Source organism: Mycobacterium ahvazicum, from assembly GCF_900176255.2.
Classification (GTDB): Bacteria; Actinomycetota; Actinomycetes; order Mycobacteriales; family Mycobacteriaceae; genus Mycobacterium; species Mycobacterium ahvazicum.
In genome coordinates, this window is sequence record NZ_FXEG02000006.1 from 283,599 (window position 1) to 339,971 (window position 56,373).

Sequence of the window (56,373 nt, forward strand, 5' to 3'; positions counted from 1 at the left end):
CGTGCCCCGCCCCAGTCACCAGGGCGACTTTGCCGTCGAGCAGTCCGGTCATGGGCTCTCCTCGATTGGTGCGAATACCGTCAGGAATGGGCTTTCCGGATCGGCGTCGTCGACCGGGCGAAACACCGCGGTCACCGGCATCCCGACCCGAAGGTGGTCACCGTCGGCGCCTTCGATCATCGTCATCAGCCGCGGGCCCTCGGCCAGTTCGACGATCGCGGCCACATACGGCAGGCGCTCCTTGAACGGTGCCAAATCATTGACGTAGACGGTCGAATACGTATACAGCGTTCCGGTCCCGCTCGCCCTTGTCGGCCGCACGTCCTCACTCCAGCAAAAGGGGCAGAACGGGCGCGGATAGTGATGGACCTTGCCGCAGGCCGCGCATTCGGCGATCAGCAATTGACCCTGCCGGGCGGCCTCCCAGTAGGGAGCGCTGGCCGCGTCGATCGTTGGTATGTCATTCCCTTTTTGCAAGCGGGCCACCGTTACCACCCGGTGAATTCGGTCGGTCGTTTCTCCACGAACGCCTGAACACCCTCGGTGGAGTCGTGCGAATACGACTGGATCTCCTGCGCCATTGCCTCGGCGACGAAAGCACCGGACCGATCGGTGTCGGGGGAGTCGTTGAGCAGCCGTTTGGTGAACGCGATCGCGGACGTCGGGGCTCCGGCGAGCCGGCTGGCGAAGTCGCTGACCGTGGCCTCGAAGTCGGTGGCGCTGACCACCCGGTTCACCAAACCCAGCGTGAATGCTTCTGCTGCCGAGAGCTTTTCGCCGAAGAATGCCATCTCCTTGGCCTTCTGCATGCCGATGCGGCGCGGCAGTAAATAGCAGCCGCCACCGTCGACGACCAGCCCTCGTTTGACGAAAGACTCTGCGAAGTAAGCGTTTTCGGTGGCGATCACCAAGTCGGAGGCGTATACCAGGTGGGCTCCCAGACCCGTCGCCGCACCGTGCACCGCGGCGATCACCGGTTTATTGCAGTCCAGCACGCTGGCGACCAGCCTCTGGGCGCCGTTCATGATGCGCCTCGTTGGCTCCAGCACCCGCTTCTCGCTCGTTGCACGCCGTTCGGCCAGCGATCCCACGTCGGCGCCGGAGCAAAAGTGCTTGCCGTTCGCGCGCAGCACCACCACGCGGACCTTCTCGTCGGCGTCCCCGGCGCCCAATAGCGCGATCAGCGCATCACGGTCGTCGGGTCGTACCGCGTTGGCGGCTTCGGGCCGGTTCAAGGTGATCGTCATGACGCCGTCTGCGATGTCGGATAGCACCGCCGCTTGTGTGCTCATGGTGTGTAGCTGGCCTCGAGGTGTTTGATGCCGTTGACGAAGTTCGATCTCAGCATGACCGGTTCGCCCGCCGCGGTGATGTCCGGGTAGCGCGCGTAGAGCATCTCGAACGCCACGTTCAGCTCCAGGCGGGCCAGGTGTGCGCCCAGGCAGAAGTGCGGTCCCGGGCCACCGAAAGCGATGTGATTGTTGGGTTTGCGACCGATGTCGAAGCGCTCCGGCTGGTCGAACACCGCGGGATCGCGGTTGGCGGCGGGATACCAGACCACCACCTTGTCGCCGGCGTTGAAGGTGTGAGTAACCGCGCCCTGCGAGTCGGTCAGCGTCACGCCATCGCGGGTTACCGTGCGGCGCATGTGAATCACCGGGCTGGCGTACCGCAGAATTTCCTCGACCGCGGTGGGCGCCATGTCGCCGTAGTTCGCCAGTAGCCGGTCACGCTGCTCGGGGTGGGCGCTGAGAATGAGCAGCCCATGGGTCAGCGCATTGCGCGTGGTCTCGTTGCCGGCGCCGATCAGCAAGATGAAGAACTTCGCCAACTCCTGGGGGGTCAGATTCTCCTCGTCCGAGGTGACCAGCTTGCTGATCACATCGTCGCGGGGATGCGCAATGCGGTCCTCGGCGATCTGCTTGAGCAGCTCGATGAGCTGCTCGCTGGTGTCGGTGACGGCTGCTTCGATGCCGGCGACGGTCTGGTCGGGTACGTACTCGGGATCGGAGGCGCCCAGCACGACGTTCGTTGCCTGCACGATGAATTGTTCATGTTCGCGCGGGACGCCCAGCATGTTGTCGATGATGCGCAGCGGCAGAAGGGTGGCGAACGAGGAGACGAAGTCGCACCTACCCGAACGCGGCATCTCGTCGAGAATTTCGGCGGTGGTTTCGTGGGCCAGGCCGCGCAAATCGGAGAGCATGCGGGGAGTGAAGCCGCGCGAGACGATCTTGCGCAGCCTCATGTGTTCGGGATCGTCCATGTCGATGATCGAGCCGCGGTATTCGCGCATCTCGGCGGTCTGGTCGAAGATCTGCGTGCCCTGGCCGGAGCTGAACTCGCCGGGCCGGCGGCTGATGTCGACGACGTCGCGGTGGGAGCCAACCGCCCAGAATCCACGGGGCCGCGGTGAGTCGGGTCGGTTGGTGCGGACGAACACCGGGCCGCCGGCCTCGCGAAGGCGCCGGTAGAGCTCGCTGCGGTCAGCTGGACGCTCCTGCCACCACCGCAAATCGATCAGCGGCGCGAACTGCTGCTCGTCGGTCTCGATTGCGCTCACAGCACCCGATTCTGGCACCCATGTCACTTATAGGCAATGCCGGGGTGCTCGATCAAACGGGGCAATGACACGATATTTGTTCGCAGCAGGCGCGAGTTATCTAACATTGGTGTCACTGCAGTCGGAGGAGCGGAGGAGAGCACATGACCTTACGGGTCGGCATCATCGGCGTCGGTTGGGGCGCGCATGTGCAGGTGCCCGGTTTCCGGGCGGCGAAGGGTTTCGATCCCGTCGCGCTCTGTGCCCGTACACCTGATCGCCTGGAACGGGTGGCGACCAAATTGGGCATCGAACAGACCTCCACCGATTGGCGGTCGTTCGTGACCCGCGACGACCTGGACGTCATCTCGGTCGCGACGCCCACTGCGCTGCACCATGAGATGACGATCGCCGCGCTGGCGGCGGGCAAGCCCGTGCTGTGTGAGAAGCCACTGGCGGGTGACCTGCAGGCTGCCCGCGACATGGTGCGCGCTGCGGCGGATGCCGAGCTGCCCACTGCCTGTTGCTTCGAGAACCGTTGGAACCCCGACTGGTTAGCCGTCGCGGACCGGGTGCGCTCGGGCTTCCTCGGTTCGCAGTACTTTGCGCGGGTCAGTCGCAGCGCGTCCTACTGGCATCCGAGTCATCCGCTGCAGGCCCATTGGATGTACGACCGCGAGCAGGGCGGCGGCTATCTGGCCGGCATGCTCGTGCACGATCTGGACTTCTTGTGCAGCCTGCTCGGCCGCCCGGTATCGGTGTGCGCCGAAGTCCGCACCAGCGACCCGGTCCGCGAACTGCCCGACGGGGGGACTCTGGCGGTCACCGCCGACGATACTGCGGCGCTGCTGATGCGTATGGAGTCCGGGGTCACCGTCGTGTTGAGCCTCACGGTCATGGGCGCCCACGCCGACTACTACCGCCTGGAGTTGTTCGGTTCCGATGGCACCATCATCGGCGACGGCGAGTTGCGTTCTGCGGCGTACAGTCTCGGCACCGCCACCGATCCCGGACTGAGCCCTCTGACGGTTGATGAACGCGAGCCCGCGTACCCCGAGCGGTTGCCCGGCGGGTTGGCGGGCCACGCGAGCAGGGCGATGGCGCTGATGCTGCAGGACTGGCTGCCCGCGTTCGACGGGGGCCCCAGCGGCGCGGCCACCTTCGAGGACGGGTTGCTGTCGCTTGCGGTGATCGATGCTGCGCATCGCTCAGCTGAAGGCGGTGGTTGGGAGCCCGTGCAGGCTTGAGACGCGGGTCGAGCAATCAAGGAAGGGAGCTGCCCGATGAAAGGTGGACCGTCGATCAAGCATCTCGACGATGTACCGGCCGAGGAAATGCTGCGTTACGAGTTCGCTGATGGTCGCACGGCGTCGATCTGGGAGAAGTGGATCGAGCTTTCTCCCCGTTACTTCGCGTTCTGGAACAAGTGGGACCCGGGTGCCATCTCCTCGCAGCACGGTCACACCGGCGATCACAGCAACTTCATTCTGGCCGGCGAGATCCGTTGCGGTGACGTAGTCGCCCGCGCCGGTACGCACATCATGCTCGAGTGGGGGGACGTGTTCGGACCTTGGGAGGCCGGGCCTGAAGGATGCGAACTGTACGGGTTCATCGCCGGTGAGGGACAACCGTTCAGCGGCGATACCACCGCCTACGAAGCGTTGCTAAAGGCGCGTGGCGCCCGATCGGTACCCTTACCGATGCCAAAACGCTTGCCGCCGTGGATACTTGCCAAACTAGGTCTGCCATTCACCTCATCGACCACCAACTGGACGGCGTCGACCTGAGCCGCTCGGGTGTCGTGCTCGTCGTCGGAGCTAGTTGAGGGACGAGCCGGCGTCGACCGTGACGTGTCGGCCGGTTATCGCTCGCGATTCGTCCGCTGCCAAGAACGCCACCGCAGCGGATGCGTCAGTGTCAGCCCAAGTCGCCGCTGGCCATAACATCGTCGAAAGCGACGCACCAGCCTGATTGCCTCTGCAATCCACGTCGAGCATGACGGGCCGATGCAGCCGCCCGGCACGCCGCACTTCGCCGGCATCCTCCGCTCCGCTGACGGTGTTTACCCGGATACCTTGTGGCGCTAGTTGTTTGGCCAGCGTCTTCACGTACTGCAAGACCATCGACTGAGCGAGCTCATATGCTGCCCCACCGAGTCCCTGCGGTCGATCGAGAAATGGTCCTTGCGGGGAGAATGTGGGACCGGAAGCGATGAGGGACGATCCTTCGACCAACCGGGGCATCGCGGCGCTGAAAGTGTTGACCACGCCGATGAAGTCGACGTCGAATGTGTCTATGAAGGCCGCGATTGGGGCGTCCGGCTGAGTCGGGGCAATGGCGGCGCTGGCCACGACGATATCGAGTGCGCCGAGTTGCCGCACCGCGGTGTCGACGGCGATCTCCATTTCGGTTCGATCGCAGACATCGCACCGATACACCAGTGTTTTTCGGTCGAGCTTCTCGATCATCGTAGCGGTGCGGTCGAGGTCTTCGCCCGTCGCGAGTGGGTAGTCGCACGATGGGATGTTGTCGCACAGATCCACCAACACGACGTCTGCGCCTTCCCAGGCCAAACGCAGCGCGTGGCTTCGACCGCGACCCCTGGCTGCGCCGGTCACGAGCGCCACCTTGCCCGCGAGACGTCTACTGGTCACGACCTTCTCCGGCGAGAAGTCCCTCGGCGGGCGGATAGATCAGTACGCCCCGGATATTGGCGCCGGCGTGCATGTCGGCGTAGCCGTCGTTGACCTTCTCCAGCGGGTAGGTGCGAGTCACCATGGATTCGAGGTCGACCTGGCCGGCGCTGTACAACTCAAGGATTTTCGGGATGTCGGCACGCGGATTGCCCGAGCCATAGAGGGTTCCGATGATCTGCTTTTCGGTCAGGGTGAGGTCCATCAGGTTGGCCCGGATCTCGCGCTCCAGCATCGGGTGGATGTTGGTGACCACCAGCCGGCCCCGCTTGGCCGTCATGGCCAGCGCCCTGCCGACCAGTTGGCCGTCACCGACTCCCATGGCGCAAATGAACTTGTCCACGCCACGGTTCCAAGTAGCCTCGGCGACAACATCTTTGGCTTCGTCCCAGTCCGCTGCGGTATGCGTGGCCCCCATCTTCACCGCTTCGGCCCGCTTGTACTCCGACGGATCGATGACCGTGATCGTGCGGGCGCCCGCGAGCCGGGCACCCTGTACCGCCGCGGCGCCGATGCCTCCGACGCCGGCGATGGCGACCGTGTCGCCCGGCCGGACCTCGGCGGCGTACACCGACGATCCCCAACCGGTGATGAAGCCGCAGCCGAGAAGGCAGGCCAGGTCGAGGCGATAGTGGTCTGGGACCTTCACGCAACTTGCCTCGTGCACCACGGTGTGGTGCGCGAAAGAACCGACGCCGCAGGCCAGCGCCAGGTCTTCGCCACCGAGATGGTGGCGGGCGGTTCCGTCGTGAATCTGCATGCCCGAGTAGATCTTTGCGCCGAGGTCGCACAGGCTCTGATGCCCTGTCGAGCATGAGGGACACCGGCCGCACGACGGAATGAAGCTGAACACGACGTGGTCACCCGGCGATAGCCACGACACGTGTTCGCCGACGGACTTGACCACGCCCGCACCTTCGTGGCCGCCGATGCAGGGCAGCCGGATCGGCATGTCGCCGGTGACGAGGTGGTCGTCGGAGTGGCACATGCCCGAAGCGTGTAGTTCGATCAGTACCTCGGTCGCCTTCGGCGCATCGAGTTCGATGGTCTCGATGGACCATGGCGTGTTGCGTTCGAATAGGACCGCTGCCTGGGTGTGCACTGCTGTGCTCGATTCTCTCTGGCCTTCCGGCCCCTATCGGATGATGGCTTGATGTTCGACAAACCCGGCGATGCCCTCGGGGCCGCCTTCGCGGCCGATGCCGGACTGCTTGAATCCACCGAACGGGCTGGCGAAATCGAGCACCGCGGTCGAGTTGACGGCCACCGAACCGACGAGCAGTTGGGCCGCCACCGCGGCCGCCCTTTCCTCGTCGGCGGACCACACCGCCCCGACCAGGCCGTAGCGGGAGTCGTTGGCGATGGCCACCGCCTCGGCGGCATCGGCATCGGCGTCGGCGGTGTCGTCGTAGGCGATAACGACCGCGACCGGGCCGAAGACCTCCTCACGGGCGATCTCCATGTCGTTGGTGGCCTCGACCAGCGCGGGGGAGACGTACCAGCCTGGGCGGTCGGGCCGTTCGCCGCCGACCAGCACGGTGGCGCCGTCGTGCCGCGCGCGATGCAGGAACCCCTCGACCCTGCTACGCGCGGCCTCGTTGATCAGTGGACCGATGTCGGTGGCCCGGTCGGCGGGATCTCCGACGACCAACCCGGCGACCGCGGCGGTGAGTGCGGTCACGAACTCGTCATATCGGCTGCGCGGCAACAAGATACGGGTCAGCGCGGCACACAGCTGACCGTTGTTGCCCATCACGCCGGTGACCAAGCCGGGTACCGTCGTCTCGAGCGGCGCGTCGGGTAGCACGATGGCGGCGGACTTCCCGCCCAGCTCGGTGCTGCAGCGGCGGATGCGGGAGCCGCACGAAGCCGCGATCCGCGCGCCGACGGCCGTCGATCCCGTGAAGCTGATCTTGTCGACGCCTGGATGATCGGTCAGCAGCTCGCCGGTTTCGGCACCGCCGTTGACGACGTTGACCACGCCGTCGGGCAGGCCGGCTTCCTCGATCGCCTCCATCAGCACGCCGAATTCGAGTGGAGCGTCAGGCGATGGCTTGAGCACTGCCGTGCACCCCGCGGCTAACGCCGGACCGAGCTTCAACGCGGCGATGAACAGCGGCGTGTTCCAGGGCACGATGGCGCCGACCACGCCGACGGGTAGTTGACGTACTTCGACCGTGCCGCCCGTCATGGAAGGCCGCCGCGACGAGAAGGGATAGTCCGGCGTGATCGCCGCGTAGGCGCGCAGTACACCGACCGCGGTGATGACCTGACCGAACGTGCTCCAGGATCGCGGCGAGCCGATCTCCGCGGTGGTCAGGTCAGCCAGTTCGCTTTTGCGGGCGTTCAGCGCCTCGGCGAGTCGGCCCAGCGCCGCGCCGCGATCGGCGGCGGGCACCCGCCCCCAGGCCGGCAGGGCACTGCGGGCGGCCGCGACCGCGGAATCCACTTCCGCCCGGCCGGCGAGACCCACGGTGCCCAGCAGCTCGCCGGTGCTCGGCGACATCACATCCAGCGTCCCGGCGTGCGCTTCCGACACCCATTTGCCCGCGACATAGCTCGCCGCCAACTCGACCATGGCCACCGATTCTGGCAGCTATGTCATCTTTGGACAAGCGGTTCATTGGCTGTGAAGCGATGATTTGGTTCCAGTTCTGTATTTTTTCTGACACTATTGGTCACTATGAACGCTTCGCCTGACAGTCTCGCTGACGACGGCGCCGGACGGACATGGGAGCTGATCGTGGAACGCGGCAAGATCGCCGAGTTCGCCGAAGCCATGATGTGTGACGATCCGGCCTATCGCGGTCCGGACGCCATCATCCCGCCGACGTTCCTGACCACCGGCGGACGCTGGGCGCCGGCCGGTGCCAGGGTGGACGTGGGGTTCGAGCGCAAGCGCTTGCTGCACGGGGAGCAGGAATACACGTTCCACGCCGCTCCGCCCGCCGCCGGCGACGTGCTGATCGCGCAGGAGCGGATCGTCGACCGCTACTCGAAACCCGGCAAGCGTGGGGGCACAATGCGTTTCGCCACTGTGGTCACCGAATACCGCAACGAGCAGGGAGCACTCGTCGCCGAGGCCAAAGCGACCTTCATCGAGACGGCGGCTAAGCAATGACGGTGACCACCACTGCTGTGAGTGTCGGTGCACGTGCGCCGGTCCGTGACTTTGGGCCGCTGACCCGGCAGATGTTTGTCCGCTATGCGGGCGCGTCCGGCGATCTCAACCCCATGCATTACGACGATCAGCTCGCACAGTCCGCAGGCTATCCCTCGGTGTTCGCGCAGGGCATGTTCTCTGCGGCACTGCTGGCCGGGTTCGCCACCGACTGGCTGGGCGCTCGCTGCGTGCGCCGTTTCGGTGTCCGCTTCCGCGAGCAGGTCTGGCCCGGCGACGTGCTGACCTGTTCCGGCACGGTGACCGCGGTGTCGGCAGAAGCCGACGCCGACCGGGTGAGCGTGGAGCTGACGGCCGCACGACAGACGGGCGGGATCGCAATTGCGGGCTCCGCTGAGTTCCTCGTCCCGAGAAACACCGCTGGGCGCGACGCGGGCAGCACAGATCGGCCATAGGCTTAAGCCCGCCATGTCCGAAGCCTCGATCGTCCGCAGGGCCAGTTACGGCCCGTCCAGCCCCGCCGTGGGTGCTCGCGGTGCCAGCACCCGAGGCCGGATCGCCGAGGTCTCGCTGGAGCTGTTCGGTCGGCTGGGGTACTTCGACACGTCGGTCGACGCGATCGCCAAGGCAGCGGGGGTGTCCCGGGCCACCTTGTACCAGTACTACAAGGGCAAGGACGAGATTTTTCTGGAGCTGCTCAATGAATGCGGCGGCGCGTTGTTCCGGGTGGCGCGCCGCATCGGCGCGCTCGGGCCGGACGAGGTGGGTTTCGACAATCTGAACTGGTGGCTGGGCGAATGGAGCTGGGTGTTCGACAAGTACTCCACCATGTTCGTGCAGTGGACGGCGATCGCCTCGTCGGACACCAAGGTGCGCCCCGAAATCACCCGCTTCGTGCGCAGCTACAACCATCGCATCGCCGAGCGGCTCGCCGCCTCCGGCCTGACGGGGCTGGACCCGGAGGTCGCGGCCATGACGATGACCGCGCTGGTGCACCGCCTCAATCTGTTCGTGCACACCGACCGGGCTTACGGTCGCAGCGCCAAGGACGCGGTTGACACGCTGTCGGTATTCCTGCAGCTGATGCTGTTCCCCGATACGCCGCGGTCGGTGTTGACGTCTTTAGGTCTGCATGCCAGCGCAGACCCGGCGGCGGACGTGGACGCGCTCGAAGTGCCCCCGGCGCCAGACGTTTCGGGGCTGCCGGTCAGCGAGCGCACCGCCAGCCTCAGTAAGCGTGCCGTCATCACGGTGAATGCTCTGGCCGATGCCGGCGCCGCTCAATTCCGCGCGCGCGGCTACCGCAGCACCAGTGTCGACGACATCGTCGAGTCGGCCAGCGTGGCGCGAGGTACGTTCTACAAGTATTTCAAAGACAAGCAAGATCTGCTCGCTGCCGTGGCCGCCGAAATCTACAGCGCCGGAATGGCGTTCGCCGACCGGATCGCCGAGGTGGATCCTGTGGGCAAAACGTCTACGCTGCGGCACTGGCTGGGCACCTACGTCGAGTTCTACGACAAGTATTCGGGCTGCATCGAGGCGTGGGCCGAGGGCGCCACCGACGATCCGACGATCGTCAGCATCGGCGAGAACGGACAAGTGCAGATGGACATCGGGGTGGCTAGGATGCTTATCCGCGGATCGGATCGGTACCCGTTCGATCCGGTGGTCTCGGCGCTGATCTTGCGGGCGCTGGTCACGCGCCTGCCGCAGGCGGCCCTCGATCTGCCCGAGCCGATCAACGACGACGAACTCATCGATGTGTTGATCACCTGCATCCGCCGCGGGTTCTTCGGACGCAAGGAGTAAAACGGGCTCCCCGCCTATGCCGTCGTAACACCTTGGGCGACAAGACCATCGATCGCCTTCATCGAATATCCCAACTCGCACAATATTTTTCGGCTGTGCTCACCCAGCGCGGGCACGTCACCGATCAACGGATCGACGCCGGCCAGCGCAGCGGGCGGTGGCAGCGCGGCCGCCGGACCGCCCGGTGTCTGAATCTCCTGCCACCGGTCCCGGCCGACGAGCACCGGATGCAGCCACAATTGGTCCACATCATTCATCCGGGCATGTGCCACGCCGGCCGTCTGCAGGCGCTTCTCGAGCTCTTCAGAGCTCAGCCGCGCGGCCGCTGCAGCGATGATCGCCTCCAACTCGTCGCGGTTCGCCACCCTATCGGGATTCGTGGCGAACCGCGGGTCGGCGACGAGATCCGTTCTGCCCAAGACGGTCTCGCAAAGTCGCTGCCATTCGGCTGGATTCTGCACGGCGAGTAGGATGGTTTGGCCGTCGCCCGCGGTGAATGGGCCGTACGGCGCGATCGTCGGATGCCGCGCACCCGTGCGTGGCGGCGCCGTTCCGCCGTACCGGCCGTAGTAGAGCGGCTGCGACACCCACTCGACCAACGCATCGAACAACGACACCGATACCGGGTGTATCGCACCGGTCGTGGCGCGCGTGTAGAGCGCGGTGAGGATCGCGGAGAAGGTGAACATGCCGGCAGCGATATCGGCGATAGATACACCGGTGCGCGCCACTTCGTCCGGCGAGCCGGTCACCGATAAAAGTCCAGCCTCGGCCTGTACAAGAAGGTCATATGCTTTGCGGTCGCTCCATGGGCCGTCCTGACCGTAGCCGCTGATCGTGGCCGTAATGGTTTGCGGGTGCGTGCGGGAAACCGATTCGGCATCTAATCCCAGCCGGGCTGCTGCGCCCGGTGCCAGATTTTGCACCAGCACGTCGGCGCCCTCCAGCAGACGGTCAACGATGCGTCTGCCTTCGGGTTGCTTGACGTCTACGGTCAACGACTCTTTGCGGCGATTGAGCCAGACGAAGTAGCTTGACTCGCCGTGCACCGCGCGGTCGTAGCCACGGGCGAAGTCGCCGCCCTGCGGTCGCTCGACCTTGATCACCCGCGCGCCGAGATCAGCGAGTTGGCGGGTCGCATATGGCGCCGCGACTGCCTGCTCGAGGCTCACCACAGTGATGCCTGCCAACGGGGCAGTCGTCATGCGGTGCCTCCGAGGATGATATGACGAAGATGTCAGAAGAACGATATTAGTTTGTTGTCTTCAATTCGAATAGCATATGACGTAACGAAATCTACATGTACGCAGTGTCAGATGACGGCTGGACTGGTCAGGTGGGAGGCCGCGACGGCCATTCCGGTGATCCATTCCGGCACCGGCTCGTAGACCAGCGGCGTGACCGGCCGGCCGCCACCTGCCGCGCCGGCGGCAAGCCAGGTCCGGACCTCGTTGGCGCCCGCACCGGCACGGGAGTGGGCGGTGTCCACGAGTTGAACCAACGCAGCGACATCCCACTTCGACATGGCATCCAACACTTCGCCGTCCCAATCGGGACGTATCTTCGTACGCGCGTCCGCCATACCCTCGGCGATCATGCGCGCCCGGTCTTCGTCGCTGAGGTCGTAGGTGTCGACCTCTAGACTCGGCGGTGAATGTGATAACCCTCCGGTGCCGATCACCAGCACCCGCTCGGCGATCCCGTCTAGGAACCGGCCGACTTCCGCACCGAATTCAGCGACCCGACGACCGTTCGGCAGCGGAGCCGTGGCACAGTTCACCGGCACCGGGATCACCGGCTTGATCGCCAACTCCCCGAGTAAGTCCCGAACAGGTTGCGCGAACGCGTGATCCAGCCCGATGTCGCGACATGCGGCGACATCGAACCCGGCCGACAGCAGGTGTTCACACAGCTCGCGTGCCAACTTGGACGGGACATCCAGGTCGCCGGCCGGGTGGCCGCCCTCGGCCAGAATCGACGCGGACAGCGCAACCCCGAAGGCGGGCACCACATGGCGAAATGCCCGACGATGGTCGCCGCCGAACACAATGACGACGTCGGGATCGAACTTCTGCGCTTGCTCGGCCGCTGATGTCAGTGCCGAGCGGAACCGGCGACCGAAGGCGTGTTCGACATCGCGTTCCTTGCCCGGGCTGTGGCTCGCGCAGACCACCAACCGCTCCGACGTCACGCTCATCACCTCTTCGCTTGAAGTGACACCAATGTTAGATGAGTCGCGGTCCGGCCATTGCATCACACCGTGATGACGATGCCTTGCGTCAGCGCCACGACGGCGCCGAGGATCACGATGAACGCGACGCATGCCGCAACAAGACGGACGGTCTCTCGGCGCAGCGCTGCATCGGTCTGCGGAGGCAGGAAGAATTCGGGGGCCAGATCTTTCATGCGGTCGCTTGCCACCGCGACTCCTTTCGTATCACGGAACGAAGGGGCTGTCGGCGCCGGTCATGGTGCGCAACACCACCAGCGGAATGATCAGGAAGACGAAGAAGGTGACCTGGAAGACGATGAACCAAGCGCCGAGCCGCATGAGTTCGAAGCGCCACCGGGGAATCACTACGTCGTAGTTGAGGTAACCGTCGAATTCTTGCCGTTTGGTCAAGACCGCTTGCCGGGCAGCCAAGGCCGTTCCGCCCCGACTTTCGGTGCGGCCGGTCGGATGCGACCCGGTCCGCGGGACGGTGAAACGATCCAAGCGGCAGAATCGCTCGAAATGATTGAGGCCGCGAATCGGCGGTTTGCCGGCCCAGTAGGCGATTAGGTTGGGCCACACACACATGATGCCGATGGTCCAGAGCAGCGTGATGCGACCCCCGTTGCCCCACTGGAGAACGGGTCCGATGCCGGGATCGTATGTCCACCAACCCATTGCCGTAGCGGTGCCCTCGACCACGAAGTCCCAGACGTAGTTAACCGGAATCGCAAGCACCAGCATGGATTTGAGCATGCTCCAGCCGAACCGCGTGGATACCCATTGACTCAGCCACAGCACCAGGATCGCGTGCACTCCCCAATACACCGCGTACGCGAATGGCATGAACAACGGATCGTTGGGCGTCTTGATCGGCAGCCACTCGAGCAGATGGTGTTGCGCGAAAGCCGGACTGTAGAACAGCATCTGGCCCCAGTCACCAATCGTCTCCATCCAGTACACCGCGAGGCTGTTGAACAGGAACAGAAACCCCCACGTCAGGCGCCGCCGCCGGATGACATCGGCGATCGCCAGAACGATGAATATGCTGCCGGCGATCGGTATCACCCAGTTGAAGAACCAGACACCGGATGGATGGAGGGTCGCCGGTGGCGCCAGCTGTGACGTGGCGACAAGCATCGTTGCCTCTCAGCGAGCAAGGGAGGGATCGGGCTCCATCAAAACCGATCTTTCTACGTATATAACCTAGTTGACTACATCGCTTTTGTCAGCGGAGTTTGTGACCAGGTGTGCCGACGCGGCCATTGGCGGGTTGCGGGGCTGTAGATGAACGCTGCGCGGATGAACGGACTGTACGGCCAGTCGCATACGTTTTCGATCCCGGACATTGACACTATGGCAGTGAACTGTCATCTTTGGTTAGTCGTGCCAAAGGAGTTGCGCAGTGACGGATCTGAAGTCGCCTCGAAAGGCAGAGTCGTCGGCCACCGAGCCCGCGCGGATCAAGACCATTCGGCCGGTGCTGTTCTGGTCGAGCGTCGGTGCGGTTTTCGTCGTCATCGCCGCCTACGTCTACATCTCTTGGATAGCGTCAGGCAATGCGACACCGGTGAATCCGGGGCCGGATCCGATCCCCGGAGCCACTCGTTTGGCGATGACCGCCTTCCAGATCGCCTGTCCGATACTGGCATTGATCGCGATCGTCTACGTAGTCCGCAAGAGCATCCGCGAGCGTCAACTTTGCGTCGAAGCCGCCGTCGTGATCGGCTCGGCGATCGCCTGGTGGCACGACCCGCTGATCAACTGGTTTCAGCCGGCATTGTTCTACAACGCGGGGCTGCTCAACTTCGGCAACTGGACGCAGAACATCCCCGGCTGGCTCAGCCCCGACGGTCGACTGATGGCCGAACCTGTGCTGATGATCGGAATGATCTACGTCTGGATGCCGCTGGCCATGGGCTCGCTCGCCCGCTGGGGCATGGGTCGCGCCCGGAACAGGTGGCCGGCATTGGGACCCGTCCGCACCTTCTGTGCCGGTTGGCTCACGGTGTACGTGATCGAGTTCCCGCTCGAGATCTTCGCCGTGCGCCACGGTCTGCTCGGCTATCCGGCGTCGATTCCCAGCGTCACATTGTGGGCGGGTCAGACCGTGCAGATTCCGCTGTACGGCCCTATCCTGTGGTCGCTGGTGCTGAGTTCCAGTGGCGCACTGATGTTTTTCCGCAACCATGACGGCAGAACCCGGGTCGAGGCGGGCGTGGAGACGTTGGAGTGGGCCGGACCAGGGATCAGAGGGCTGCTCAGGGTGCTGGCGGTGACCGGCTTTTTGCATGTGGTGGCGATCGGTCTGTACGACGTGCCGGTGAACCTCGCCGGCTTCTACGCCGGTCCGACCCAAACCTATCCAAGCTATCTGCGTACCCAGTACTGCGGACCGGGAACGCCCCGGCACTGCCCCGATGGCACCCGCATGGCAGATCGTTAATTCACGGCTATTTGAGGACCGCGGGCAGCGCGGCGAATTCCTGGCGTATCAAATCATCAAGCGAGCGACCCGGTGTTGACAGCCACTGGTTGAGGGCGCGCTCGACCAGCAGCATGCCGACTGCCGCCAAGAGCCGGCATTCGCTGTCGGGTGCCGGCAATCGGCGTCGTTCGGCGATCACCTTGGCGACAGTCTCGGCGTTGGCCTCATGGTTTTTACGCTCGCGGCCCAGCAGCACCAGCGACGATGCAACGGCGTCGTGGTATTGCGCGATCCTCTTGCGGATGCGCTTGAGGCCCGGCGCCAGCAGAGCGAACGAATTGGCCAATGCCTCGAAATCGGATGCCTTCTCCGGTTGAGCCAGGTAAACGCCGCTGACCGCGTCGATGAAGTCGTACTCACCGAAGAAGAGCACCGACTCTTTGGTGGGGAAGTAGCGGAAGAAGGTTCTCGGTGAGACGCCGACGCTCTCCGCGATCTGGTCCGTGGTGGTCTCGTCGTACCCGTTCGTGCTGAACAGGTTCAGGGCGGCGTTGAGCAGAGCATTGCGGACCCGGTCCGCGTGCGCGTCGCGCGGTGATCGGTCGCCCCGGGCCATTGCCCAACCTCCTCCTGCGTACGACTGTCCTGACAGTACAACGATCACGGGTGACGGCACATCGTTGACACCTGCCGTTACACCAACGATACTTCCAACGTATGACAGTTGACTGTCAAACGACCCAAGCGCCGGCCGGTGCGGGGTAGAGAGGATCTCCGTCTCGATGACCGAGCTCGGCACAACCGGAACGTTCAACATCAACGATCTGCCCTTCGCGGAAGACCGCACGCGTGCTTGGCGCGAGCTGCGGGAGGCCGGTGAGGCGGTGAGTTCTGGCGAGGAGATCGTGCTCACCAGCGCCGAGGCTGTCGAGTTCGCGGCGAAGAAGCCTGAAATCTTCTCTTCGGCAAGGGCTTTCGACCGGCTGGGAAGCCCGGTTCCGTTGGTACCGATCGCGATCGATCCACCAGATCACACCCGCTTCCGGCGCATGCTCGACCCGTTCTTCAGTCCGAAGAAGATGGCCGAGCGTGAACCCGAGTTACGCCGGCAGGCCGGCGAATTGATCGATGCAATTGTTGCCCGCGGCGAGTGCGACGTGGTTCCCGATCTTGCGACACCGTTTCCCTCGCAGGTTTTTTTGACCCTCTTCGGGCTGCCCATGGCCGACCGCGACCGGCTGGTGCAGTGGAAGGACGCGATTCTGCAGTTCACCGATCCGAGCAGCAGCGAGGCGACCCCCGAGGTGATGGCTCATGCGCTGGAATTATTCACCTATCTGACCGAGCACATCGCCGAGCGGCGCGCCGATGCGACCGGTAACGACATGCTCACCCAGCTGATCCAGGACACCGACGAAGGAGGAATGTCCGACAACGAAATCCTGGGTCTGTGCTTCATGTTCGTGCTGGCCGGCCTCGACACCGTCACCTCTGCCGTCGGGTTCTCCCTGGCCAGGCTGGCGGCCGACGACGAGATGCGCCGGCGTATCGCGCACGACGTCACACTCATCCCGGCGTTCGTCGAAGAGATTCTGCGTGTCGACGGCCCGGTACCGTTCGCGCCACGTGTCACCACGGAGGAGGTGGAAGTGGCAGGCAGGTTCGTGCCCAAAGACACCACGGTGATGCTCAGTTATGGCAGCGCCGACCGCGATCCGCGCCGATACGAGGATGCCGACGAGCTTCATCTCGACAGCAAGGCCGTGCATTTCGCTTTCGGGCGTGGACCGCACCGCTGTCTCGGTTCACACCTGGCGCGTCTCGAGCTCCGCCTCATCCTCGAGGAGTGGCACTCACGCATCCCCGAATACACTCTTGCGCTGGGCAAGCCGCCACAGATGCCGTGGCCGACCGGGACGATGTCCCTGCAGTCGGTACCGCTGTGCATCACGCCGTCGGCGCGGCGCCAGTAATCTGGCGGCTGCCGTGCGAAGGCTCAGCCGACCTTCGGGATTATTTCCTCCGCTACCCATTGCATGTGGTCGAGGTAGGCGTTAAGTCCTTCCAGCTCTGGCGGATTCACCCAGGTATCCGTGACGCCGCGCTCGGCCAGCATGTTGCAGTTGTCGATCACCTGCTGGGCATTTTGGCCAAATTGCGCGTTGGGATCGTCGATGATCGCGTGCTCTTCACCAATGGACAGCACCGCCAGGCTGTAGAACAGGGAGAACGGCCGATCATCGAACTCTGGTTGTGAGCGCAGGTAATCCATCTTTGCCGGCAGTTCGTCGGGCTTGGTCAGCCACGGTGCCCAGCCGTCACCGAATTTGGCCGCCCGGCGCAACACCGCGTCGGCGTCTCCGCCCATCCACACCGGGGGGTGGGGCTCGGAGATGGGCTTGGGTCCGAACGCGACGTCGTTGAACTTGACGAACTCACCCTCGAAGGTCGGCGAATCACTGTCCCACAACTCGAACATCGCGGCCAGACATTCGTCCGCGATGCGACCGCGCTTGTTGAAAGGAATGCCGATCGCGTCATATTCGTCCTTGAGCCAGCCGACGCCGACGGTGGCTTGGGCCCGACCGCCGCTGAGCCAGTCGAGCGTCGCGATCGCCTTGGCCATGACGACAGGGTTGTGCAACGGCAGGATCGTCACCATCGAGCCGATCGTGATCGTCGAAGTGGCGCCCGCAATAAAGGCCTGAGCGGTGGTCGCGTCGAAATAGTGGTTACCGGAAAACTCGAGATGGCTAGTCGAGGTGAGGAAATGCTCGGGCAGGAACACCATCGAGTAACCCAACTGCTCCGCACGTTGAGCGACTCGGGCGATGTCGGCGCCGGTGAGGTGGTGTTCCCACGGCTGCGTGATCGCCGCGACGTGCATGCAGTTCGGCAGATTGACGGCGAATCTCATGTTGCGCCCTCCGATTTCCTGGGCCGGTGGCGGACCGCCGACCGAATGATCCGACGGCTCGTCGAGCGTGACCCGCTCATTATGACAGTCAGCTGCCAATCGTCAAGATCCAAGTGGCCAGCGTTTGAAGATGCGGATTGTCTTACGCAGCGGCTCGTTCAGTGCGACAATCGACTGCAGTTTGGACAGTGAACTGTCAGTCGATACGACCAGGAGAACCATGTACACCGGCCCCGCGGTGCCATTGACCGATCCGATCCGAGGCAGCAGCGAGCCCGGCCGGCTCTGGACCCTGACGAACGTTGGCGAAGCCACGCCGGACATCCTCTCCCCGCTGTGCTGGTCACTCTGGGGGACCGGTGTCGAGTTCGCTTCCCGCGGCGGCCTGTACGACTTCGGAGTGCTGGGGCGCTCGGCGCTTCGGGTACCCGACGACCCGAATCGGTGGAGCACCGCCTGCTTCTTTGGCAGACAAGCGATGAACGTCGATCGCGCCCGCGAACTTGCCGGGTTGCTGCCCGGAATGACCGGTGACGACTTTGAGCGTGATTTGTTGGGCGCAGTGCGGCCCGATGCGGTTCCGACCCGGAGCGACCCCAGCCGGCTGCCGGCAGTCGTCGTCAAGGCGCCGTTGGTGCTGGCGCGAGCGCGGTCCGCTCCGCGCCGCCTACACCAGCGCCAGATGGACTGGTGGCGGGCAACCGTACTAACTGGACGAGGGCCTGATCCGCGCAATCTGCTCACTGATTCCTCCAACCGGTTCAGCGCGGCGATGCGGGTGCATGTTCGTACCCGTCTCATCCTCAATGTGTTTCGCGCACAGGTCGAATCGATTGCCGCCAAGGCGGGTCGTGATGATCTGGTGCCCGCGCTGTTGGCCGGGTATGGCGGCGTGATCGAGACCGAATTGGCCGATGACGTGTGGTCGTTGGGGCACGGCCGGATCACGTTAGACGAGTTTCTTTCTCGGCACGGTTTCCATGGTCCCAACGAGGGCAATGTGATCGGTCATTCGTGGCGGGAGGACCCAGAGGCGGTCCTGCGTGCGGCCGCCGCCCACAGCGGCAGGCCCGAGTCCGACCGCCCGGCGGTGCGTGCAGAACGTGCAGCCGCGACGCGCCGGAAAGCCGAGGCCGACTTGCTCTCAACGCTTCCCGCGGCGCGACGCCTGTTGGTGCGTCGCCTGCTGGCGTCGACGGGGGCTCAGGTGCGAGCCGTAGAACTGACCAAGGCCGCGTTCCTGACCGCCGTTGACGGATGCCGCGCGGCAGCCGGCGGGTTCGGTGCCGAGCTGGTCGACGCCGGGACGCTGGATCGGGTCGACGACGCCTGTTACCTGACCGTGGACGAACTGCTGGTTCCGCTGCCCGCGAACGTGCGCGAATTGGTGGAGTTTCGCCGAAGCCGGCGCGAGGAGTACCGGCGCCTTGAGGTGCCGTCGGTTTTCACCGGGATGCCCGAGGCCATCGAAAGCTCAAATGAGCCGGCTTCAGAGGATGCCGTTATTCGCGGAACGCCTGCAGGTCCAGGGGTCTTCGAAGGCACGGTAAGGGTGGTGGTTGATCCGGAATCGCAGGATACCCTCGACGACGGCGAGGTACTGGTTTGCAAGTTCGTCGACCCTGGCTGGACCGCGTTGGTCTCGCTGGCGGGTGCCCTGGTAACCGACATGGGCAGTCCCGCCAGTCACGGGGCGATCGTCGCGCGGGAGCTCGGTATCACGTGCGTGGTCGGAACGGGCAACGGCACCAGGGCATTACGCAGCGGCGATGTTGTGCGGGTGGACGGGACCACCGGCGAGATCGCATTGCTGGTCCGGTCCCGGTCCACGGTGCAGAAGTGAGCGTGCAGCCGGGCGCGCTCTCCTCGGGTCTGCCCGCGGCCAACGAGCAAGTCGTGACCAGTTGCCCGCCGGTACCGGGCTGGACCGAGAATCTGCTGTTCACGCACTACGACCCAGTGCGCGACGTCGGCATGTGGCTGCACCTGGGCACGGTCGCCGACATGTGGGAGATGTGGGAGGACCGTGTCCTCATCGCGCTGCCCGCGGATCGGGGAGTGTTGTCCATGTGGGCGTATCACCGCACTGTGCCCGAGCGCCGGCCCGCGGGAGCCAATCTGGCTTTCCGGTGTGAAGAGCCGTTCGCGAAATGGCACATCACTTTTGACGGATTCTGTGTGCGGTCTTCCTATGACGCGATGCGCTGCGCACCATTGCCCGACGGGCCCAAGACCCACGTTCGCCTGGATCTGGAGGTGCACGGCGTGACCCCGGTGTGGGACGCCGAGGCCAGTCCGCCGACCGACTCGGGCGCCGGAATGGCCGAACAGAGCTGGGCCAGAGAACATTACGAGCAGCTCACCCGTGTCGTCGGCGAGGTGACCGTAGGATCGGAGACGTTCCAGTTCGACGGTGGTGGCTGGCGCGATCATTCGCGTGGGCCACGCGGGGCCGACACTCTCACCGACTGGGGTGGCCACGTCATCGCCGGGGGAGTCATGCCCAGCGGCCGCGCATTCGGCTTCTGCAGGTATTGGGCCCGCGATGGGCGTGTCACGCTGCAGGGTGCTTACGCGGTCACCGACGGTTCACTGCGACACGTGAAATTGGAGGAGATTCCGCCGCCGGCGGTGTTGCAGCGCGACGGTGAGCAATTTGGCTGCAAGCTCGACGGTCAACCGATCGAGGCCACCATCTGCTCGTCGCTGTGGCTGTCGATGGCCGAGGGCCTGCCCTATGGGCTGGTTAATCCGGCGCAGGCCTACACCGTCAGCTGGGCCGAGGTGACATGGGGCGGGGAGACCGGCTACGCCTACCTCGAGAGATCGAGTCTCACCGGTCCGCCGCCTCGTTGACTATGACAGTCGACCGTCATAGTGTGACTTAATCCCGGCCGTTGCGAAAGGTATCCGACGTGGCTCCGAATCTCTTCATAGCGCTCACCAATCCGATCGACGGTCAAGATGAGGCCTTCAACAAGTGGTACGACGCTCAGCACTTGCCGGAGGTTCTCGACGTCCCGGGGGTCGTGGCCGCACAGCGTTACGACATCGTCGAACTGAAAGTCCCGGACGACCAAGAATTGCCCGCTCAGTTGCCGCCGCCGACCCACCGCTACATGGTGATCTACGAGCTGGACAACGAGCCCGAAGTCGTGATGGCGGAATTCCTGAAACGAGTCATGGCCGGAACGCTGTCCCTAGGGGAGTGGCTCGATCTGACCACCATCTCCCTGACCGGATGGGCGCCACGCGGCAAACGCGTTCTGGCGGATAGCTAGTGGGCGACTTACTTGCTGTCATCCACGCTCAACGCGCGTGTCGTCGTTTTGATCCGGACGGCAAGGTGCCCGATTCCGACGTCGAGCGGATGCTTGCCGCCGCGGTGCACGCACCGAGCGCGGAAAACACCCAGCCTTGGACGTTCATCGTAGTCCGCGACGACCGCAACCGCGCTCTCCTCGCGGGGTGGTGGACAGAAACATGGAACGCGGGCGGAGGTGACTTCGTCAAGCAGAGCGTCGAAGACAAGGCATTGGTTGCTGACCTCGAGTTCGGTTGCAGTAAAGGAGGTTTCGCTGCGGCGCCGGTGGTCATCGTGGTATGCGCTGACACGGACCGGGTGCCGGAGATCTATGCGCCGCCGTCGATTTACCCGGCTGTGCAGAATATGCTTCTGGCTGCCGCAGACCTTGGCTACGGTTCGTGTTTGACCACCGGCTTGACCACGTTTGGTGTCGATCAGGTGCGGGAGCTGTTGGAACTGCCGCAGAATCTGATCCCGATGGCCGCAGTCTATGTCGGTCTGCCCGCACGCAAGCTCTCACCGCCTCGCCGCCGCCCGGCCACATCGCTGACATGCCGCGAGCGGTTCGGTACACCGTGGTGACCAGATTGGAGAGCCGCTAATGCCCTTGGCGATCACCGAAGATCATCGCGCCCTCGCCGAAGTAGCGGCCGCAATGGTCGCCGGGCGTGCCGGCCCCGCGGGCGCCCGCCGGATCCTGCTCGACCGTGAGAAGAGCGACCGCTGGTGGTCCACCGACGGACTCTGGAAAGAGATGGTCTCCACCGGCTGGCTTGGCCTGCATATCGACGAACGATTCGACGGCCAGGGTTACGGTCTGCCTGAACTGACGATCGTGTTGGAGCAACTGGGCCGCGCTGCGGTGGCCGGACCCTTCCTGCCCACGGTCGCAGTGTCTGCGGTTATCGCTGAAGCCGGGACGGACGGGCAGCGGGAACGGTGGTTGCCGCGGCTGGTGTCTGGTGACGTGATCGCAGGGATCGGCACCGACGGCGGTGCTGTCGTTCGCGATTCGGCGGTCACTGCCGCTGCGGTACCGGCATTGGCCGAGTCAGGTGCAGACCTGTTTTTGCTTCCCGCCGGTGACGACCTCGTGCTGCTGGCGGCCGGTGAGGGCGTCAGCATTCGAACTATCGAATCGGTAGATCGGCTGCTGGCCCCGGTCGTGGTACTCGGCCTGAAGTCGGCACCGGTACTTGAAATCCTCCCGGGTGCGGCCGGGACGGCGACGCGGATCCTTCGACTGCTGGCCGCAGCCGAGGCAGTTGGCGGGTTGAGCGCGTGCACCGAGATGGCGACGGCTTACGCCGCCGGGCGCGAGCAGTTCGGCAGACCTATCGGCTCGTTTCAAGCAGTCAAACATCATTGCGCGAACATGCTTGTCGACACCGAACTCGCAGTCGCCGCGACCTGGGACGCGGCTCGTGCCGATGGTGCGGAGGCCGGGCTGGCCGCGACCATGGCGGCCGGACATGCGTTGACCGCTTATCAGCGGGTGGCCTTGCAGAACGTGCAGGTGCATGGCGGCATCGGGTACACCTGGGAGCACAACGCTCACCTCTACATCAGACGGGCTACGGTTCTACAAACCTTCGCCGGCGACCAGGATGCGTTGCGGGACAAAGTCATCGCGCTGCAACGCGACGGCGTTCGCCGACGCCAGTCGGTCGACCTGCCCGAGGGCGCCGAACAGTATCGCCAGGCCGCACTGGATTTCCGGGCAGAACTGGAGGCGGCCGACGCCGACGATCACCAAAGGCTTTGGGCGCGCAGCGGTTATCTTCAACCACATTGGCCCACTCCGTACGGCCGGGCCGCCGACAGCGTCGAGCAGCTCATCATCGAGGACACCCTGGACGGTTTGGACAAACCCAGTCTTGGCCTCGGTGAATGGGTGGTCCCAACGCTACTGCAACACGGTAGTCCTGAACAAGTCGAGCGACTGATCTGGCCGAGCCTGGAGGGTGACCTGCGGTGGTGCCAGCTGTTCAGCGAGCCTGGCGCCGGCTCGGACGCGGCGGCGGTTGCTACCAAGGCCAGGCGGGTCGACGGTGGCTGGGTGGTCAACGGTCAGAAGGTGTGGACCAGTGATGCGGTGAACTGCCAACGCGGCCTGGCCACCGTGCGCACCGACCCGAACGTGCGCAAGCACAAAGGCATTACGGCGATGATCATCGACCTCGCCGACCCGGCCGTGCGCATTCGCCCGCTCACCGAGATCACCGGTGAGACGCTGTTCAACGAAGTCTTCTTCGACGACGTTTTCGTGCCCGATCGTGATGTGGTCGGCGGTGTGAACGACGGGTGGAGCGTAGCGATGGCGGCCTTCGGCAACGAGCGCGTGTCGATCGGCGGCGGCTCGGTCACCATGACCGCCGGCGCTTTGCTCGATCTGCTGGCCCGCCATCGGCCCGGTGACACCGGCATCGCCCGCGAGGTCGGTGCGCTGCTGATCGAGTCCTACACCTTGGCCACGCTGAATCTGCGGCAGGCCGCCCGAGCCGTCTTCGACGCCGGGCCCGGAGTCGAAGGCAACATCGCCAAATTGTTCGGGGCCGAGCACGCTCAGCGGGTGGCAGAGTTGGCGCTGCGAATTGCCGACCGGGCCATCCTGGTCGGAGAGGAACCCAATGTCGTACACGACTATCTGTTCAGCCGGTGCCTGACGATCGCGGGCGGCACGTCGGAAATTGTGAGAAACCTGGTCGCCGAACGCATTCTGGGCCTGCCGCGCGACCCGGCGCCTAAGTAGATCGGAGAAGACAAATGGTTTGTGCCGTTGTCGGGATCGGCCGTACCGAGTACTCCCGCAACTCCGGCCGCACGACCCGCGGCATGGCCGTGGCTGCTTGCCGCGACGCCATCGCCGATGCCGGACTCACGGCGGCCGATGTCGACGGTATCTGCACGTTCATGGCCAACGACTCCGAACAGCCGATCTACGTCGGCTGGGCGCTGGGCATCGACGAATTAGCCTGGGCCAACGCAATGTATGGCGGCGGCAATCTCGTGGCTGACCAAATCGCCACTGCTGCCGCGGTCATCGAGGCTGGTATGTGCAAGGCCGTGTTGGTGTATCGGTCGCTTAACGGACGCTCCGGCTATCGGTTCGGTCACATCGAAGGACCCATGCGGGTCCAGCACCACGACCAGTTCGACACAGCCTCCGGTTTCATGGTGCCGCCGCAGTGGTTCGCGATGTGGGCACGTCGGCACCAGCACGAGTTCGGCTCAACCAGTGAAGATCTTGGTCAGATCGCGATCACTCAACGAAGGCACGCGGGCCCCAATGAGCATGCGCTGCGACGCGAACCGCTGACCATGGATGACTATCTCGCAGCCCGCTGGATCAACGAGCCGTTCCGCGTACTGGATTGCACTTCGGAGGTTGACGGTGCGGTGGCGGTGCTGATTGTCGGCGAGGACATCGCCCGCAATACCAAGCAGCCCCCGATGTGGCTGGTCGGATCGTCGAATTCGCAGGGCGGCGCCGGTTGGAGCGAGTGGGACGACCCAACCGAGATGTACTCCCGCACAGCGGGTCCCAGAATCTGGGAAAAGACAGGCCTGAGTCCATCGGACATGGACGTGGCCTGCATGTACGACTGCTTTACTTATACGGTGATGGCCACCATGGAGGGCTTCGGCTTCTGCGAGAAAGGCGAAGTCGGCAAGTTCTTCTCGACCGGGCGCGCCACTTACGGCGGTGACGTGGTGGTGAACCCGCATGGAGGGCTGCTGTCCGAGGGCTACATTCACGGCCTCAACCACCATTACGAGGCTGCACTGCAACTCCGCCACGCCGCTGGCGTGCGTCAGGTCGACGATGCCCAGCTCGCGCTGGTCACTGCCGGTGGAGGGCCCTTCGGTGGCGCCAACGTCTACAGCAGGGAGAAGCCATGACGAGTCCAGCGCTGGCGGCACCGATTCCGGTGCCTGACCCCGATTCGGCGCCCTACTGGGAGGGTCTGAAGAACGGTTCGTTGATGTTGTGCCGCTGCGACGACACTGGGAAATGGATCCATCCGCCGTTGGAACGCAGCCGGTACACCGGTGGCCCCGTGCACTTCGAGGAAGTCAGCGGGGACGGCACAATTTTCAGCTTCATCGTCGTGCGCCAGGCCCTCGTTCCCGGTCGGGTGCCCCCGTATGTCGTCGGGCTCGTCGAACTGGTGGAGCAGCCGGGCCTGCGGATCAACGCGGTCATCGACGCGGATCCAGCCGACGTGCGAATCGGGCAGCCGGTGCAGATGCGCATCGTCGACCTCGGTGACACCGGTTATCGCATACCGGAATTCGTGATCAAGTAGCCGACCGCGATGACAACTGATCAAAAGCCCACCGGCGCGGTTGACCGCCGGGGTTCGGCAGAAGGTGCGCACAGGCCGGAACACGCAGCGACGCAGGTTCTTCCGCTGCATCGGTGCACTTCGGAGCTGAGTCACGAGGTCGGTGGAAAGGCTACCGGCCTCGGGGCGCTGATCAAGCAAGGTCTGTCGGTTCCGCCAGGGTTTGTCGTCACTGTGAGCGCCTACCACGAGGCCGTTGCCGCCGCAGGAGTCGCGCCACGCATCGCGGAAGTACTGGCGACATCGGGCACCGACCGGGACCGGTCGGCGGCAATCATGACGCTGTTCGACCAAGTCACCCTGCCGGAGAGCCTCGCTGCCCAAGTTGTGGACGCTTACGCCCAGATGGGTGGCGGGCCGGTAGCGGTGCGGTCCAGCGCGATTGCCGAAGACACGGCCGAGGCGTCGTTTGCCGGTCAGCAAGATACCTATCTGTGGATCGAAGGTGCTCCCGCGCTGCTGGATGCCGTTGTTCGTTGTTGGGCAAGCCTTTTCACACCGCGGGCGATCGGGTATCGCCGGCGGTTGAACGTGGCTTCCGATGATGTGGCGATGGCGGTGGTTGTTCAGCAAATGGTGCCGGCAGTCGCAGCAGGCGTGACGATCACGTTGGAACCGGTGACGGGAGACCGTGGCCAGATCTACACCGCGTCAGCCTTAGGCCTGGGTCAAGGCGTGGTCAATGGCGACGTGGAAACCGATAGCGCCTGGGTCGACAAGGCCCGCTTGTGCTTGCGCAAGCGGGAGATTGCGCGCCAGACTCGCGCTCATCGGTACGAAAGCGGGGCGGTCAGAATTGTCGATCTCGCGCCCGGCGAGGGTGATGCACCCAGCATCGATGACGACACGCTGCTCCAGGTCGCCCGCCTCGCCCTACAAATCGAGCAAAACGCCGGGTACGCCGTGGATGTTGAGTGGGCCGTGGACGCCGACGGCGAGGTTCATCTGCTGCAGGCCAGACCGGAGACCGTCTGGAATAACCGATAGGCCGAACTTAAAGGGCGCGCCGACGATGGTGCTGTTTCTCAGCTCAGCAACTTGCCGGTGCCGAGATCCGCGTAGGCCTCGGCGAAGCGGCCGAGCACAGCGCGCACGACCTCGACGGAATACATCTGATCGGGCGTAATGGCCCACATGCAGAACCCCCACGCCGGGCTCTGCCGATAGGCGGTCCACATCTGTTCGCGGTCCGGCACCGACGAGACGCCGGCGTCGAGCAGGCGCCCGCGGTAGTTGTCGAGGAGTTCGCGCTCATGCTCGCGACGCGTTGCAGGCGGCAGCGCGCCGATCAAGGCGTAGCCGACGTCGTGGGACCACGAACCCCGTCGCACCAACTGCCAATCCAGGAGCCCCACGCGGCCGTCCGGTAGAACGTACGTGTTGCGTGGGTGCGGATCCCCGTGCAACAGCGTGATCGGTTCGTGAGCCACCCGGTCCTGCAGGGTCCAGAACGCCGCCTCCATGGCGTCCATGTCGGCGCCGGTTTTGTTGAGAAGCTCCCGCTTATAGGGAATGTCGACGAACGCGCGGATGATCGCGAAACCGTTGGTGCGCAGGAATTCTGCGAACCCGCCGGTGACGGGATGCTGTAGCCACGCCAGGTCGCCGTGTCCACCGAGCCTCGGATTCGCCCAGAACGGGGCGTGCACGCGGCTCAACGTCGCCAACAGCTCGTCGACCTGCTCGACAGGCAGACCGGCCACCGCGTCGGGCACCTGCGCTCCGCGCATCGTGATGTCCTCGCCGATCACCATGAACTGGGACGGGCCGTCGAGATGTTCAGCGAAGTAGGTCGTCATGGTCTCGACGTCGAGGTCGTCGCGAAGATTGCGATAGAACGTCGTCTCGTCGTCCAGTAGAACCGTCCCGCCGCCGCCCTCCGACAGCGACTCGTCGACCGCGGCGGGAAGATCGTGCACCGTACCAAGTTGTGTCTTGACGAAAAGCTTTGATGGCAAGTCGGTGTCGCCATCGGCGTAGTCCACGTCGAGGTGGATGTGTGAGGTGGTCCCTTGCCAGGTGCTCTGGACCCGGACATCGGTGACCGTCACCGCGGGCCGGTGGCGACGCAGCAGCGAGGTCAGAACGGCCGGCGTCAGGTCCTCGGGAGAGCGCAGCGTGATGGGCAAGGCCTGGCTGGTCATATCGCGTCCTAACCGACGGTTTGACAGTTGACTGTCACATTAGCAGCATCTGGCCCAGCGGATCGATCAATTCGTGACGGGGCGAAACAGCGGCAACCACACGCGACTGTCTTCCTCGCCCGAGAGCGCGGTCCAGTCTTCGAAGAAAACCTCGACGGCCATCCCAACGTGGATCTCGTCCGGGGAGACGTCGACCACGTTGGAAATAAGCCGGGTATCGGGCTCCTCGGCAAGCTCTACCATCGCCACGATGTAAGGCGGTTCGTAACCGGGAATCCAATTCTGGCGGTTGACTGTATACGCCGCCACGGTGGCTCGCCCCGAAACGGGTTCCTGCGCAACGTGAGTGCTTCTGCAGCGCCAGCAGGCCGGCCCGGGCGGGTGGAAGAAGTGGCCGCAATCGTGGCACCGGCTGATCAGCAGCTCGCCGTTACGGCCGCCCGTCCAGAACGGCCGCGACTCGGCGGTCGGACTAGGTGCCAGGCGCAACTGGGGGCGTTGATAGGTCATGATCCGGCCAACGATCTGCCGATGACCAGTCGCTGAATCTGGTTGGTGCCCTCGAAGATCTGGGTGATCTTGGCTTCGCGCATGTAGCGCTCGACACGATAGTCCCTCGTGTAGCCGTAACCGCCAAATACCTGGACGGCATCGGTGGTGACTTTCATGGCGGCGTCGGTGGCGATCAGCTTGGCCACGGAAGCGTTGCGCGAGTGGGGCAGTCCCGCGTCGCGTCGCCGCGCCGCGTCCAGGTACGTAGCACGCGCGGAGTCGACTGCGGCAGCCATGTCGGCCAACAGGAACGCCAGGCCTTGATGATCGATGATCTTGCGGCCGAACGTCGACCGTTGCTGGGCGTAGGAAACCGCCTCGTCGAGCGCGGCCTGCGCCAGCCCGACGGCTACCGCGGCGATGCCCAGGCGGCCCGAATCCAGTGCACTGAAGGCGATCTGGAGTCCTTGTCCTTCCGCGCCGATCCGACGTTGCTCGGAGACGAACGCATTGTCGTAGTGTGCCGTCGTGGTCGGGATGGCGTGCAGGCCCATCTTCTCCTCGGGTTTGCCGAACGTCAGGCCGTCGGTGCGCTTATCGACCAGAAAGCACGAAATACCCCGTCCGCCTTCGCCTGTGCGAGCGAATAGGTTGTAAAAATCAGCTATGCCGCCGTGGGTGATCCAGGCCTTGGCGCCATTGACTCGGTAACCGCCGTCGGTCGCGGTGGCCTTGCAGGTCAGGGCGGCGGCGTCGGAACCGGCCTGCGGCTCGGACAAGCTGTAGGCACCGATCTTGTCACCACCCAGCATGGTCGGCAGCCACTGCTGTTGTTGCTCGTCGGTGCCGAACGCGATCAACGGATGGCAGGACAGCACATGGACACTGACAGCCACAGCGACCGCGGCCCACCGGGCGGCCAGTTCCTCGAGAACCTGCAGGTATACCTCGTAGGGTTGTCCGCCGCCGCCCCACTCCTGCGGGTGCGGCAGCGTCAGCAGCCCGGTCTCACCCAGCGTCGCGAAGACACCGTCGGGATAGGTCTCGTTCTTCTCGTGCTCGTCGACGATCGGATCGAGCACCTTGTCGGCGACGTCGGCGGCCAGTCGGACAAGTTCGCGTGCTTCGGGTGTCGGCAGCAGGCGCTCGACGGTCATGGACTCACGTCCTGCCACTGGCAATCGGTCAATTCCGCCGAGATCTCCCATAGCCGTCGCGCGCTGTCCGCATCGCGCGCCTTGTCTTTGAGCTTGGTCGGCTTCGGTGTGCCCCACTGGTGCATCAGGCCGCGCGGCGCGATGTAGGTGCCGTTGGGCAAGGTGGTGGTGATCGCCTGAATGGTCGAGCGGGCCCCGTCGGCCGGGCTCTGCGCAATGCGCGGCGAGAGCACTCGTCCTGCCCACTGCAGTGCACCCGAACCGTTGCGGGTGATCCCGGTGTCGGTCATGCCGGGATCCGAGGCGTAGGCGATCTTGCCGCGGGCGACCAATTCCCGCACGAAGAGCAGGTTCGCCAGTTTGGATTCCCCGTAGGCCGACCACGGGTTGTAGCGGCGATGGTGGTAGTTGAGGTCGTCGAAGTGGATGCGAGCGGTGTTGTAGTTGGTGCTGGCCACTGCCACGACACGGTCGCGGATCCGGTCGCCGAGCAGACATGTCAGCGCAAAGTGGCCGAGGTGGTTGGTGCCCATATGAGCCTCGAAGCCGTCGGCCGTGCGGGTCAGCGGCAAACCCAAGACGCCGGCGTTGTTCACCAGTACGTCGACGTAGTCGACGGTGTCGGTGAACTTGCGCACGCTGGTGAGGTCGGCCAGATCCAGTTCCCGTACCTCGACATCGCCGGGCATCGACGCGGCGGCTTGGTACCCCTTTGCCGGGGTCCGGCACGCGATGATCACTTCGTGGCCCGCGGCGGCCATGGCGTGCGCGGTCGCCTTACCGACGCCACTGTTTCCGCCGGTGACGATGATTCGCACGTCGGCCGCGCCCTCCTTCGTGAAGATTCACGTAAACAGTAAACTATTTATCGTTTTGAGGAAACGGTCGGAAGAGGTGCTGCGAAAATGACGTGGCTCGAGCGGCTTTGCGCGGTCCACGAACGTAGCGATTGTCCCGCGGTCATCGGTGACGGGGGTTTCGTGACCGGCCGGGAATTGATCGGCAAGAGCGTCACCGCCGCGGATCTGCTCGTCGATCTCGACGTGCAGCCAGGTCAACCGGTCCCGGCTTTACTGACCACCAACGCCGACGCGCTGGCACTGCTATTCGGCGGTGCCGCCGTCGACAGACCGCTGGCTCCGCTCGGGCCGCGGCACACCTCCGCAGAACTGGCCGAGACGGTGCGTCGAAGCGGCTCGGCGGTCTTACTCGCCGAGGCCGCGTTCGCCGAGACGGCTCGCCACGTCGCCGACGCGGTCGGGATCCGCGCGGTGACGATACCTTGCTTGCCGGTGTCGAGGCGTCCGCTCCGTCCGCAACCCGGTCCCACAGCGATTTACTTGCACACCGCGGGAACCACCGGAGTTCCCAAGCGAGTTTCGCTGAGCGAGCGAGTGCTTGACGCGCGCGCCGCGCTGTTAGGTCGCTTGATCGGCATTGGCCCCGACGACCGCTTTGCCACCGGTGCGCCGCTACATCACATCGGTGGTCTGGGCAACATCCTGGTAGCGCTTAGGGCCGGGGCGGCAGTTATCTGTACCACGAGATTCTCCTTCGACTGGTGGCGCAACCTGAAGCAACTTCACGCCACCCACTGCCTGCTCGTGCCGAGCATGATCGAAATGTTGCTCAGCGAGGGACTTCTCGACGCGGTTCCGCTCGATACATTGATCTATGGCGCCTCGCCGATCAGCGTCGACACGTTGCGACGCGTTCTCGGCGTATTGCCCGACGTCGCGATCGTCAGCCTCTACGGCCAAACCGAGGGCAGCCCGATCACCAGCCTGAGCCCTGACGATCATCGCCTAGCTGCCGCCAAAGATCCCGACGTTCTATCCACCGTAGGTCGGCCGGTGAGCGGCCTTCGTCTGCACATCGACGAGCCGGACCGGGCCGGCATCGGCGAAGTATTCGCCTCCGCGACGCACCTTTCCGTCCAGGCCGCCGACGGGTGGTTGCACACCGGCGATCTGGGTGTGGTGGATGCCGACGGTTATCTCCGGCTTTGCGGTCGTCGGCATGACATGGTGGTTCGCGGTGGGGAGAACATCTATCCCCTGGAGATTGAGAATGTGCTCAGCACTCACCGCGCGGTTGCCGCGGTCGGCGTGGTGGGCGTGCCGGAGGCCCGGCTAGGGGAAACCCTGGCCGCGTTTGTCGTGCCGGCCGATTCGGCTCATCCGCCGCGGCCCGAGGAACTAGGTTCGTTCGCCCGCGTCACGCTGGCAGGATTCAAGATCCCGAGTTACTGGTACACGGTCGCCGAACTGCCACTCAACAGCGCAGGCAAGCTCGATCGTGCCACCCTTCGCGCAACACACCTGAAGCGTCAGGGCACCGGATGAACGTGAGTTTGGTGCGCAGGCACCCAGGCGTGCAGTTCTTCGGCGAACTCATCGCTCGCGTCCTCCGGCGTACACGTCATCCCGGCGACGGTGAAACCGCTAGATCGTATCCGTTATATAGTTTAACGTCTCCGTGTATGCCGATAGCCGCGCGAAGCCTGGTCGGATCAGCACGTCGACAGAGGACCACTTTTCGTCGATCGCTCGTCGCCGTGATTGTCGCCGCAACTGCCGTCAGCGGGGTCCCGCTGGCACTGGCACCGCCGGCGCGTGCGGTACCGGCGCCCGAGGTCGAGTATGTCTACGACGTGGTGGTGCGGCGGCATTACGGCTTTCCGAACAATGACGCGCTTGCCTACGGCCACGGGATCTGTGACAAGGTCGGCGGGGGCGAAGCGTACGGGCAGATTATGGGTGACGTGAAGAGGGACGTGACCCCCAACGATGAGTTCGCGGCCAATTACCTGGTTTCGTATGCGGTCAGCTTGCTTTGTCCTGCGCTGATATGGCAGCTGCGGAATTCAGCCGCTGGCTACCAACCGCCGGGCGGAGCAGCCGCGCCCGGTACGTATTACTGACGCAGGCCTCTGGCATACCAGCGCCCGGGGTGCCGGTAAAGCGCCGGATTTCAAATCCCTTGAGCCGCCGCCGCCGTGACCATCATCAGCGAGTTTGGGGTTGCGCCATAGCGTCCCAGGGGGCGGACTTTATTCATGGATATCGGAGGATATCCACGATCAGAGTGGCGGTGTCGCACTGGAGGTTGCTTATGATCGTGCTGCAGCAGAATGACTTTGAACCTCGACACCAGCACGTCAGTGCGGTGCACTAACCGGACTCGACCAAGCCTAATATCAGGTAGTTCTTGGAACAGACTCGAAACGCATTGGCTTGAAGGGAAGAGTTTCCTGAATTTCGTTACGGCAAAGTTGTCTGCTGCTCGAAGAGACGCGAATTTCGTCGTAGGCGTGTGTTGGGAACCAAGTCCTTGATGATGGCGTTGCCGTACTTGACCGTGTCAACCTCCCAAGAGATGCTCAAGACCTACGCCGGCGGAGGCGTCTCCGAAAGTAGAAACGCTATACACATTCATGTCGTACAATCACAATAGTGTCAACAGTCATGCGGGCGCTGTGGCGATAGGAGCGACGTGACGAATGAGAAGACGGTGCTCGTTGATCGGCGAGCTGACCGCACGTGGGCGCGGTTGCACCGTCCGGCGCAACGCAATGCCATTGACGCTGAAATGGTTGACCAGCTGCACGACCTCTGTGCTGAACTGGAACGCGAGCCCAAGATGCTGGTACTGACCGGAGGCAGCGAGGGAGTGTTCGCTGGTGGCGCAGACATTGGCCAGCTGCTTGAGCGCCGCAGCGACGACGCGCTAAAGGGTATTAACCTCAAGCTCTTTGAGCGTGTCCGTTGCCTCCCCATGCCCACGGTAGCCGCAATCGATGGTTGGGCGTTGGGCGGTGGTGCTGAGCTGGCCTACGCCTGTGACATCCGGCTGGCCAGCACGCGCGCGAAATTCGGACAGCCCGAACCTCGACTGGGCATTCTTGCCGGGGCGGGCGCTACGTTTCGGCTGGTCAGGCTGCTCGGAGAGAGCGTGGCAAAACAGATTCTGCTTGCTGGGCACACGCTCGATGCCCACGACGCTCTACGACACGGGCTGGTCTTGGCTGTGACCGAACCGGAGGACTTGTTCTCAACCGCCGACGGGGTGGTCGATCGCATGCTGATGAGTTCGGCAAAGGCGCTGAGGCTGTCCAAGCTCGCGGTCGACGCGCCCGCCGCGGCCCACCCTCACGTCGATCTGTTGGCGCAGGCGGTGCTGTTCGAGGACGCCGAAAAGTTCGCGCGCATGGGAGCATTCGTCGACGGCAAGGGCGGAACGGAGCTGCGGGCCACGTGATCAGTGAGACACTCACAGCATTGAGAACGGCGACTAATGGAGGTTGCAGGTGGCGATAGCGCCGGATGACGGCGGAGAGGCGCCGGGAGCCACCCCCGCGGTCAGCAGGCGCCGTGAGGTGGGGGAGGGCAGCGCGCGTTCGTTGCTGACGACGATCCTCGGTGAATTCGTCTTGCCGTTCGGCCAGCGGGTGTGGACGGCAACCCTGGTGCGTTCTCTTGCACTGGTGGGAGTCGAGGAGGGCTCGGCGCGGCAGGCGTTGTCGCGGATCGCCGCTGAAGGGTGGCTGACTTCCGATCGGGTGGGTAGGCGCGTGCGGTGGTCATTGACCGATGCGGGGCGGGGACTGTTAGAGGAGGGAGCACACCGGATCTATTCGTTTGGTTCTCGGGAATTGTCGTGGGACGGCCGATGGCTCGTTGTGTTGATTTCGATCCCGGAGTCGATGCGCGCGTTACGGCACAAGGTGCGAACCCAATTGAGTTGGGCGGGTTTCGGTTCCCCTATGCCTGGGGTGTGGATTTCGCCGCGCACCGCGGCCGCGGCCGAGGCCAAGGAAATCCTTGGTGGGCTAGACCTGTCGGATAAGGCGCTGTCATTTGTGGCCGAGTACGGTGCGCTGGGGAACCAAAACGACATGGTGTCGGCGGCGTGGGACCTCGGTGAGGTCGAGCGCCACTACGAGGCATTTATCGAGGAATTCTCTGGCTTGTCGCCGCGGTCTGCCGACGACATCTTGGTTGCGCAGATCCGCCTGGTTCATGAGTGGCGCCGGTTCCCGTTTCTGGATCCCCAATTGCCGCGACTGCTACTTCCTGCCCACTGGAGCGGTACCGCGGCGACATCGTTGTTTGAGGCCAAGCACGCCGAATGGCGGGAACCGGCCCGGCGGAGATGGAGTCAGTTCGCTGCAGACGGGGATTGACCGATCGATCGAGGGCCGTTGCCCCGCCGTACAGGGAGCGGCAGGTCATGTCCAGGCCCGATGGTGTCGAGTTCGAGGCGAGAGAATCCCGCGGCGATCAGGTAGCCGAGGTAGCTGCGCGGCATACGGTGCGAGCAGAGGCAGAACCGGCGGTGAGCTCCTCAACCAACGCGGCGCGGTGCTCGCGAACCCGGCGCTGATTGATGTAGGCCTTGTCAGTGATTTCACCGGCATCGAGATCCGGTGGCGAGGTGAGGATCAGCACTCGTTCGACCTGCTGGGCGGAACCGCCGGCCTCGGACGCCAGCCGATCGAGTGCAGCGGTGATCTGGGCACGTAGCTGGTCTTCCGGCGCGCCCTTTGCATCGACGCGCTCGGCGTGGTCGGCGTGCAGCCAGGCCAGGGCACACACAAAGTCAGCACCCTCACCACATATCACGGCGTCGGCTAGCAGTCCGGCACAAGCCGACAGCAGCTTGGGACGCACCACCCCAACGGTGACGAAGGTGCCGGTGGACAGCTTGAAATTTTCTGCGAGCCGTCCCCCGAAGATGAAACCCTGATTAGGGTCGAGCGGGTCGACGAGTGATACCGCGTCGCCGGTGCGCAAAAAGCCTTCGTCGTCGAAGCAGCATTGCCGCAGGTCGGGACGGCGGTAGTAGCCGGGTGTGACGTTCGGGCCGCGCACCAGCAGTTCATATTTGGTCTCGGTGGGCACCAGCTTTATCTCCACACCGGGCAGGGGCACGCCGATGGAGTCGCTGCGGGTGACCTCGAAGTGGGTCGTGGTCGCCGCGGGCGCCGTCTCGGTCATACCCCACGAGGTGGTAATCCGCATGGTGGAACCCTGTTGGACGGCGAGCGTCTCGAGGCGATCCCATAACTGCTGCGGCAGCGCGGCTGCAGCGGAGAATGCCACCCGCAACCTAGCGAAGAACCGCTGCGCTGCCGCTGGGTCGTTTTCCAGCATCGGCAGAAGCGCGGCGTAGCCGGCCGGGACGTTGAAGTAAACGCTGGGAGCCACATCGCGCAGGTTGTCGATGGTGTGGTCGATCAGCCCAGGGGCTGGCCGGCCGGCATCGATCCACAGCGTTCCTCCGTTGACCAGCACCATGTTCACGTTGTGGTTGCCGCCGAAGGTGTGGCTCCATGGCAGCCAGTCCAGCAGTGTCGGCGCCTCGGCGGCCAGGAACGGCCACACTTGACGCATCTGCTGCTGGTTGGCTGCAAGCATGCCGTGGGTGTTAATCACCCCTTTGGGCATCCCGGTGGACCCCGAGGTGAAGACAATTTTTGCGATGGTGTCCTCGTTGAGCGCCGCTAGGCGGTCGACTATCGCGGGGCTCGGCTGGGTTTCGATGTCGGCGATGGGGGTCGGGCCCGCCTCGCTGGTGCTCGCACTGATCAGCAGCCGGCCAGAGCCGATGGCCTGCAGCGCGCGGGCATAGCGGGCATCTTCGGCAAAGACCACCGCTGGGTCGCACACCTCGACGATGTGGCGCAACTTGGCGTGATCGGTACTTTGCAACGAGTAGGCGACACTCGCCGGTATGACGGGGCTGCCGATGGTGTAGCCGGCCAGCGTCATCAGCAGGTGCGCCACGCTGTTGTGCGACACGATCAGCAACGGCAGCCCGGCGACTCCCCGATTCAGCAGACCCTGCGCGATCGCGTCCACGCGCGTGCGGGCCTGCCCCCACGTGCATTCTGACCACGTCCCCTGGGCCTTCTCGGCGACCAGAATCCGGTCGGGATGCCTCTCGCTGCCGGCGTGGAATGCGTGCACGATGCTGGCGGGATAGCTGCGCAGCGGCTCGTGTGAGGCAATGACCACACTTCCGTCAGGTCGATGATCGGCCGTGACGGCCGGGCGTGCGAACACCTGATCAGGCATCTCCCCGACCCTCGTTGCTGTGTGCGACATCCCAATACTCTACAATGGCGTTGCGTTTGTTAAGATAGTTGTCGATCATTAAGGACGGGTTTCGGTATGGGCGCAGCGATCCCGCTTGGCGCGGCATGGACATCCCCTTTCGCGAAGTGGGGCGGCGCCTTGGCCGAGGTGAGCAGCCTGCAGTTGGCCGCCGCCGTCACCACCGCCGCTCTGGACACGCGCGGCCTCGACCGGGATGAGCTGGATTCACTGGTGCTGGGGTGGACCATTCCGCAGCCCGACATCTTCTACGGAGCCCCGGGCCTGGCCGCCGCGATCGGGGCTTCTGGCATCGCTGGCCCGATGGTCAGCCAAGCATGTGCCACCTCTGTGCTGGCCCTGCGCACCGCGGCGCGAGAAGTCGAATCAGGTGGCGCGGCTACGACATTGGTAGTTTTGACCGATCGCACGAGCAACGGGCCCCTGCTGGTCTATCCCCAACCGGGGGCCAGCGGGGGTGCTCCGGCTACTGAGCACTGGGTGCTGGACTCGTTTGCCCGAGACCCGCACACGGGAGAGTCAATGCTGGCCACAGCCGACGCTGTGGCGCGCGAAGAAGGTATCGAACGCGCCGCACTAGACGATCTCGCGGCCTTGCGGTACGCCCAATATGCTGACCGTCCAATGGATCTTGATCACATTGTCCCCGCGGTGATCGAGCGTCGTCGATCGACGATCAAACTGACCGAGGACGAAGGTGTGCAGCATTCGACACGGGAGTCGCTAGGCCAATTGCGCCCGGCCGCCCCGGAAGGCTCGCACAGCTTCGGCAGTCAAACCCATCCCGCTGACGGCGCTGCCGGGGCAATCGTCACCAGCCCCGCGCGGGCTCGTGAGCTGTCCCGCAATCAGGGAATCGTCGAATTGCTCGGGTTCGGCGAGGCCAGGGTTGAAGCTGCGCGGATGCCCAAAGCGCCTGTGCCGGCCGCCAATCGGGCACTTGCAGCGGCTGGTGTGACCATTTCCGACGTCGACCTCGTGGCTACCCATAATCCGTTCGCGGTCAACGACGTCTATTTCGCCACCCAGACCGGCTTCCCGCTCGACCGGATGAACGTTTTCGGCTGCAGTCTGGTGTTCGGTCATCCGCAAGCGCCCACTGGGATGCGGTCGATCGTCGAGTTGATCTCCGCCCTGCAGCGGCGCGGCGGCGGAATAGGGTTATTCACAGGATGCGCCGCCGGCGACGTCGGTTCGGCAGTAGTGATCAAGGTCAGCGACTGAGAACGTCGCGTGGTGACGCTGCTGGCTGACGTGCTCGACACCGCGAATCCAGACCATCATCGCCGATGGCCTCCTACCTAGGTCAACGAGGTCGTCGACAGAGTATCCAGCAACTCGCGCGCGACCGCTGCGCCAACCGACCTGTTGCGTCGCGTGTGGGTGACATCGAGATCCGCGGCGATCACGTGCCCACCCGAGCTATTCCAGCCGCTTCCCAATCCGAATGGGTCGCCAACAACCCTCGATAATCGTGCCGCATTGTCACAGCTCAACAACTGCCTCCGCAGCTCGCGCAGTCACCGAATGGCGCTGACGCGCAGCGTTTTAAGGCAGGTCAGCACATATCTCGACGTTGACAAGCTATCATCCGCCAGACGAGCATTCTGTACAGAATAATTGCGTATCGTGACAAAGATGTAGTAGTTTGGTCGTCAGCCGGACGCTGCGCCGATTTCGAGGAGGAACCTATGGCTTTTCTTGCCACCGACATCGAGCAGAGAGCCGATGTCGTAGGACACGGCGGCCCACCGACACCGGAGGTCTCGTTTGACACCCATCCCGCTCGGTACCGGCATTGGAAGCTTCGCCTCGACGGTGAGCTGGCGTGGCTGGTACTCGATGTCGCTGAGGATGGCGGACTCGTCCCCGGCTATGAGCTGAAACTGAACTCCTATGACCTCGGCGTCGACATCGAGCTCTATGACGCGACCCAGCGGCTGCGCTTCGAGCACCCCGAGGTCAAGGCGGTCGTGGTGACCAGCGGCAAGGAGAAGGTGTTCTGTGCGGGCGCCAACATTCGTATGCTGGCCGCCTCGCCACATGCGTGGAAGGTGAACTTCTGCAAGTTCACCAACGAGACTCGCAACGGCATGGAGGACGCCTCAGCCTATTCGGGCCAGACTTATCTGGCGGCGGTCAATGGCTCATGTGCGGGCGGCGGCTACGAGTTGGCGTTGGCCTGCGAGCACATCCTGCTCCTGGATGACAACTCGTCGGCAGTGTCCCTGCCCGAGGTGCCGCTGCTGGGCGTGCTGCCGGGCACCGGCGGGTTAACCCGGGTGGTCGACAAGCGTGGGGTCCGCAAGGACCGCGCCGACGTCTTCGCAACTCGCTCCGACGGAGTGCGGGGTAAGACTGCGCTGCAGTGGGGATTGGTCGATGAACTGGCCCCGCCACGCCATTTCGAGCAGGCCACGCGCGAGCGCGCCGAACAGTTCGCTACCCGCTCGAAACGTCCCTCGCACGCACGAGGCATCGCGCTCACACCGCTGAAGCGCACCACCGGGGCCACCAGTCTCGTCTATGACTACGTCACGGCCGAATTCGACCGGGCCAATGCTGCGGTGACCATCACCGTGCACGGCCCCCGCGCCGCGGCACCGGCGGACATGGACTCGGCCGTCGAGCAGGATAGCGACTTTTGGCCGCTGGCAGTTACTCGCGAACTCGACGACCTGATCCTTCGCCTGCGTACCAACGAGACTGCGTTGGGCACCTGGATTGTGCGCACAGCCGGGGACCCCGACCTGGTCGACGCCTATGAGCAGCTGCTGGTGACGATCGCCGATAATCACTGGCTGGCCAACGAAATCCTGTTGTACTACAAGCGGGTCCTCAAGCGCCTGGATGTCACCAGCCGCAGCCTGATCGCCGAGATCCTGCCCGGAAGTTGCTTTTCGGGGATGCTAACCGAATTGGCGCTCGCCTGTGATCGGCAGTACATCCTCGACGGACCTCCCCTGGACGACGAGGACAGCGGCGAGCGGGCAAGCCTACGGCTGACCGCGGCCAACTTCGGCGGGTTCCCCATGGGCAACGGCCTTTCGCGACTCGAGTCGCGGTTCTACGGGCACAACGATCATTTGACCAGACTGCGGGACAACGAGATCGGTACTCAGCTCACACCGGCACAGGCCAACGAGTTGGGGCTGGTGACTGATGCCCCCGACGATATCGACTGGGAAGACGAGATCCGCCTCGTTATCGAGGGCCGTGCCGCACTCTCACCCGACGCCTGCACCGGCATGGAGGCCAACCACCGCTTCGTCGGGCCCGAGACCACAGAGACCAAAATCTTTGGCCGACTCTCTGCCTGGCAGAACTGGATCTTCATCCGCCCCAACGCCTCCGGTGCCGAGGGCGCACTGCGCCGATACGGCACGGGTAAATCGGCAACCTTCGATAGGAAGCGGGTCTGAGCACCATGACCACATCAATCAACTACGGGGACAAAATCCCCAACAACGTCGATCTGTCCTCGGATCGTCGGCTGCAACGCGCGCTGGAGGGCTGGCAGCCGAAATTCCTGAACTGGTGGGGCGAGATGGGGCCTGCCCTAGAGACCCATGGTGTGTACTTGCGCACCGCGGTCGCCGTCGGCCGCGAAGGATGGGCGCACTTCGATCACGTCAACGTTCCCGACTACCGGTGGGGCATCTTTTTGGCCGAACCCAAACCTGACCGGCGTATCGCGTTCGGTGAGAATAAGGGGCAACCGGTGTGGCAGCAGGTTCCCGGTGAGCATCGCGCCGACTTGCAGCGACTCATCGTGGTGCAAGGTGACACCGAACCCGCCTCGGTCGAGCAGCAGCGGCTGCTCGGCCTGACCGCTCCGTCGCTCTACGACCTGCGAAACCTGTTCCAGGTCAACGTCGAAGAAGGCCGCCACCTGTGGGCGATGGTGTATCTGCTGCACGCCTACTTCGGCAAAGAGGGCCGCGCGGAGGCCGAGGCCTTGCTGTACCGCAATTCCGGCAGCCCCGATTCGCCGCGCATTCTTGGCGCATTCAACGAGAAGACCGCCGACTGGCTGGCGTTTTACATGTTCACCTACTTCACCGACCGGGACGGGAAGTATCAGCTGGGCACGCTGAAAGAAAGCGCGTTTGATCCGCTGTCACGTACCTGCGAGTTCATGCTTAAAGAAGAAGCCCACCACATGTTCGTCGGCACCACCGGAGTCGACCGCGTGGTGACTCGCAGCGCGGAGCTGGTCCAGGACCACGACACCCTCGATATCGCGCCACACGGCGGTATCCCGCTAGAGATCCTGCAGAAATACATCAATTTCCACTACAGCGTGTCGCTGGACCTGTTCGGCAGCGAAACGTCCACCAACGCCGCGAACTATTTCACGGCCGGCCTGAAGGGACGCTGGCAAGAAGAGCGTCGCAGCGACGACCACCAGCTGGTCAACGACAGCGCCTTATTGGACATCCCTAACGCCGATGGCACGTGGAGCAAAGACGAGCTCTCAGCGCTGCTGGCGCTGAACCTCGACTTGCGCGGAGAGTACATCAGCGACTGCCAAAGCGGAATCAAACGGTGGAACAAAATCCTGTCCGACAAGGGCATCGATATGCAGTTCACACTTCCGCATGTCGGATTCAACCGAGCCGTCGGCGTCTACGCAGACCACCACATCAGCCCGACAGGGACCATCCTGGACGCGGCCGCCTGGAAGCAGGCTGAAAATAAGTGGCTGCCCACCGACGAGGATTTGACCTTCGTGCGATCGCTGATGCAGCCCGTCTACGAGCCGGGCAAGATCGCCAGCTGGGTCGCCCCACCCGTGCAAGGAATCAACGGCCAACCGTTCGCGTACGACTACGTGCACTTGGCCTGAACCACAGCAGGCCACCGGTCAGCGACTCGCCCGTCCACAGGCCAGCACGCGCACACCGTCTCAGCACCCATTGAGCAGGAGAGCAGACATGCCCACCGCAGAAGCGCTCCCGGCAGCCGATGTCGATACCCTGATCATCGGCGCCGGACCCGCCGGCTTGTTCGCCGCCTATTACGCGGGCTTTCGCGGCATGTCCGTGTCGGTGATGGACTCGCTGCCCGAGCCCGGCGGCCAGATCAGTGCGATGTATCCCGAAAAGCACATCCGCGACATCGCCGGCTTCCCGGCCATTCGTGGACGCGAACTCGTCGACCGGCTCCTCGAACAGGCAGCACCCTATGAACCGGCCTATCTGCTCGGCCAGTCAGCACACCAGCTGCAGCGCCACGAAAATAATTCTGCCCCAGCGGTATTCACCGTCACCAGTTCAGCGGGCGTCACCGTGCATGCCCGATCGATCATCGTCACCGGCGGCATCGGGAAGTTCACCCCACGTCCGCTGCCGGCCGCGCAGGCCTACACCGGCGAGGGCCTGGCCTACTTCGTGCGCCGCCTCGACGACTACGCCGACAGCGATGTGGTGATCGCCGGCGGCGGCGATAGCGCATTCGACTGGGCCCATGCGCTGGGCCCGATCGCCCGCTCGGTGACACTCGTGCACCGGCGCGACACCTTCCGCGCACACCCGGCGACAGTGGCGGCAGTCACCGCATCCGGGGTCGAGGTTTTCACCAACGCACAGATCCGAAAGATCCGCGGCAACAACGTGGTCCACGGTGTCGAGGTCGCCACCGATGACGGCACCGTCCATGAACTGAGCTGCCAGCGCATCGTTGCCGCCCTAGGCTTCACGGCCAACCTCGGCCCACTGCTGGAGTGGGGAATCGACATCCGCAACCGGCGACACATCGTCGTTGACTCCACGATGCAGACCACCGTGGCAGGCATCTTCGCCGCCGGAGACATCAACGACTACGACGGCAAGGTGCGCCTGATCGCCGTCGGTTTCGGCGAGGCCGCCACCGCGGTCAACAACGCCGCGCACTACATCGATCCCAAACAGCCAGTGTTTCCAGGACATTCGACCGACACGGCGCCGACGGCAATACCCGCCTGAAATAGGAAGGACACCACCGATGCCCTACGTTATCGGCAAGTCGTGCATCGACGTGATGGATCGTTCCTGCATCGAGGAATGCCCCGTCGACTGCATCTACGAAGGCGAGCGCAAGCTCTACATTAACCCGCTCGAATGCATTGATTGCGGAAACTGCGAACCCGTATGTCCCGTGCAAGCCATCAGCCAGGATCGACGCGTGCCCGAAGATCAGCAGCAATTCATCGGTGACGCACTGAGGTTCTTTATCGACCCCCTGCCGGGCCGAGACGAAAACCTCGGTGCCCCAGGCGGATCGGTGACCACCGGACCGATCGGCGTCGACACCGAATTCGTGCAGGGCTATGCCAAGCCCGCCTGAGCCGATGACACTTATCGACGCGCACATGCACATTCCGCGGCTGTCGACAGTCAAGCCGGCGTGGGCGGACTGGGCAAATCGATTCGGCACACCGGGCTGGCGCGATATGTTCGACGGCGACGGCGATCCCATCCCGATGCGTATCGATGCCTTGCTCGACTTCGAGGGCGTCGACCGGGCGCTGTTGTTTTGTGAATACAGCCCGCGTGCGACCGGAATCCAAACCATCGACGACAATTTGGCCATCCGCGATCACAATCCGGATCGATTCCGGTTGGTCGCCAACGTCAACCCGCACCTTCATCATCCCATCGGGGAAGAACTCGAGCGCCAGCTCAACCTCGGGGCAGTGGCGCTCAAACTGCATCCGGTTCACGGTGCGTTCTTCCCAGCCGATCCCGAGGTGCGACCCGTCTATCACATCTGCGCCGAACGAGGCATACCGGTGATCGTGCACTCTGGGGTATCCAGCTTCCCCGGGGCGCGTTCAAGTTGTGGCGATCCGCAGCTGCTACTCGACGTCATCGAGGACTTCCCAGAAATCAACTTTGTCTTCGCGCACGGTGGGCGCGGCTGGTGGTACGAAACCGCGGCGTTCCTGGCATTGGCCAAATCGAATGTGTGGCTGGATCTTTCAGGACTTCCGCCACGCAAGTTGCCCGACTACTACGCCCACTTCGACCTGGTTCGGCTGGCTGGCAAATGGATCTTCGGCACCGACTGGCCAGGCGTCCCCGGCATCAGAAAAAACGCCGCCGCACTGGCTCAGATCGGGCTGCCCGATGCCGTGCTGCAAGGCGTCTACGGTGGCAACGCCGCGAAAGTTTTCGCCGGTCTGGACATCTAACCAAACTCGCGGAACAAGAAAGGCGCAATCACTCATGGTCCAGACAATCGGCGTCATCGGCGCCGGAACGATGGGTATCGGCATCGCATACGTGTTCGCGGCTAGCGGCAGCCACGTCACTATTGTGGAGCCCGATCCCGAGCGGGCACAGGGAGCCCGTACCGCACTCATCGACCAAGCTGCAGCCGCACACGCGCGCGGAAAACTCAACCTCGCCGCCCGGGAAGCCTTAGGTGAACGCCTACGCTTTGTTCTCACGATCGCCGAGCTTCCCGACGCACTGGATCTCGCGGTCGAGGCCGTCCCCGAACGCGTCGATCTTAAACGACTCGTCCTCGCCGAGGCCGAAAAACACCGACCAGCGCTGCTGGCCACCAACACCAGCGGCATCACCATCGGCGAGTTAGCTGGCGCCCTAAACCACCCCCAATACTTCCTCGGACTGCACTTCTTCAATCCCGTCTGGTCGATGCCACTCGTCGAGATCGTGCGCGGCCGCCACACCCACGACACGACCGTGACCGCCGCCGAGAAGGCCGTGACACAGATCGGCAAAGAGCGCATCGTCGTGGCCGACACGCCCGGCTTCGCCACCAGTCGCCTAGGCGTCGCGATCGGGCTCGAAGCCATGCGCATGTTCGAAGACGGCGTCGCGAGCGCCGAAGACATCGACCGCGCAATGGAACTGGGCTACCGGCATCCGATGGGGCCAATAAAGCTCACCGACCTGGTCGGCCTCGATGTGCGGCTCGACATCGCCACCAATCTGGCCGACGCCTATGGCCCACGGTTCGATCCGCCCCAGATTCTGCGCGACAAAGTCGCCGCCGGCGAGCTCGGTCGCAAAACCGGCCGCGGGTTCTACAACTGGTGAGCGCGCACCGACGTGGCGCGCAACGCAGACAACGCCGTATCGACTGATAGCCCCGCAAATCCCCGCGAAGACAAGGAGTCCCATGAGCACGCCGCTGCAAAGCTTCCTCCTCGGTCGCTGGCACACCCCCGGTGACGACGGCCGCCCCCTATACGACCCCACCACCGGCGCCGAGATCGCCCGCATCGCCACCGAGCCGCTGGGCGGTGGGGACACTCTCGACTACGCGCGCACCGTCGGCGCGCCCGCGCTGAGCAAGCTCGACTTCACCACCCGGGCGGCGATCCTCAAAGACCTCGGCAAGTACCTCAGCAAGCACGCCGAAGAGTTCTATGCCCTGTCAACCAGAACCGGTGCAACGAAACGTGATTCGGCGGTCGACATCGATGGCGGCATCGCAGTACTCTTCGTCTACGCCAGCAAGTCCAACCGGGAGCTGCCCCCTGCCGGTCCACTGCTCGACGGCGACACCGAATGGATAGGCAAGTCTAAAACATTTGGAGTACAACATATTTACACCCCGCTCCCGGGGGCGGCGGTGCAGATCAACGCCTTCAACTTCCCGGTGTGGGGCATGCTGGAAAAGTTCGCTCCCGCATTCATAGCCGGGGTTCCCAGTGTCGTCAAGCCTGCCTCCCAAACCGCGTATCTCACCGAGCTCGTCGTGCGACGCATCGTCGAATCCAACCTGCTCCCCGAGGGGGCGCTGCAACTCGTCTGCGCGCCCCCGGGTGATCTGATTGACCATCTGAGCGGACAGGACCTGCTTTCAGTCACGGGCTCAGCCGCCACCGCCGCCACGCTGCGCGCCCATCCGGCGGTGGTGCGCAACGCCGTGCGTTTCAACGCCGAAGCCGACTCACTGAACTGCTCCATCCTGGGCCACGACGCGGTACCCGCCGCACCCGAGTTCGACCTCTACATCGAGCAACTCGTCACAGAAATGACGGTGAAAGCCGGCCAAAAATGCACCGCCATCCGCCGTGCGCTGGTCCCGCACCGTCTGCTTGAGCCCGTCACCGAGGCGCTGCGCGAACGCCTAGCAACCGTCCGTGTCGGCAACCCCGCCCGCGACGATGTCGACATGGGCCCAGTGGTCAGCCAGGCGCAGCGCGACGACGTTCGGCGCGCAGTCAGCACCCTGGCTGACGAATGTGAACTCGTCCACGGCCTTCCCGGCATCGTCGATGTAGTCGATGCCGACGCCGAGCGCGGCGCGTTTGTCTCGCCGCTGCTGCTGCGCTGCACCGACCCGGATGCGCGCGCACCCCACGAGGTCGAGGCCTTTGGTCCCGTCACCACCCTCATCCCGTATGGCACGACTGCGCACGCGATCGAACTGGCCGCCCGCGGTGCGGGCAGCCTAGCCGGATCACTGGTCAGCCACGACCTCAACTTCGTCCGCGACGTCGCGCTTGGCGTAGCACCATGGCACGGTCGGCTGCTGGTGCTCAACCGCGACGACGCCGCCGAATCCACCGGCCACGGGTCGCCGCTGCCGCACACCGTGCACGGCGGTCCGGGCCGCGCCGGCGGCGGCGAGGAGCTGGGCGGCATCCGCGCCGTGCTGCATCATATGCAGCGCACCGCGATTCAGGGGCCGCCAGCATTGCTGGACCGTCTAACCCCCGACCCAGCGCCATGACGCGAAGCGGTTACTCGGTTGTGATTTGGATGTTTGGCCGGCAACTGGCAACGATTTCGATCTCCCGAGGAGGGAAACTCCACTGCAATGACATCGAGCGCAGGCGAAAACCTCACGCAGACAACGGCATCAATTCAACTCGGCGACGGGCTGGAAGTCTCGTCCATCGGTGTCGGCACGATGGGTCTGTCTCCCGGAGTCTATGGCGACGCCACCGCTGACGACGCGTTACGGCTAATCCGGTCGGCGATCGATCGTGGGGCGACCTTCATCGACACCGCGGACGCCTACGGTCGCGGCGAGGGGGAGCGGCTAGTCGGGCGTGCGGTAGCTGGTCAACGAGAGCGAGTCACGCTGGCAACCAAGTTTGGCTATGTGGCTCCCCAGCAGGGGCGGCCGGTTGACGTCGGCTACCGGATGAAGCTGTTTGTCGACGCCAGTCCGCGGCATGTGGCGGCGGCGATCGATGCCAGCCTGCGCCGACTTGCAGTCGATCACGTCGACCTTTGTTACCGGCACTTTCCCGACCCCGCAGTGCCCGTTGAGGAGACAGTGGGCGCAATGGCTCAACAAGTGACCGCCGGCAAAGTGCGCCACCTCGGATTGAGCAACGTCACCGCAGAGCAGCTGCGTCGCGCACACACCGTGCACCCCATCGCCGCGGTGCACTGCGAATACTCGCTGTGGAACCGCAGCCCAGAACGCGACCTCGTCCAGGCCTGCCGCGACACCAGGACCGGCACCGTCGCATGGGGCCCCCTCGGATCTAGGTTCCTCACCGACACAGGGTTTCTCGACGGCCAGATCACCGTGGTACCGACGACCGATTTTCGCTCCCGCAACGACCGCTTCAATGCAGACAACCTTGGCCGCAACGCGCAGCGATTCGCTGCGCTCGCCGAACTAGCGCAGTCGGTGGGCTGCTCGAGCGCTCAGCTCGCTTTGGCATGGCTGATCCAGCGCGGCTGGGTGCCCATCCCCGGCACTCGTAATCTCGATCACCTGACCGAGAACCTGGTCGCGGCTCGCATCGCTGTCCCCGAACGCATCACGACGATCATCGACGAACGCTTCGGGCCCAATTCGGCAGTTGGGGCACCGTTTCATGAACCGTCGCCATAGGACCCCAACCACCCCGACGCCAGGAGGCAAAGTATGAACTCACCCGTGCACTATCAACTCGACGGCGCCATCGCGACCATCACGTTGGACCGGGCCGCCGACCGCAATGCCGTCGACCTCGCGGTGTGCGATGCCATGTATGCCGCACTAGAGCAATTTGAAGCCGAACCGCGGGCGCGGGTCGCCATCTTGACCGGCACCGGCCCCGTCTTCTGTGCCGGCGCTGACCTGAAGGCATTCACCACTGGTGATGGCCCGAAGATCGCCGCACACCGAGGCGGATTCGGCGGCTTTGTCCGCTATCGCCGCTCCAAGCCGGTAATCGCGGCGATCAATGGACACGCGCTGGCGGGCGGTCTGGAGTTAGTCCTAGCCTGTGAGCTGGCAGTGGCATCGAACCGCGCCCTGTTCGGCCTCCCCGAGGTGACAGTGGGACTCATGGCTGGAGGCGGCGGAGCGATCCGGCTGCCAACCGAGCTACCGCCCAAGATCGCGTTCCGAATGCTGTTGACCGGCAAGCCGATCAACGCCACAGATGCACTTCAGTACGGTCTGATCAATCAAATGGTCGATCCCGACGAGGTGCTGCCGTCAGCACTAGAACTGGCCAACGAGATCGCCGCCGCCGCGCCGCTGGCCGTGGCCGCATCACTACGGGTTGCACGCATCGCGCTCGCATTGCGCGACGAAGCCAATGCCTGGTCCATCAGCGACGACAAGATGGAAGCCATCTTTGACACCGAGGATGCCCGGGAGGGCATGCGTGCATTCGTGGACAAACGCCCACCGCAGTGGGGATCGGGGTAAGGCAGGCCATGTTGGTGTCTCGCAATACATCCGGATGCCATCGCGCCAACCGGACGTTTAACCCAAACCATTGTACTACAAAACCCTGGCGACCTACAATTAGATGTAGCAAATTGTCGGGTGCCAGTGAGACAGGAAGGGCTTGTGACAGCCGTAGGGGTTTTCGGTGCGCGGCCCGGGCATCCAAGCCCAGAGCGGCCAGGCAAGGTCGGTTGACTCAGATGTCCGTACGGCGGGTAGAGGGGTCGCAGAGACACATTGACCCACATCCAGAACTCACCGTGATCACCCGCACTGACCATCTGAGGGTTTCTTGATGGACTCCACGTCACCGGTGCCATCACCACACGAGGCGTTCAACGCGGCCGCTTACCTCGTGGATCGACACCTGCCAGAGGGCCGCGGTTCCTCTACGGCGGTGGTTACGTCGAGGCGCACCCTCACCTATGACGATCTTGCCGAAGCGGTTCATCGGGTGGCGGGCGGTTTACGACGGCTGGGTGTGCGCCCCGAAGAGCGGGTCATGCTGTGTATGGCAGACGGTATCGAACTACTCACGGGCATCCTGGGAACCATGTATCTGGGTGCCGTACCGGCACCGGTGTCGACGATGTTGACCGGCGCTGAGCTCGGCAAGCTACTCGCAGACTCGCGCGCAAAGGTACTCTGCGCCTCTACGGAATTCGCTCCAGCGGCGTCAGCGGCTGTCGGGTCCGCGCCTGAAGTCACTGATGTGGTGTTCGATGGAGTGACACCCAATAATCCGCTGGGCGTTGCTGTGCACCTGTGGGATGCGCTGGCGAACGCGGAGCCGATTCCGACGCCATACCAGACGTGGGAAGACTCGCCGGCGTTGTGGTTGTATACCTCGGGTACGACGGGAACGCCGAAGGCCGCGATGCATCGCCACCGTAGCGTCAGGTTGGTGGCCGAAAACTATGGAGTTGAAATCCTCGGTATTCAGCCTGAGGACCGCTGCCTGTCGGTGGCAAAACTGTTCTTCGCGTACGGAATCGGCAATACGTGCTTTTTTCCGCTGTCCGTCGGGGCAACAACGATTCTCGAGCGAGAGCGACCAACCCCGGCCACCATCGCCGAACGTATCCGCACCACGCAGCCGACGTTGTTCTTTGCTGTGCCGACCTTCTACGCGTCTATGCTGGCCACCACGCTTCCCGCCAACACATTCTCCAGTGTGCGCCTGGGCATTTCGGCGGGTGAAGCGCTACCCGCAGAACTTTATGAGCGCATCCGTCACCGATTTGGCGTTGAAGTTTTGGACGGGATCGGATCGACGGAGGCGCTGCACATCTTCTTGTCGAACCGACCGGGCGAGGTTGTCCCGGGCTCATCGGGTGTACCTGTGCCCGGTTACGAAGTCCAGCTGCGCGACGACGATGGTGTTGTGATTGCAGCACCCGAGCAGCCGGGCACTCTATACATTCGGGGATCCTCTATCGCCTCGGGATATTGGTGTCGCGCCGAGACGACGCGTCAAGTGTTCCAAGGAGATTGGCTTCGAACCGGCGACGCTTATGTTCAAAACCGTGACGGCTCTTACAGCTGTTTAGGGCGCAGTGGCGACATGCTCAAGGCTGGCGGGATCTGGGTGTCGCCCGCCGAGGTCGAGGAGCGGCTGCTGGCGCATCCCAGTGTCGCCGAAGCGGCGGTTGTTGCTGCGCCGGACGCGGCGGGGTTGGAAAAGCCGGTAGCCTGCGTAGTCGCACGAGATGGCCACCATGTGGATACCGACGAGCTCATTGCTTGGTGCCGCGAAGAGCTCGCGGCTTTCAAACGTCCACGGGCAGTGGTGGTGGTGCACGAATTCCCTAGGACTCCGACCGGCAAGATTCGCCGCAACCTCCTGCGCGAACACGTCGCTGATGTCCTACGACACGGCGCAGTATCGGCGTAGCGGACCGAGCGATACAACTTCTTAGCAACTGTCGTCGCCGTGACAGCGCCGCGGGGATGCAGGCAACGGCCGCACCGATATCTCACCACGTCCGTTGAGGTACTGGTGAATCCTGGGGCCCAACGCGGCCCGCGGATTCCGGACTGTCGCCGCTGCTTTCAATGCTTGGCCCAACCCGTTGACTGGTCGCATTGATCAACCGATCGGGCTCACGCCGAGGGCACCGCCGAACCTAGAACGAGATCACCCGCTACGCTCATACCAGGGGCTACGCCAGCTCACTACCGGGGTGTAACACAGTGTGACTTGTCGCACCTGCGTCCACGACATGTTTCTACCAGGCCGTTTCGTCATCCAAGCTAAAACGCATGCTCGGCGGCTCGTAACGCGGGTATCTGACTGAGGAAGTGCGGCGCGCAGGGTCGCGTAGTGGTCCCAAGGCGATATGTGTTGCACGGCACATCAGGTGCGATTCCTGATGACTCTGTTACTGCGGCGGTGGCTGATAGCCCCCAGCGGAGTTGCGCAACTGCCAAATTTGGGACGGGCACAAGAGGTTGACCGCATAGGAGATTAGATAATTGGCCGCGAACTCGTCGTTGGGTGTGACGGCACTTTTCACAGCAGTCATCACTTGCGCATAGTTGTCGCCTCGACTGACCCTGTCGCAGATCTCGTGGCCGTAGCCAATCGCGTCACCGTTGGGAAAGTTGTAGTGTCGGCGCACCGCAACGTTGTACATATACTCGACTTCAGGCACCGGGGCGGCGCCGCTACGCGGTGCGGTGATGAGCAGCGTCCCCGCGCTCATCCCGGCAGCAACAACGATGGTGAGTGCCGCTGACCTCCGGCGCATCATGGCTGATGACTGATGTCCCGTGGCGGCTCGTCTGCACGACGTGGCACCGGCTCGCTTGCTTGTAGGCTCCCAGAACGCCAACAGTCGTGCGTGCCAACGGATGTAGACAAGGGATGAGCCCGCCTTGGCTTTCTGGTATTTGAGCATAAGGCCCCCTGTGACGTGGCGTCGGCACATCTCAACCGATTCCGATCCGCTACGCGGCGGCGAGTTGTGTTTGTAGCTGGTCGACAAGTTGTCGAAGTGTATGGGAGTTGGAGGCGCCGCCATAGGTGTACCCGTCAGGCCGGATGAGCAGCGCCGTAACTGCATTGTGCGACAGCCAATCTGTCAGGCGCACATCGGCACCGAGGTAATGGCTCGGTTGGCCGGGATCTAGAGCGATGACGTGGGTGCCGATCGCTTGCAGAAACTCAGTGCGTTTCGAGCCGAGGGTGCGGGGGGCTGGTTCGCTGGTGGTTGTGATGAGGAGAAAACCCGGGCTGAAGAGCTCGTCGCTCAAGCAGGGGCCGTCTTGGGTTTGCAGGCGAGGTTGTATCGCGTACATTCCGGCGATGCTGTCTTCGGTTGAACTGCTGCGGATTCCGTACGAGATTGCTGGAAGGGATGGTGTTGGTGGAACTGCACCAGCTCGTAGTGCGGCATCACGCTGGGCTGCCTGTGCGGGATCGAGAGTGCAGCTGTGCTGGCCCATGAGCAACGATTGTTGGATTGCAGCGTCATTGAGCGGCTTTCTCTCTACGGTGTAGCTATCGAGAAGTGCGGGTGCGGCGAGGCGCCGCAGCACCAGGTCGAGTTTCCACGCGAGATTGGCGACATCAGCAATGCCTGAACACATCCCTCTGCCCATGAACGGCGGCATGAGATGCGCTGAGTCACCAGCCAGCAGTATGCGGTTGTCCCGCAGGGTATTTGCGCTCAGCGAGCGAAACTGATAGACGGCGTGGCGGACCAGTGTTGCGTTAGCGGGCGTGGCGTAGGATTGGAGTAGTTGCCAGACACGTGGCTCGGTGAAGTCGCCGGCGTGTTCTCCATCGAGCAGCATGAACTCCCACCGTCGATGCGTGCGTCCGTTGGCGATCATGGCGCTGGGTCGTTTGGGGTCGCACATCTGCGCCAGCCGCGGAAGCGACTTGAACGTGGATGGGTCATCGGGTCGGATGTCGACAACTAACCAGTTCTCGCTGAATCCGAAATCGTCGAGCGAGATTGTCGATGATGAGCGCACGACGGAATTAGCACCGTCAGCGCCAATTACCCAGCGTGCGTTGACGGTACGAGATTTCTGGGTCGGCCCGGATTCGGTTGAGATCGTTGGCAATAAAGTGAGCTGGACAGAGTCGGCGAATTGCACGATACGTTGGACCTGCCAGCCGCGGTCGACTCTGACAGACGGGTGCCGGCGCACGGCTAGATCCAGTGCCCGCTCGATCGTAGGTTGGTAGAAAAGGTAGGCCGCGGCCCATCCCGAGGGGTGTGGTGTGGTGAAGTCGATCTCTAGCGCGGGTTCGCCGTCCGCGCCGAACCATAGATATCGATCGACGGGCAGGGTTTCGCTATCGATGTCAGCATCCATACCGAGTCGGTGAAAGATGCGGCGGACTTCTCCGTCGAATCCGACCGCTCGGGGCAACGGGTAAGGCTCGAGATGGCGCTCGATGACCAAGACGCGGTGACCGTACTGGCCGAGTAGGGCTGCGGCGGTTTGGCCGACGGGGCCGTAACCGACGATAGCGACATCGACGTCAATGTCGGCTGGCCGAATCGTTGTCATGGTATGGGGTCCTGTCTAGTTGGTCGGTACAACGCGGGCCGGAGTATCTCTGTGTTATTGCGGCGGCATCGCGGGTGGTGGGTACACCCCGCGCAGGATCCACGGAAACCAGTTGATGCCGAATTCGAGTTCGTCGCTGGCGTCGTAGTCGGGGCTGGGATCTAGTGGAACGTCTTCAGGAATGACAACGGCTGCCTGCGGCCCAGTTTGCTGTCGGGCGGGGACGGGGTGAGGCGGTTCCTTCGGTTGGCCGTAGACGGCTACCAGAACAGTGCGATCGGGGCTGTTTTCCGACCACACACCGATTTGTGTGTGGCTGCAATCTGACATGATCGCCAAGTAGGCAGGGTTGTGATACCACTGATTGATCAACTCGATTCCGCTGATCGCAAGGGCGGGGTTGATCGCCACCGTTTCGGCCACGTTGCCGTGAAAACCGGCGGCGTTGGCGCGGTCTTGTGCCGTGGATCCATCAGAACCATTGTCGCCGTCGAGGTTTCGATTGGTCAGAACGTCGTGGGTGTGGCGTTGGGCGGCGAGCTGCAGTTGCGGGTTGATCCTGATGTCGTTGGTGCAGCCAGCCTGATGCTGAACGGTGTAGACGTTGGCGACCACACTATCGTTGAGGCGTTTGTTGTTGGGTATCAGCGTATTGTTGTCGCCGTCGGCGTGGGCGGCGGGAGCGATCAGTATCGCGGCGGCAGCCGAGACGCTCAGGCTGGCCCGGGTCAGTAGGTGGTATCGCATGATTGGGTTCCTTTCGGCTGGACATCAGCGACGGCGGGTGGCGAGCAGCGTTGCTAAGACATTGGGACAGGTGATTTGCGGTCGGCGCTGGTCGTTAGCCACCGGATAGACCAGCTGCGTGCAGAGCCGGCGTCGCGTTGTGGCACAGCGGGTTTGCTGAGAACGAGGATGTGACAGCAGGGTTCAAGGCGGCTGGGGCGTTGCGGAAGTCGCGGCGCTGCGCCGAAGCTTGAGGGGGCCCTCAGCGTTGAAATCGGACGAGTATTCCGACGACCTGAGGTCGGCGACCGCATCGGGGTTAGCGGTGTCGCTGTGCCGTCTGGAATTCGCATTTGAGATCAGACCGGGTCGAAGCCGGAGATCAGCCACGTTCCGGCGAGGTTATCAAGGCTCACTCGCACAGCCGAAGCGGTTTGGCTGGGTGCGCCGTTGCCGACCGTGACGGTCTGGTTCACGAATACCAAGACAACGGCATGCTGCGCGCTTGCCGATACGGATGCGGCCGCCGGGACAGTGGCTTGGGCGGTGATCTGTCGCTGTTGAGCGGCCGGGATGACCACGTCGTGGGTGAGTGAGGTGTATGAGTCGCGGAACTGACCGGTGAGGCGATCACGTGCGTCATTGAGTTGCTTGTCAACGGTATCGGGCCGATACGACAGCAATGCTGCGGTGGCATCGCGGGCTTTCTGTACGCTTTGGATTGCCGCGGTATCCGCTTGGTGGGCCGAGGAGATCTGCCACCGCGCGAATGCGGCCGTCAACGTCGATAGCAGCGCGATGGCTGGCAGTAGTGCGAAGACTGCGATACGAATCCAACGACGCGGTTGTCCGGAAGCCGGCGAGGCGTCGTCGGGCAACGTTGTTGCTTCCGAATCCGGGCCCGTGGCATCGGAGTTAGTTGTGTCGTCGAGGCCGGTGGCTGTTTCGTCCGTACAGTCGGCCATATCGTCGGCAGGTTCGGTGTGGTTGCGGGTGATTGCCATGGCGTGCTGTGTCTTTCAGATCGGATACGAGTGATCAGCTGGGTCGTGGATGAGCTGCTTTGCTAGGGAACAAATTCGACGTTGGCGACCTTGGCGTCGTTACCGATTTTTCGCACTACAATGCGCATCCGCCACGCTCGGGACGATTGGTCGGGGGATCCGGAGTTGGTGGTTTTGACGCTGACGGCGACGAGAACTTGTGCGTCATCAGGGGTTTCGGATTCAATACCAGCTTCGGTAACGCTGCCGACAGACTTGGATTTGGCTTGTTTGACTACGTCGATAAAGGGTTGTGCACGTTTGGAGAAGTCGTCGTAGAAGGTTCCGGTTGCTGAGGCCACGATGCGTTGGACATCAGTGTCGGCTTGTTGCCAGTCGATGGTGGTGAGGTTGAGCGCGGCTTGTTTACCGGTTTGTAGGAACAGTTGGCGTTGGCGTTGGTCTTGGTGGGCGTGGTAGGCGCTCAGGGTGAGCCATCCGGCTAGCGTGGCTAGGGCAATTGTGGCGGCGACGACGGTTGCGATGGCCCGGCGTGAAGGTTGAACGCGTTGCCGGATTGTCGCCGACGAAATCTCTTGGGCAGTACTGGTTTCGGTGGTGTCGGCTGCATCGTTCTCAGTGTTGTCGGCGATGGTTTCGCTGTCCTGGTGGTCGCTTTGCGTCGTTGCAGCGACCCCTGGGGCATCGGGGCTTGCGGTGTCGATCGCGGGGGTATCGGTGAGCTGGCGGGTCACCCGGCGGGCGGCGTGAGCAGTGTCTGCCATGTTTTCTCCTGATTTTGCGAATGGGCTAGGTCACCCTGGCGGTAGCGCTTTCCGTCGGGGCCGATGTATTCGCCTGTGGCGGGGTCGTATTCGGCGACGGCCAGCGGAGGCGGTGTGTTGGCCGGCGGTGTTGGCGGGTTGGATTGCGCGGTGGGCGCCGCGGGAATACGCGGTTGGGGAACGGGTTGCCCGGACAGCGTGGCGTTGGGGTCGCCTTTCCAGTTCGTGCCGTCGTTGAGCGGGACGTAGTTCTCCTCGCTTTCACACATTTGCACGGTGGGTGCGCGTTTCCCGGGTTTGGTTTCACACGGGGTGTTGCGGACACCGCGCACATTGAAGGGGGCGTCTTGGGGGATTCGGCAGTACAGGTCGCCGTCTGGGCGGTTGGGGTAGTCTTCGTAGCTTTGGACTCGAACTTGTTGGGGCGGAAGGAATCCGGTGTTACACACGGGCGGGAGGTTGAGGTTGAGGTTGAAGCTGATGTAGGCGCCCTTGTAGGCCTGTTTGGTGTTGCGGTTGGCCGCGGTCAGAGCCTGCATGATTTGGGTGCCTTGGGGTAGCAGGACGAGGAGTTGTTCGATGTTGGGTGCAAAGGTGATGGCTACCTGGTCGAGGCTGACGAGGTTGGCTAAAAGAATCGGCAGGGTCGGCTGGAGCCGTTCGAAGAGCTGGCGGGCTTCGTTGGTGGTGTCGGGACCGGTGCGCAGAATCTGCTTGAGGGATTCGTCGTGGCGACGGAGTTGCTCGGTGATGGTGGCTGCGTGGGCGCTCCACGCGGCGATGGAGTCGGTGCTGTCAGCTTGACTGTTGAGGACCGGTGGAGTTCGGTCGATGAGGGTGGTCAGGTCGGCGAGGTCGCTGTGGGCGGCTGCTGCCAACTGGCTGGAGCCTTTGACGATGCGTGCTAGCTCTGGGCCCAGTCCTTCAAACGCGGTGTAGGACTCATCGATGACGGTGCGCACATTGTCGCCGGGGATGGCTTGCAGACCGCGGTTGGTGGCGTCGAGCAAGGTGTTGATGTCTTCGGGTACCGAAACGTTGCTCGCGGAGATCACCGAGCCGTCGTGCAGGGGTGCCGAGGTGGCGTCTCGTGGCAGCAGAGCGACGAAATTTTCTCCCACGGCCGTTTGGCTGTGCACTTCGGCTCTGAGGTTGGAGGGAATGTGCACCCCGGAGTCCAAGGACAGGTGCGCTTGGACCCCGCGGTCGCTGAGTTCGACGGTTTCGACCCGGCCTACTTCGGTGCCGCGGTAGGTGACGTTAGCGCGCGGGTAGAGTCCTGCGGCTTCGGGCAGTTGCAGTGTGACGTCATAGCGTCCGATGCCGAACAGCATCGCGGGCAGGCCGATGTACTGCACGGTGGTGACGGCGGCGCCGGTGAGGGCGACGACGGTAAAGATGATCAGTTGGATCTTGATCC

52 protein-coding genes and 2 pseudogenes (2 of these 54 running past the window's edge) are annotated in these 56,373 nt (G+C 63.8%); 30 read left to right on the top strand and 24 right to left on the bottom strand.

Going from position 1 to position 56,373, the window contains the following annotated elements:
* The 4 genes in view from MAAFP003_RS28435 to MAAFP003_RS28450 are tightly spaced (each overlapping or abutting the next) and all read right to left on the bottom strand, a layout consistent with a single transcriptional unit that may run on beyond the window.
* Positions 1 to 52 carry the 5' end (the start) of an SDR family NAD(P)-dependent oxidoreductase gene (locus MAAFP003_RS28435; RefSeq protein WP_036473844.1) on the bottom strand. The gene continues 872 nt to the left of window position 1, outside the view, so the window shows 52 of its 924 coding nt (coding positions 1-52); the start codon lies at positions 50 to 52; its stop codon lies beyond the left edge, outside the window.
* Positions 49 to 495, bottom strand: a complete 447-nt coding sequence (locus MAAFP003_RS28440; protein WP_036473846.1) for a Zn-ribbon domain-containing OB-fold protein — start codon at positions 493 to 495, stop codon at positions 49 to 51. The genes MAAFP003_RS28435 and MAAFP003_RS28440 overlap by 4 nt, the downstream gene beginning before the upstream one ends.
* The gene (locus tag MAAFP003_RS28445) at positions 489 to 1,292 is read right to left on the bottom strand and encodes an enoyl-CoA hydratase/isomerase family protein (RefSeq protein WP_036473848.1); all 804 of its coding nucleotides are present in this window, start codon (positions 1,290 to 1,292) and stop codon (positions 489 to 491) included. The genes MAAFP003_RS28440 and MAAFP003_RS28445 overlap by 7 nt, the downstream gene beginning before the upstream one ends.
* Positions 1,289 to 2,563 (bottom strand): cytochrome P450, encoded by a 1,275-nt coding sequence (locus MAAFP003_RS28450; protein ID WP_036473849.1) that lies wholly within the window; start codon positions 2,561 to 2,563, stop codon positions 1,289 to 1,291. Before MAAFP003_RS28450 ends, MAAFP003_RS28445 begins: the two co-directional genes overlap by 4 nt.
* A gap of 143 nt (positions 2,564 to 2,706) precedes the next feature.
* Between MAAFP003_RS28450 and MAAFP003_RS28455 the strand changes: the two genes are divergently transcribed.
* On the top strand, positions 2,707 to 3,789 hold the full coding sequence (locus MAAFP003_RS28455; protein WP_036473851.1) for a Gfo/Idh/MocA family protein: 1,083 nt from the start codon (positions 2,707 to 2,709) through the stop codon (positions 3,787 to 3,789).
* Positions 3,790 to 3,825: 36 nt separating this feature from the next.
* Entirely contained in the window at positions 3,826 to 4,329 is a 504-nt protein-coding gene (locus MAAFP003_RS28460) for a cupin domain-containing protein (RefSeq protein ID WP_036473853.1), read from the top strand.
* A gap of 30 nt (positions 4,330 to 4,359) precedes the next feature.
* On the opposite strand, the gene MAAFP003_RS28465 is transcribed toward MAAFP003_RS28460, so the two are convergent.
* The 3 genes from MAAFP003_RS28465 to MAAFP003_RS28475 are packed head-to-tail and all read right to left on the bottom strand — an operon-like array spanning position 4,360 to position 7,813.
* Complete coding sequence (locus MAAFP003_RS28465; protein ID WP_330981755.1) at positions 4,360 to 5,196, bottom strand: SDR family oxidoreductase; 837 nt, start codon at positions 5,194 to 5,196, stop codon at positions 4,360 to 4,362.
* Positions 5,186 to 6,337 carry a Zn-dependent alcohol dehydrogenase gene (locus MAAFP003_RS28470; RefSeq protein ID WP_036473856.1) on the bottom strand — a complete coding sequence of 384 codons (1,152 nt, stop codon included), beginning with the start codon at positions 6,335 to 6,337 and terminating at the stop codon, positions 5,186 to 5,188. Before MAAFP003_RS28470 ends, MAAFP003_RS28465 begins: the two co-directional genes overlap by 11 nt.
* Before the next feature lie 33 nt (positions 6,338 to 6,370).
* A complete protein-coding gene (locus MAAFP003_RS28475; RefSeq protein ID WP_036473857.1) occupies positions 6,371 to 7,813 on the bottom strand; it encodes an aldehyde dehydrogenase in 1,443 nt (480 codons plus the stop codon).
* Between the two features lie 105 nt (positions 7,814 to 7,918).
* On the opposite strand from MAAFP003_RS28475, the gene MAAFP003_RS28480 reads away from it, so the two are divergent.
* Genes MAAFP003_RS28480 through MAAFP003_RS28490 form a run of 3 tightly spaced genes read left to right on the top strand, consistent with a single transcriptional unit; the run spans position 7,919 to position 10,165 of the window.
* On the top strand, positions 7,919 to 8,356 hold the full coding sequence (locus MAAFP003_RS28480) for an FAS1-like dehydratase domain-containing protein (RefSeq protein WP_176234843.1): 438 nt from the start codon (positions 7,919 to 7,921) through the stop codon (positions 8,354 to 8,356).
* Positions 8,353 to 8,811: a MaoC/PaaZ C-terminal domain-containing protein gene (locus MAAFP003_RS28485; RefSeq protein WP_036473858.1), complete on the top strand. Its 459-nt coding sequence runs from the start codon at positions 8,353 to 8,355 to the stop codon at positions 8,809 to 8,811. The genes MAAFP003_RS28480 and MAAFP003_RS28485 overlap by 4 nt, the downstream gene beginning before the upstream one ends.
* A 13-nt stretch (positions 8,812 to 8,824) precedes the next feature.
* Complete coding sequence (locus tag MAAFP003_RS28490) at positions 8,825 to 10,165, top strand: TetR/AcrR family transcriptional regulator (RefSeq protein WP_036473859.1); 1,341 nt, start codon at positions 8,825 to 8,827, stop codon at positions 10,163 to 10,165.
* A gap of 14 nt (positions 10,166 to 10,179) precedes the next feature.
* Here the strand turns inward: MAAFP003_RS28490 and MAAFP003_RS28495 are convergent, their stop codons facing one another.
* The 4 genes from MAAFP003_RS28495 to MAAFP003_RS28505 all read right to left on the bottom strand — a co-directional run bounded on the left by MAAFP003_RS28495 (position 10,180) and on the right by MAAFP003_RS28505 (position 13,517).
* Positions 10,180 to 11,370: a CaiB/BaiF CoA transferase family protein gene (locus tag MAAFP003_RS28495; protein ID WP_036473860.1), complete on the bottom strand. Its 1,191-nt coding sequence runs from the start codon at positions 11,368 to 11,370 to the stop codon at positions 10,180 to 10,182.
* Between the two features lie 107 nt (positions 11,371 to 11,477).
* Positions 11,478 to 12,362, bottom strand: coding sequence for a 3-carboxyethylcatechol 2,3-dioxygenase (locus MAAFP003_RS28500; protein WP_084163677.1), 885 nt, complete (start codon positions 12,360 to 12,362; stop codon positions 11,478 to 11,480).
* Between the two features lie 56 nt (positions 12,363 to 12,418).
* Complete coding sequence (locus MAAFP003_RS29335; protein ID WP_420029214.1) at positions 12,419 to 12,571, bottom strand: DUF7156 family protein; 153 nt, start codon at positions 12,569 to 12,571, stop codon at positions 12,419 to 12,421.
* 31 nt (positions 12,572 to 12,602) lie between these two features.
* Positions 12,603 to 13,517, bottom strand: a complete 915-nt coding sequence (locus MAAFP003_RS28505; protein ID WP_156959197.1) for a spirocyclase AveC family protein — start codon at positions 13,515 to 13,517, stop codon at positions 12,603 to 12,605.
* Between the two features lie 475 nt (positions 13,518 to 13,992).
* Here MAAFP003_RS28505 and MAAFP003_RS30210 point away from each other — a divergent pair.
* Positions 13,993 to 14,664: pseudogene (locus MAAFP003_RS30210) on the top strand (spirocyclase AveC family protein); the annotation flags it as partial.
* Between the two features lie 166 nt (positions 14,665 to 14,830).
* Here MAAFP003_RS30210 and MAAFP003_RS28515 read toward each other — a convergent pair.
* Entirely contained in the window at positions 14,831 to 15,421 is a 591-nt protein-coding gene (locus MAAFP003_RS28515; RefSeq protein WP_036473862.1) for a TetR family transcriptional regulator, read from the bottom strand.
* Between the two features lie 166 nt (positions 15,422 to 15,587).
* Here MAAFP003_RS28515 and MAAFP003_RS28520 point away from each other — a divergent pair, with 166 nt between their 5' ends.
* On the top strand, positions 15,588 to 16,778 hold the full coding sequence (locus MAAFP003_RS28520; RefSeq protein ID WP_036473864.1) for a cytochrome P450: 1,191 nt from the start codon (positions 15,588 to 15,590) through the stop codon (positions 16,776 to 16,778).
* A gap of 23 nt (positions 16,779 to 16,801) precedes the next feature.
* Here MAAFP003_RS28520 and MAAFP003_RS28525 read toward each other — a convergent pair whose 3' ends face one another.
* Positions 16,802 to 17,722: a TIGR03619 family F420-dependent LLM class oxidoreductase gene (locus MAAFP003_RS28525; RefSeq protein WP_036473866.1), complete on the bottom strand. Its 921-nt coding sequence runs from the start codon at positions 17,720 to 17,722 to the stop codon at positions 16,802 to 16,804.
* Between the two features lie 220 nt (positions 17,723 to 17,942).
* Here MAAFP003_RS28525 and MAAFP003_RS28530 point away from each other — a divergent pair, with 220 nt between their 5' ends.
* The 8 genes from MAAFP003_RS28530 to MAAFP003_RS28565 are packed head-to-tail and all read left to right on the top strand — an operon-like array spanning position 17,943 to position 26,365.
* Positions 17,943 to 19,565: a PEP-utilizing enzyme gene (locus MAAFP003_RS28530; RefSeq protein ID WP_036473868.1), complete on the top strand. Its 1,623-nt coding sequence runs from the start codon at positions 17,943 to 17,945 to the stop codon at positions 19,563 to 19,565.
* On the top strand, positions 19,562 to 20,578 hold the full coding sequence (locus tag MAAFP003_RS28535; RefSeq protein WP_036473869.1) for a hypothetical protein: 1,017 nt from the start codon (positions 19,562 to 19,564) through the stop codon (positions 20,576 to 20,578). Before MAAFP003_RS28530 ends, MAAFP003_RS28535 begins: the two co-directional genes overlap by 4 nt.
* 59 nt (positions 20,579 to 20,637) lie before the next feature.
* Entirely contained in the window at positions 20,638 to 21,003 is a 366-nt protein-coding gene (locus MAAFP003_RS28540) for a DUF4286 family protein (RefSeq protein WP_036474172.1), read from the top strand.
* The gene (locus tag MAAFP003_RS28545) at positions 21,003 to 21,611 is read left to right on the top strand and encodes a nitroreductase family protein (RefSeq protein WP_036473871.1); all 609 of its coding nucleotides are present in this window, start codon (positions 21,003 to 21,005) and stop codon (positions 21,609 to 21,611) included. Before MAAFP003_RS28540 ends, MAAFP003_RS28545 begins: the two co-directional genes overlap by 1 nt.
* Before the next feature lie 19 nt (positions 21,612 to 21,630).
* On the top strand, positions 21,631 to 23,781 hold the full coding sequence (locus MAAFP003_RS28550) for an acyl-CoA dehydrogenase family protein (RefSeq protein ID WP_036473873.1): 2,151 nt from the start codon (positions 21,631 to 21,633) through the stop codon (positions 23,779 to 23,781).
* 14 nt (positions 23,782 to 23,795) lie between these two features.
* On the top strand, positions 23,796 to 24,932 hold the full coding sequence (locus MAAFP003_RS28555) for a thiolase C-terminal domain-containing protein (protein WP_036473876.1): 1,137 nt from the start codon (positions 23,796 to 23,798) through the stop codon (positions 24,930 to 24,932).
* Positions 24,929 to 25,339, top strand: coding sequence for a Zn-ribbon domain-containing OB-fold protein (locus MAAFP003_RS28560; RefSeq protein WP_036473878.1), 411 nt, complete (start codon positions 24,929 to 24,931; stop codon positions 25,337 to 25,339). The genes MAAFP003_RS28555 and MAAFP003_RS28560 overlap by 4 nt, the downstream gene beginning before the upstream one ends.
* A gap of 9 nt (positions 25,340 to 25,348) precedes the next feature.
* Positions 25,349 to 26,365: a PEP/pyruvate-binding domain-containing protein gene (locus MAAFP003_RS28565; protein ID WP_051641705.1), complete on the top strand. Its 1,017-nt coding sequence runs from the start codon at positions 25,349 to 25,351 to the stop codon at positions 26,363 to 26,365.
* Between the two features lie 38 nt (positions 26,366 to 26,403).
* Here the strand turns inward: MAAFP003_RS28565 and MAAFP003_RS28570 are convergent, their stop codons facing one another.
* From MAAFP003_RS28570 to MAAFP003_RS28585, 4 genes are all read right to left on the bottom strand, one after another.
* A complete protein-coding gene (locus tag MAAFP003_RS28570) occupies positions 26,404 to 27,522 on the bottom strand; it encodes a phosphotransferase (protein WP_036473881.1) in 1,119 nt (372 codons plus the stop codon).
* A 66-nt stretch (positions 27,523 to 27,588) separates the two neighbouring features.
* A complete protein-coding gene (locus MAAFP003_RS28575) occupies positions 27,589 to 28,032 on the bottom strand; it encodes a Zn-ribbon domain-containing OB-fold protein (protein WP_036473883.1) in 444 nt (147 codons plus the stop codon).
* The gene (locus tag MAAFP003_RS28580) at positions 28,029 to 29,171 is read right to left on the bottom strand and encodes an acyl-CoA dehydrogenase family protein (RefSeq protein WP_036473885.1); all 1,143 of its coding nucleotides are present in this window, start codon (positions 29,169 to 29,171) and stop codon (positions 28,029 to 28,031) included. Before MAAFP003_RS28580 ends, MAAFP003_RS28575 begins: the two co-directional genes overlap by 4 nt.
* On the bottom strand, positions 29,168 to 29,989 hold the full coding sequence (locus tag MAAFP003_RS28585) for an SDR family NAD(P)-dependent oxidoreductase (RefSeq protein ID WP_036473887.1): 822 nt from the start codon (positions 29,987 to 29,989) through the stop codon (positions 29,168 to 29,170). Before MAAFP003_RS28585 ends, MAAFP003_RS28580 begins: the two co-directional genes overlap by 4 nt.
* Before the next feature lie 87 nt (positions 29,990 to 30,076).
* Between MAAFP003_RS28585 and MAAFP003_RS28590 the strand changes: the two genes are divergently transcribed.
* The 4 genes from MAAFP003_RS28590 to MAAFP003_RS28605 all read left to right on the top strand — a co-directional run bounded on the left by MAAFP003_RS28590 (position 30,077) and on the right by MAAFP003_RS28605 (position 34,356).
* Complete coding sequence (locus tag MAAFP003_RS28590; protein WP_084953681.1) at positions 30,077 to 31,516, top strand: class I adenylate-forming enzyme family protein; 1,440 nt, start codon at positions 30,077 to 30,079, stop codon at positions 31,514 to 31,516.
* 212 nt (positions 31,517 to 31,728) lie between these two features.
* The gene (locus MAAFP003_RS28595) at positions 31,729 to 32,094 is read left to right on the top strand and encodes a DUF732 domain-containing protein (protein WP_036473889.1); all 366 of its coding nucleotides are present in this window, start codon (positions 31,729 to 31,731) and stop codon (positions 32,092 to 32,094) included.
* Positions 32,095 to 32,666: 572 nt separating this feature from the next.
* Positions 32,667 to 33,431, top strand: a complete 765-nt coding sequence (locus MAAFP003_RS28600) for an enoyl-CoA hydratase/isomerase family protein (RefSeq protein WP_036473891.1) — start codon at positions 32,667 to 32,669, stop codon at positions 33,429 to 33,431.
* 49 nt (positions 33,432 to 33,480) lie between these two features.
* Positions 33,481 to 34,356 (top strand): PaaX family transcriptional regulator, encoded by an 876-nt coding sequence (locus tag MAAFP003_RS28605; RefSeq protein ID WP_217809329.1) that lies wholly within the window; start codon positions 33,481 to 33,483, stop codon positions 34,354 to 34,356.
* Positions 34,357 to 34,453: 97 nt separating this feature from the next.
* Here MAAFP003_RS28605 and MAAFP003_RS28610 read toward each other — a convergent pair whose 3' ends face one another.
* Positions 34,454 to 36,250, bottom strand: a complete 1,797-nt coding sequence (locus MAAFP003_RS28610) for a feruloyl-CoA synthase (protein ID WP_165796521.1) — start codon at positions 36,248 to 36,250, stop codon at positions 34,454 to 34,456.
* A gap of 96 nt (positions 36,251 to 36,346) precedes the next feature.
* Between MAAFP003_RS28610 and MAAFP003_RS28615 the strand changes: the two genes are divergently transcribed.
* The 11 genes and pseudogenes from MAAFP003_RS28615 to MAAFP003_RS28665 all read left to right on the top strand — a co-directional run bounded on the left by MAAFP003_RS28615 (position 36,347) and on the right by MAAFP003_RS28665 (position 49,826).
* Positions 36,347 to 37,513 (top strand): thiolase family protein, encoded by a 1,167-nt coding sequence (locus MAAFP003_RS28615; RefSeq protein ID WP_036473892.1) that lies wholly within the window; start codon positions 36,347 to 36,349, stop codon positions 37,511 to 37,513.
* Between the two features lie 467 nt (positions 37,514 to 37,980).
* Positions 37,981 to 39,711 (top strand): 2,3-epoxybenzoyl-CoA dihydrolase, encoded by a 1,731-nt coding sequence (gene boxC / locus MAAFP003_RS28620; protein WP_084163680.1) that lies wholly within the window; start codon positions 37,981 to 37,983, stop codon positions 39,709 to 39,711.
* Between the two features lie 5 nt (positions 39,712 to 39,716).
* Positions 39,717 to 41,138 (top strand): benzoyl-CoA 2,3-epoxidase subunit BoxB, encoded by a 1,422-nt coding sequence (boxB, locus tag MAAFP003_RS28625; RefSeq protein ID WP_036473893.1) that lies wholly within the window; start codon positions 39,717 to 39,719, stop codon positions 41,136 to 41,138.
* An 88-nt stretch (positions 41,139 to 41,226) separates the two neighbouring features.
* Positions 41,227 to 42,255 (top strand): NAD(P)/FAD-dependent oxidoreductase, encoded by a 1,029-nt coding sequence (locus MAAFP003_RS28630; RefSeq protein ID WP_036473896.1) that lies wholly within the window; start codon positions 41,227 to 41,229, stop codon positions 42,253 to 42,255.
* A gap of 19 nt (positions 42,256 to 42,274) precedes the next feature.
* Positions 42,275 to 42,616 (top strand): ferredoxin, encoded by a 342-nt coding sequence (gene fdxA / locus MAAFP003_RS28635; protein WP_036473902.1) that lies wholly within the window; start codon positions 42,275 to 42,277, stop codon positions 42,614 to 42,616.
* Between the two features lie 4 nt (positions 42,617 to 42,620).
* A complete protein-coding gene (locus MAAFP003_RS28640; RefSeq protein WP_084953684.1) occupies positions 42,621 to 43,463 on the top strand; it encodes an amidohydrolase family protein in 843 nt (280 codons plus the stop codon).
* 34 nt (positions 43,464 to 43,497) lie between these two features.
* Positions 43,498 to 44,337 carry a 3-hydroxyacyl-CoA dehydrogenase family protein gene (locus MAAFP003_RS28645; RefSeq protein WP_036473907.1) on the top strand — a complete coding sequence of 280 codons (840 nt, stop codon included), beginning with the start codon at positions 43,498 to 43,500 and terminating at the stop codon, positions 44,335 to 44,337.
* 82 nt (positions 44,338 to 44,419) lie between these two features.
* Positions 44,420 to 45,952: pseudogene (paaZ, locus tag MAAFP003_RS28650) on the top strand (phenylacetic acid degradation bifunctional protein PaaZ); the annotation flags it as partial.
* Positions 45,953 to 46,069: 117 nt separating this feature from the next.
* A complete protein-coding gene (locus MAAFP003_RS28655; protein WP_051641709.1) occupies positions 46,070 to 47,104 on the top strand; it encodes an aldo/keto reductase in 1,035 nt (344 codons plus the stop codon).
* 33 nt (positions 47,105 to 47,137) lie between these two features.
* On the top strand, positions 47,138 to 47,911 hold the full coding sequence (locus MAAFP003_RS28660; protein WP_036473909.1) for an enoyl-CoA hydratase-related protein: 774 nt from the start codon (positions 47,138 to 47,140) through the stop codon (positions 47,909 to 47,911).
* A gap of 316 nt (positions 47,912 to 48,227) precedes the next feature.
* A complete protein-coding gene (locus MAAFP003_RS28665; protein WP_051641710.1) occupies positions 48,228 to 49,826 on the top strand; it encodes a benzoate-CoA ligase family protein in 1,599 nt (532 codons plus the stop codon).
* A 487-nt stretch (positions 49,827 to 50,313) separates the two neighbouring features.
* Here MAAFP003_RS28665 and MAAFP003_RS28670 read toward each other — a convergent pair whose 3' ends face one another.
* The 6 genes from MAAFP003_RS28670 to MAAFP003_RS28695 all read right to left on the bottom strand — a co-directional run.
* The gene (locus MAAFP003_RS28670; RefSeq protein ID WP_232232259.1) at positions 50,314 to 50,832 is read right to left on the bottom strand and encodes a DUF732 domain-containing protein; all 519 of its coding nucleotides are present in this window, start codon (positions 50,830 to 50,832) and stop codon (positions 50,314 to 50,316) included.
* A gap of 49 nt (positions 50,833 to 50,881) precedes the next feature.
* Positions 50,882 to 52,459, bottom strand: a complete 1,578-nt coding sequence (gene mhpA, locus MAAFP003_RS28675) for a bifunctional 3-(3-hydroxy-phenyl)propionate/3-hydroxycinnamic acid hydroxylase MhpA (protein WP_051641711.1) — start codon at positions 52,457 to 52,459, stop codon at positions 50,882 to 50,884.
* A gap of 54 nt (positions 52,460 to 52,513) precedes the next feature.
* A complete protein-coding gene (locus MAAFP003_RS28680) occupies positions 52,514 to 53,206 on the bottom strand; it encodes a CAP domain-containing protein (RefSeq protein WP_036473911.1) in 693 nt (230 codons plus the stop codon).
* Between the two features lie 338 nt (positions 53,207 to 53,544).
* The gene (locus MAAFP003_RS28685; protein ID WP_036473917.1) at positions 53,545 to 54,189 is read right to left on the bottom strand and encodes a hypothetical protein; all 645 of its coding nucleotides are present in this window, start codon (positions 54,187 to 54,189) and stop codon (positions 53,545 to 53,547) included.
* Positions 54,190 to 54,251: 62 nt separating this feature from the next.
* Positions 54,252 to 54,953, bottom strand: coding sequence for a hypothetical protein (locus MAAFP003_RS28690; protein WP_036473919.1), 702 nt, complete (start codon positions 54,951 to 54,953; stop codon positions 54,252 to 54,254).
* Positions 54,920 to 56,373, bottom strand: the 3' portion of a protein-coding gene (locus tag MAAFP003_RS28695; protein WP_036473920.1) for an MCE family protein. It continues 16 nt past the right edge of the window; the window shows 1,454 of its 1,470 coding nt (coding positions 17-1,470); its start codon lies beyond the right edge, outside the window — the gene reads right to left on this strand; the stop codon is at positions 54,920 to 54,922. The genes MAAFP003_RS28690 and MAAFP003_RS28695 overlap by 34 nt, the downstream gene beginning before the upstream one ends.

Excerpts from the sequence above, each read along its gene's own strand:
- MAAFP003_RS28445 (WP_036473848.1), bottom strand. The coding sequence starts at position 1,292 with ATGAGCACACAAGCGGCGGTGCTATCCGACATCGCAGACGGCGTCATG.
- MAAFP003_RS28455 (WP_036473851.1), top strand. The coding sequence starts at position 2,707 with ATGACCTTACGGGTCGGCATCATCGGCGTCGGTTGGGGCGCGCATGTG.
- MAAFP003_RS28460 (WP_036473853.1), top strand. The coding sequence starts at position 3,826 with ATGAAAGGTGGACCGTCGATCAAGCATCTCGACGATGTACCGGCCGAG.
- MAAFP003_RS28475 (WP_036473857.1), bottom strand. The coding sequence starts at position 7,813 with ATGGTCGAGTTGGCGGCGAGCTATGTCGCGGGCAAATGGGTGTCGGAA.
- MAAFP003_RS28480 (WP_176234843.1), top strand. The coding sequence starts at position 7,919 with ATGAACGCTTCGCCTGACAGTCTCGCTGACGACGGCGCCGGACGGACA.
- MAAFP003_RS28485 (WP_036473858.1), top strand. The coding sequence starts at position 8,353 with ATGACGGTGACCACCACTGCTGTGAGTGTCGGTGCACGTGCGCCGGTC.
- MAAFP003_RS28490 (WP_036473859.1), top strand. The coding sequence starts at position 8,825 with ATGTCCGAAGCCTCGATCGTCCGCAGGGCCAGTTACGGCCCGTCCAGC.
- MAAFP003_RS28495 (WP_036473860.1), bottom strand. The coding sequence starts at position 11,370 with ATGACGACTGCCCCGTTGGCAGGCATCACTGTGGTGAGCCTCGAGCAG.
- MAAFP003_RS28500 (WP_084163677.1), bottom strand. The coding sequence starts at position 12,362 with ATGAGCGTGACGTCGGAGCGGTTGGTGGTCTGCGCGAGCCACAGCCCG.
- MAAFP003_RS29335 (WP_420029214.1), bottom strand. The coding sequence starts at position 12,571 with ATGAAAGATCTGGCCCCCGAATTCTTCCTGCCTCCGCAGACCGATGCA.
- MAAFP003_RS28505 (WP_156959197.1), bottom strand. The coding sequence starts at position 13,517 with ATGCTTGTCGCCACGTCACAGCTGGCGCCACCGGCGACCCTCCATCCA.
- MAAFP003_RS28515 (WP_036473862.1), bottom strand. The coding sequence starts at position 15,421 with ATGGCCCGGGGCGACCGATCACCGCGCGACGCGCACGCGGACCGGGTC.
- MAAFP003_RS28520 (WP_036473864.1), top strand. The coding sequence starts at position 15,588 with ATGACCGAGCTCGGCACAACCGGAACGTTCAACATCAACGATCTGCCC.
- MAAFP003_RS28525 (WP_036473866.1), bottom strand. The coding sequence starts at position 17,722 with ATGAGATTCGCCGTCAATCTGCCGAACTGCATGCACGTCGCGGCGATC.
- MAAFP003_RS28530 (WP_036473868.1), top strand. The coding sequence starts at position 17,943 with ATGTACACCGGCCCCGCGGTGCCATTGACCGATCCGATCCGAGGCAGC.
- MAAFP003_RS28550 (WP_036473873.1), top strand. The coding sequence starts at position 21,631 with ATGCCCTTGGCGATCACCGAAGATCATCGCGCCCTCGCCGAAGTAGCG.
- MAAFP003_RS28555 (WP_036473876.1), top strand. The coding sequence starts at position 23,796 with ATGGTTTGTGCCGTTGTCGGGATCGGCCGTACCGAGTACTCCCGCAAC.
- MAAFP003_RS28560 (WP_036473878.1), top strand. The coding sequence starts at position 24,929 with ATGACGAGTCCAGCGCTGGCGGCACCGATTCCGGTGCCTGACCCCGAT.
- MAAFP003_RS28565 (WP_051641705.1), top strand. The coding sequence starts at position 25,349 with ATGACAACTGATCAAAAGCCCACCGGCGCGGTTGACCGCCGGGGTTCG.
- MAAFP003_RS28570 (WP_036473881.1), bottom strand. The coding sequence starts at position 27,522 with ATGACCAGCCAGGCCTTGCCCATCACGCTGCGCTCTCCCGAGGACCTG.
- MAAFP003_RS28575 (WP_036473883.1), bottom strand. The coding sequence starts at position 28,032 with ATGACCTATCAACGCCCCCAGTTGCGCCTGGCACCTAGTCCGACCGCC.
- MAAFP003_RS28580 (WP_036473885.1), bottom strand. The coding sequence starts at position 29,171 with ATGACCGTCGAGCGCCTGCTGCCGACACCCGAAGCACGCGAACTTGTC.
- MAAFP003_RS28590 (WP_084953681.1), top strand. The coding sequence starts at position 30,077 with ATGACGTGGCTCGAGCGGCTTTGCGCGGTCCACGAACGTAGCGATTGT.
- MAAFP003_RS28610 (WP_165796521.1), bottom strand. The coding sequence starts at position 36,250 with ATGCCTGATCAGGTGTTCGCACGCCCGGCCGTCACGGCCGATCATCGA.
- MAAFP003_RS28615 (WP_036473892.1), top strand. The coding sequence starts at position 36,347 with ATGGGCGCAGCGATCCCGCTTGGCGCGGCATGGACATCCCCTTTCGCG.
- boxC (WP_084163680.1), top strand. The coding sequence starts at position 37,981 with ATGGCTTTTCTTGCCACCGACATCGAGCAGAGAGCCGATGTCGTAGGA.
- boxB (WP_036473893.1), top strand. The coding sequence starts at position 39,717 with ATGACCACATCAATCAACTACGGGGACAAAATCCCCAACAACGTCGAT.
- MAAFP003_RS28630 (WP_036473896.1), top strand. The coding sequence starts at position 41,227 with ATGCCCACCGCAGAAGCGCTCCCGGCAGCCGATGTCGATACCCTGATC.
- fdxA (WP_036473902.1), top strand. The coding sequence starts at position 42,275 with ATGCCCTACGTTATCGGCAAGTCGTGCATCGACGTGATGGATCGTTCC.
- MAAFP003_RS28640 (WP_084953684.1), top strand. The coding sequence starts at position 42,621 with ATGACACTTATCGACGCGCACATGCACATTCCGCGGCTGTCGACAGTC.
- MAAFP003_RS28645 (WP_036473907.1), top strand. The coding sequence starts at position 43,498 with ATGGTCCAGACAATCGGCGTCATCGGCGCCGGAACGATGGGTATCGGC.
- MAAFP003_RS28655 (WP_051641709.1), top strand. The coding sequence starts at position 46,070 with ATGACATCGAGCGCAGGCGAAAACCTCACGCAGACAACGGCATCAATT.
- MAAFP003_RS28660 (WP_036473909.1), top strand. The coding sequence starts at position 47,138 with ATGAACTCACCCGTGCACTATCAACTCGACGGCGCCATCGCGACCATC.
- MAAFP003_RS28665 (WP_051641710.1), top strand. The coding sequence starts at position 48,228 with ATGGACTCCACGTCACCGGTGCCATCACCACACGAGGCGTTCAACGCG.
- MAAFP003_RS28670 (WP_232232259.1), bottom strand. The coding sequence starts at position 50,832 with ATGCTCAAATACCAGAAAGCCAAGGCGGGCTCATCCCTTGTCTACATC.
- mhpA (WP_051641711.1), bottom strand. The coding sequence starts at position 52,459 with ATGACAACGATTCGGCCAGCCGACATTGACGTCGATGTCGCTATCGTC.
- MAAFP003_RS28680 (WP_036473911.1), bottom strand. The coding sequence starts at position 53,206 with ATGCGATACCACCTACTGACCCGGGCCAGCCTGAGCGTCTCGGCTGCC.
- MAAFP003_RS28685 (WP_036473917.1), bottom strand. The coding sequence starts at position 54,189 with ATGGCAATCACCCGCAACCACACCGAACCTGCCGACGATATGGCCGAC.
- MAAFP003_RS28690 (WP_036473919.1), bottom strand. The coding sequence starts at position 54,953 with ATGGCAGACACTGCTCACGCCGCCCGCCGGGTGACCCGCCAGCTCACC.